Origin of the sequence: Bradyrhizobium sp. R2.2-H (genome assembly GCF_004346455.1) — a bacterium.
Classification (GTDB): Bacteria; Pseudomonadota; Alphaproteobacteria; order Rhizobiales; family Xanthobacteraceae; genus Bradyrhizobium; species Bradyrhizobium diversitatis.
In genome coordinates this window covers 1-55,990 of record NZ_SMBR01000002.1, presented here as the reverse complement: position 1 = coordinate 55,990, position 55,990 = coordinate 1, and the positions used below count along the sequence as shown (strand labels likewise).

Sequence of the window (55,990 nt, the reverse complement as noted above, 5' to 3'; positions counted from 1 at the left end):
CGCCGAGGTTGCGCAGCGGATTGTCAGCATTCATGCCCGACAGCGTGATCACGTCGAGCTTCATCGTGCGCGCCTGCGCAACCGCATTGAGGATGTTCTTCGAACGTCCGGACGAGCTGATCGCGACGAGGCAATCGCCGGCGCGGGCATTCAGGCGTACTGCGTGCGCGATCCAGTCCTCGAAGCCGTAGTCGTTGGCAAGGCACGACATCATGCTCGCATCGCTGAAGCAAAGTGCAGGCACCGACGCATTCTTCGCCAGATCGATCGCCAGATGCGAGGCGATGCCGGCTGAGCCGCCATTGCCGATGAAGATGACGCGACCGCCCTGCTCCCGCGTGCGCAACCAGAACGCGCGCGTGGCGGAAATCCTGGCAAAAATACCGTCGTCGATCGCCGTCGCGCGATGCAGGCGGCCCACGTAGTCGTCGAGAAAGGCCTTGTGGTCGGGATCGACGGACTCGGCGGGCATGGGCTGGCGGCTCGATTGCAACATGTCCGGGTGATACCGGCTATTACCAAGGATTGCAAAGGTATAATACTTGCAAAGTTTGCGAGCGGCTGGTAGTCGGCTTTCGGGTTTCACTCAACATTGGCGAGCCTGTTTCGCTGGGCATTCGCGTCACGGATGTTCCCCATGAAATGCATCGTTACTGGCGGCGCCGGATTCATTGGCAGCCACCTCGTCGATCGCCTGCTCGACGATGGCCATGAAGTTATTGCGCTCGATAATTTCGTTATCGGACGCGCCGAAAATCTGGCCGCGCGCGCCAGTTCGAGCCAGTTGAAGGTCGTACGGGCGGACGTCACCGACCTTGACGCGATCAAACCGTATTTCCACGGTGTCGATTGGGTCTTCCATCTCGCAGCACTGGCTGACATCGTTCCCTCGATCGAGTCCCCTATCCCGTATCACCGCGCCAACGTGGACGGCACGGTCAACGTTCTCGAGGCTGCGCGGCACGCGGGCGTCCGCCGCTTCGTCTATGCGGCGTCATCGTCCTGCTACGGTATCCCCGACGCCTATCCGACGCCGGAGAGCGCCGAGATCCGGCCGATGTATCCCTACGCACTCACCAAGAATCTCGGCGAGCAGTGCGTCATGCACTGGTGCCAGGTCTACAAGCTGCCTGCCGTGGCGCTACGCCTGTTCAACGTGTACGGGCCCCGCCATCGCACCACGGGCACCTACGGTGCCGTGTTCGGCGTGTTCATGGCGCAGAAGCTCGCGGGCAAGCCCTTCACCGTGGTCGGCGATGGCGAGCAGACCCGCGACTTCACCTTCGTCAGCGATGTCGCCGATGCTTTCGTGACCGCCGCGCGCTCCGATGTCTCACATGAGATATTCAACGTCGGTTCGGACAACACCTACAGCGTCAACCGGCTGGTCGAACTTCTCGGCGGCGACAAGGTCCATATTCCCAAGCGTCCCGGCGAGCCCGATTGCACATACGCCGACATCACCAAGATCAAACGGGTCCTGAAATGGGCGCCGAAGGTGAAGTTCGAGGATGGCGTCGCGACGATGCTGAAGTCGATGGACCAGTACAGGGACGCGCCCCTGTGGACGGTGGACAAGATCGCCGATGCCACCAAGGACTGGTTCAAATATCTCGGCGACGGCGGCGATGCGGCGTCCGGCACTGCGCAGAAGGCGGGCCGTTGAGCAGACTCGTTCGACCCCGACTTTCGTGCCGCCAACCGATCATTTCCGGGCCGGCCAGACCGACCCGCGCTTTGGATAATTCACATGGGTAATGTTCCGACCGACAAGCCGACCATTCATCCGGCGCCGCACCAGAAGATCAAGACGGTCGAGGAACTGGGCGAGATCGCGCGGGCCGCGCAGGCCGAAGGCCGGACAGTTGCGCTCTGCCATGGCGTGTTCGATCTCGTGCATCTCGGCCACGTCCGGCACATCCTGGCGGCACGCAATGAGGCCGATGTGGTCATCGTGACCGTCACGGCGGACCGCTTCGTCAACAAGGGCCCGGGACGGCCGATCTTTCCGGAGAACATGCGCGCCGAGATGCTGGCCGCGCTCGGCACCGTCGACTGGGTCGGCATCAACCGGACATCCAGCGCCGAGCCGATCCTCGATACCGTGCGCCCAGACATCTACGTGAAGGGCTCCGACTACGAGAATCCCGAGGATGACGTCACCGGCAAGATCGCCGTCGAGCGGGAGGCCGTCGAACGCCATGGCGGCCGCATCGTCTTCACCCGCGACGTGACCTTCAGCTCGTCGTCGCTGATGAACCGCTACTTCGACATCTACGACCCCCCTCTGCGCGATTACCTCCAGAAGGTGCGCGAAAGCGGTGGCGCCGAACGCCTGCTGAAGCTGATCGACAAGATCCAGGACATGCACGTCGTGCTTGTCGGCGATACCATCATCGACGAATACCAGTATGTCACGGCGCTCGGAAAGGCCTCGAAGGAGAACATTGTCGCCACTCTGTTCAAGAACGGCGAGCAATTTGCCGGCGGTGTCATCGCCGCGGCCAATCACGTGGCGAGCTTCTGCAAGTCGGTGGAGATCGTCACGACGCTGGGTGGCAAGGACTACCCGGAAGAGTTCATCCGCGCGCATGTCCGCCCGAATGTCACGCTCACCCCGATCCGCATTCAGGGACGCCCGACCACCCGCAAATTGCGGTACGTCGAGATGGGCTACCTGCACAAGCTGTTCGAAGTCTACACCATGGACGACACGCCGCTCGACGAGGCCGAGCGCAAGGAGATCGACCGCGTCACCGCCGAGCGCGTGCGCGGCGGCGACGTGGTCATCGTCACCGATTTCGGCCACGGCATGATCGCACCCAGCACGATCGACACGCTGATCGCGAACTCCAAGTTCCTTGCGGTCAACGCCCAGAGCAACAGCGGCAACCACGGCTACAATCTGATCACGAAATATCCGCGCGCCGACTACGTCTGCATCGACGCTCCGGAAGCGCGCCTGGCGGCCACCGACAAGTTCAGCGACATCGCTTCGGTGATCCAGGACCGCCTGCACCGCAAGATCGATTGCGACAACATGATCATCACGCACGGCTCCTTCGGCTGCTACCCCTTCTCGTCGAAGACCGGCGTCGCCCGCGTGCCCGCCTTCACCAAGACCGTCGTGGATACGGTCGGTGCCGGCGATGCCTTCCTGACGATTACGGCGCCGCTGGTGGCAGCCGGCGGCAACATCGAAGACGTCGCCTTCATCGGCAACGCGGCGGGCGCGATCAAGGTGGGCATCGTCGGCCACCGCAGCTCGGTCGAAAAGGCGCCGCTGGTCAAATTTGTCACCGCGTTGTTGAAGTGACGCGAACGGGAATCTGGAGAACGACAGTGATTGGTCAGAAATGGAATGTGATGGTCACCGGTGGCGCCGGCTATGTCGGCAGCGTGCTGGTTCCCCAGTTGCTGGCGGCGGGCCACAAGGTCACAGTGCTCGACCTGTTCATGTATGGTGAGGACGTCTTCAACGCCGTCCGCGACAATCCCAATCTGCGCCTGATCAAGGGCGACATCCGCGATGAGGCCGCGATCAACGAGGCCCTGCGCGGCAACAATGCGGTGATCCATCTCGCCTGCATCTCGAACGACCCCTCGTTCGAGCTGGATCCGACGCTCGGCAAGTCCATCAACTACGACTGCTTCCGTCCGATGGTGCGCGCTGCGAAGAAGGCCGGCATCAAGCGCTTCATCTATGCGTCCTCGTCCAGCGTATACGGCATCAAGGACGAGGCCGAGGTGACCGAGGAGCTGTCCTGCGAGCCGCTGACGGACTACTCGAAGTTCAAGGCGATGTGCGAGACCGATCTTGCCGACGAGGCCGCATCCGGCTTCGTCACCTGTACGGTTCGTCCCGCCACCGTCTGCGGCTACGCACCGCGGCAGCGGCTCGACGTCGTCGTCAATATCCTGACCAATCTCGCGGTCAACACCGGCCGCATCCGCGTGTTCGGCGGAACGCAGAAACGGCCCAACCTGCACATCGAGGACATGTCCGCGGCCTATCTGTTCCTGCTCCAGCAGGATGACGCGAAGATCGACGGCAAGACCTACAACATCGGCTACGAGAACCACTCGCTGATGAAGATCGCAGACATCGTCAAATCGGTGGTCGGAAACAACGTCGACGTGGCCGTCGAGCCGACCGACGATCTGCGCTCATACCACGTCTCATCGGAGAAGATCCGACGCGAGCTCGGCTTTGCGCCGACGCACACGATCGAGCAGGCCGTGTCCGGCCTCGTGGAGGCCTTCAAGGCGGGCCGCCTGCCGAACTCGCTCAACGACCCCAGGTATTTCAACATCAAGATGATGCAGAACATCAGCCTGAAGTGAGCGGCGTGCGGATCGGCATCGACTTCGACAACACGATCATCTGCTACGACAAGGTCTTTGCCGCCGTCGCGCGGCAGCGTGGGCTGGTGCCGGAGGGCTGGGACGGGCTGAAGTCCGAGGTGCGGGATTATCTGCGACCCCGCGCGGGCGGCGAGCTTGCCTGGCAAGGGCTGCAAGGGTTCGTCTACGGCAAGGGAATTGGCGGCGCCGAGATCTATCCTGGAGTCCGCGAGTTCCTAGCAACGTGCCGCAAGGCCGGCGCGAGCGTCTATATCGTCAGCCACAAGACGCAGTTCGGCCATCAGGATCCCGACCGCGTCGACTTGCGCGAGGCCGCGCGCGGCTGGTTGAGGGGAGCGGGTCTCATCGACGCCGCCGGTGCGGCGCTAGCCGTGGGCAATATCTATTTCGAGGACACGCTGGCGGCCAAGGTCGAGCGGCTTGCGAGCCTGCAGCTCGATATCTTCATTGACGATCTCGTCGATGTGTTCGAGCAGCCGCATTTTCCGAAGACGACGCGATCGATCCTGTTCACGCAGTCGCGGCCTCCCCATCCTGATCATTGCGAGCCGATTGCAACCTGGGCCGACATCCACCGCGGAGTGTTCGCGCAATGAGCGAGCCCGACATCAGCGTCGAGGATGCGATCGCGATCGGCGGCCGCCTCTCCGGCGCGCGGGTCGCGGCCGCCCAACCGGCGCGGTCCGGTGGCAACAACCGGGTGTTTCGGCTGGAGATGGCGGAGGGACCGCCCCTCGCCCTCAAGCACTATCCGTCCGACGGGCGTGATCGCCTGGGACAGGAATATGATGCACTCTCGTTTCTGTCGCGGCACGGCATCACGTCGACGCCGCGGCCGATCGCGAAAGATCCGGCTGCGTTCTGCGCGTTGTATCAATGGTTCGACGGGGATGCGGCAGTTCTGCATCCTCAGGACGATGATGCCGATCAGCTGGCCGATTTCCTGATTGAGCTGCAACAGCTGCGCAGCGCGGACGGCGCACAGAATTTGCGAAGCGCGTCAGCCAGCATCTTTTCGCCCGAGGAAGCCATCGCGCAGTACGAGCAGCGCCTGGACGGACTACGGCAGGCATCGCAGGATCATCCGGACCTGCGCGCGTTCATGGACAGCAGCCTGGTTCCCAGCACCGCCGTCGCAATCCGACAACTCCGTCGCCGTTATGCGGAACTGGGCCTGGATCCCGCAGCGGCCCTTGCGCCCGCCCATCGTGCATTGAGCCCGTCGGATTTCGGACTGCACAACGCACTGCGCACCGACGACGGCAAATTGCGCTTCATCGACTTCGAGTATTTCGGCTGGGACGACCCGGTCAAGCTCGTGACCGACACCGCGATCCATCCCGGCAGCGATCTGCCCGCTGCCGGCGCTAACCGATTGATCGAACGGCTCTCGCGCACCTTCGAAGCTGGGGATGACGCGTTTGCGATCCGCCGTGACGTACTGTATCCTGTGTTCGGGGCGATTTGGTGCCTGATTGTCCTGAATGTCTATTTGCCGGAAAGCCGCTCCCGGCGCGCCCTGGCTGCGCAAGGTGGCGATCTGACGGTCCGCCTCGCCGGCCAGTTCGACAAAGCCCGCCGGCTCCATCAAACGATTTGCCAACGTGATCCAGATCTCACCCCACGCTGAAGCCGCCCTCACCTGCACGCTGGACGAGCGCAGCCTTTATTTGCGCCGCCTGGTCCTCGGTTCTGTCCGCTCGGCCGGACGCGGACATGTCGGTCCGGCTCTGTCGTTGATCGAGATGGTCCGCGTGCTCTACGACGACGTGTTGCGGATCGATCCTAAGAACCCGCGAGATCCCGATCGTGACCGCGCGATCCTGAGCAAGGGACACGGTTGTCTGGCGCTCTATGCGCTGCTGGCCGATCGCGGCTTCTTTCCCCTGTCGGAGCTGGACGGCTTCTGCGGGTCCGACAGCATCCTGGGCGGACATCCCGAATACGGCATGGTGCCGGGCGTCGAGGCCTCGACCGGCGCGCTCGGCCACGGCCTGTCGATCGGTGTCGGACTCGCGCTCGCCGCGCGCATGCGCGAGCGCAGCTACCGGACCTTCGTCTTGCTCGGCGACGGCGAGATCAACGAGGGATCGGTGTGGGAAGCCGCGATGGGCGCGGCCAAGCACGGGCTCGACAACCTGGTCGCGATGATCGACTACAACAAGCTCCAGAGCTACGGGCCGACCGACTACGTGCTGCCGCTGGAGCCGCTTGCGGACAAATGGCGCAGCTTCGGCTTTGCCGTGCAGGAGCTCAATGGCCACGACGTCGGCGCGCTGCGCGCCGTCCTGAAGCAGGTCCCGGCCGTTCCGGGCAAACCCACCGCGATCATCTGCCATACCGTCAAGGGCAAGGGTCTGCCGCCGGCGGAATCCAACGCCGATTGGCATCACAAGAACAAGCTGACCGACAGCGAGCTAGACGCCATCCGCGTCGCCGTCGGCGATTTTTGATCGGCTCCCCATGCGCAACACAGCGATGAACATGGTCCACAAGCTCGCCGCGCGCGACGAGCGGGTGCTTTACATCGGCTCCGATCCCGGCGCGGGCACCTTGCGCGCAATGAGCAAGGAGTTTCCCAAGCGCCATCTGATCGAAGGCATTTCGGAAGCGCACATCATCGGCATGTCGGCCGGCCTCGCGATGGAGGGCTTCGTGCCCTACGTCAACACCATCGCGACCTTCCTCACCCGCCGCTGCTACGAGCAGGTGGCGGTCGATCTCTGCCTGCACAATCTGCCGGTCCGGCTGATCGCCAATGGCGGCGGGCTCGTCTACGCGCCGCTCGGCCCCACGCACCAGGCGATCGAGGACATCGCCATCATGCGCGCGCTGCCGAACATGACGGTGATCTGCCCGTGCGACGCCGACGAGGCCGCGCGCATGATGGAGCAGACGCTCGACTGGAAGGGTCCGATCTACATCCGGCTCGGCAAGGGCGGCGATGCCGTCGTTTCCAAGGCCGAGCACGGCTTTGAGATCGGCAAGGCCATCCTGATGCGCCCGCAAGGCGACGTCCTCATGGTGACCACGGGCATCATGCTCCAGCGCGCCCTCGCCGCGGCCGACCTGCTGGCCGCGCAAGGCATTCGCGCCGGCATCCTGCACATGCACACGGTGAAGCCGCTCGACACCGCGGCCCTGCTGCAGGCGGTCCGCGGCACCAGGCTCGTGGCGACGCTGGAGGAGCACGTGCCCTCCGGTGGCCTGGGCAGCGCGGTCGCGGAGGCCTTGATCGACAAGCTCGGCTCCGGCTTCCCCGCGATGCTGCGTCTGTCGCTGCCGGACCGCTTCATGCACAATTACGGCTCGCAGGACTCGCTCCTGAAGAAGCACGGCCTTTCCGCTGGTGCGATTGCGACCTCGATCGAGCACGCGCTCGCCGCCTCGCGCACCTCCTCCCCTCAACTTCATTCCACCTGACGGGTCACATGTACGACGTTCGATATTCCTACCTGCTCGAGCAATTCGCCGACCCCGCTCCGATCCTGGCCGAGATCGGCCGGCTGGTGGCAACCGGTGACTTCACCCTTGGCAAGCCCGTCGCCGAATTCGAAAAGCGCTTTGCCGAGCTGATAGGCGTGCGTCACGCCATTGGCGTCGGATCGGGCACCGACGCGCTCAAGCTGCCGCTCAAGGCGCTCGGCATCGGTCATGGCGACGAGGTCATCACCGCCGCCAACACGTTCATCGCCACCGTCGGCGCGATCGCGGAGACCGGCGCGACGCCCGTGCTGGTCGATTGCGACGATTCCTTCTGCATGAACGTCGACCATGTCGAAGCCGCGATCACTGAGAAGACCAAGGCGATCATGCCGGTCCAGCTGACCGGCGAGGTCACCGACATGGGCAAGCTGATGGCGATCGCGCAGCGCCATAACCTGCCTGTGGTCGAGGATGCCTGCCAGGGCATCCTGTCGGAATTTGCCGGAAAGCGCTCCGGCACCCACGGCATCGCGGCCGGCTTCTCGCTGCATCCGCTCAAGAACCTCAACGTCTGGGGCGATGCCGGCGTCGTCGTCACCAATGACGACGGCATGAACGAGAAGCTCCGCCTGATCCGCAACCACGGCATGAAGAACCGCGACGAGATTGCGATCCTCGGCTGCAACTCGCGGCTCGATTCCCTTCAGGCGGTGGTGGGCAACTGGCTGATCGGCCAGACCAGCGAGATCACGCGCCGCCGGATCGAGAACGCGGCCTATTACGACGCGGGCCTTGCCGGCCTGCCCGGCCTGCGCATCCCGCCGCGCCGTCCCAACGTGAAGCACGTCTACCACCTCTACATGGTGTTCGCCGAGCGCCGCGACGAGCTCTACAAATATTGCCTGGAGAACGGCATCGAGGCGAAGATCCACTATCCGATCCCGCTGTATCAGCAGGAAGGCCTCAAGCATCTCGGCTACGCGCCCGGCACCTTCCCGGTCACCGACCGCCACGCCAAGGAGGTGATCAGCTTCCCCGTCGACCAGCATCTGACGCGCGCACAGCAGGACCGCGTCATCGAGACCGTCAGGAAGTTCTGCCATGGACGCTGACACCGGCCGCCGGCGCATCGGCTACGTCAATCTTCCCGCACAATTCGAGGAAGAAAGCGCCGAGATCATGCAGGCGGTCGAGGGCGTCTTCCAGCGCGGCGATTTCATCGGCGGGGCGGCGGTTGCGAAGCTCGAGGAGGAATTGTCGGCCTATCTCGGCTCGCCGCATGTCGTGACGCTGAATTCCGGCACCGACGCGCTGATCCTCGCCATGCGGGCACTCGACATCGGCCCCGGCGATGAGGTCATCACGCCGCCGAATTCGTTCGTGGCATCGACCGCCGCGATCATCGCGGTCGGCGCCACGCCGGTGTTTGCGGACGTGCTGCCGGACCAGAACATCGATCCCGCCGCGGTCGAGGCTGCCGTCACGGCGCGGACCAAGGCGATCATGCCGGTGCACCTGACCGGGCGCATGGCCGACATGACCCCGCTGATGGCGATCGCGGACAAGCACGCGCTCGCCGTGATCGAGGACAGCGCCCAGGCGATCGGCTCGACCTATGACGGCCGGATGAGCGGCACCATCGGCACGTTCGGCTGCTTCTCCGCCCATCCCTTGAAGAACCTGAACGCCGCGGGCGATGCCGGCTTCCTCGTCACCGCCGACGCCGAGCTCGCCGGGCGAATCCGCCGGCTGCGCAATCACGGCCTCATCAACCGCAGCGACGTCCAGGAATGGGGCATCGTCTCGCGGCTCGACACGCTTCAGGCCGAGGTGCTGCGCATTCGCCTGCGTCACCTGCCCTCGGTCATCGAGCGCCGGCGGCGCAACGCCGCGCAATACCGCGCGGAGCTCGCGGGCCTGCCGCTGTTCATTCCGCCCTGCCGCAACATCGAGTTCAACACCTTCCACACTTTCGTGGTGCAGACCGAGCGTCGCAACGACTTCCAGAAATATCTTGCCGACAAAGGCATCGAGACCGCGATCCACTATCCGGTCCCCATCCACCTGCAGCCGGCGGCGGCGCATCTGGGTCATGGCCGCGGCGCGTTCCCGGTAACGGAACGGCAGGCGGACCAGATCCTCACCCTCCCCATCAACCAGTTCCTCTCGGCCTCCGACATCAGCTATATTTGCGCGACCGCCCGGGAGTATTTTGCATGACGGACACGGACTTCCTGCACGCCGACGAGCAGGCGCTGGCGCAGCGCTTCATCGACGATGGCTTCGTCACCACCCCGGCCGACGATCGCGCCGGGCTCGACCGGATCCAGCGCCGTGCCGCCGAGCTCGCGGCGGACTATCTCAAGCTGCCGCACAGCAACGATCCCTACGCGATGCTCGACACCATCCACACGCGGGTGAGCGTGGATGATCTCAACGGCCTGCGGCTGCACGTCTTCAACGGCCTCAACGCCGAACCGTGGTTCCGGCCGACCTACTTTCGTCTGGCGCGCTCGACGATCGAGACCATCGTCGGCAACGAGCTCTGCATGCAGCGCCGCGTCAATCTCAGCATCCAGCTCCCCGGCGACAGCTCGTCGCTGCTCGCCACACATTCCGACGTCTGGTCCGGCGATTCGCCGTTCGAGGTCGTGGTCTGGGTGCCCTTGGTCGATGTCCAGCGCAGCAAATCGATGTATCTGCTGCCGCCGTCCCTGAATGGCGAGATGCAGGACCGGATGGCAGCTTTGCGAAGCGCCGAGGAACTGTACAAGACCATCAAGCCGCACGCGACCTTCATCGAGATCCCCTACGGTCACGTGATGCTGTTCAACCAGACCCTGATGCACGGCAATCGCGTCAACGAGGAAGCCGGCACGCGCTGGAGCATGAACTGCCGCTTCAAGAGCATCATGTCGCCCTACGCGGACAAGCGCTTCGGCGAGTTCTTCGAGCCGATCCTGCTGCGGCCGGCGACGCGCGTCGGCATGCAGTACAAGCTGCCCGGAGGCTTCCATGGCTGAGCGAGCCGGCCATCGCGGCTATATCGGCGCCCGGCCGCTGAACGGCAGCCGCACCCCGCAGCACGTCCAGAACATCGTGATCCGCGACTACGCGCGGCGGAAGAACCTGCATTATCTGCTGAGCGCCGCCGAGCACACCATGCCCGGCAGCTACATGGTGCTCGAGGACATCCTGGACGAGTTGCCGCGGCTGCGTGGGCTGATTCTCTACAGCATCTTCATGCTGCCGCCCGAAGAGGCGCGGCGGCGGCAGATCTACGACCGCGTGCTGCGCGAGGGCTGTGACCTTCACGCCGCGGTTGAGGAGATCACGCTGGCGTCGCAGAAAGACATCCAGGCCATCGAGGACATCCTGCTCGTCAACAAATTCGCGACCATCCTATGACGATGCCGCGGACCGGTTGGCCCCCATGACCGAGATCAACCTGCTCCAGCCGATGCACGCGTCGACCAAGCGGAACTACGTCCAGCGCGTGGTGGAGCACGACAAGGCGGAATCCGCTGCCGTCGCGCGGCAATGGGGGCGCGACTACTGGGATGGTGACCGGCGCTACGGCTACGGCGGCTATCGCTATGACGGCCGATGGCGCCCGCTGGCCCAGACCCTGATCGATCGCTACGGCATCAAGCCGGGCATGAGCGTGCTCGACGTCGGTTGCGGCAAGGGCTACCTGCTCTACGAGTTCACCCAGCTCGTCCCCGGCCTCAGGATCGCCGGCATCGACATCTCCGAATACGGCATCACCAACGCCAAGGAGGAGATGCAGCCGCATTTGAAGATCGGCAGCGCCGTCGAGCTCCCCTACCCCGACCACAGCTTCGACCTCGTCGTCTCGCTCGGCGTGCTGCACAACCTTCCGCTCGAGGACGTGTTCCGCGCGGTGCCCGAGATCGAACGCGTCGGACGCGGCACCTCGAAATATCTGATGGTCGAATCCTTCCGCAACGAGCGCGAGAAGGCGAATCTGCTTTACTGGCAGCTCACCTGCCTGAGCTTCCACGGTCCGCAAACATGGGCATGGATCTATGACAAATGCGGGTATCGGGGCGACCATGGGTTCATCTTCTTCGAATGAAGCAGGCCAGCGCCGGCCGACCTCGTTGCGCACGCAAAATCCGGAAGTGTACTATTCGGACGACGCGATCGTCACGGCAGACGACGCCACGATCGCGGAGCTGAAGCGCATCGCCGCCGGCAACCCGCGCCTGCGCAGCCGACTGTGTACGCATCCCGATCCCTCGTCCGGCCTGCACGAGATGCTGATCGTGCATCATCGCGAGGCCTATGTCCGGCCGCACAAGCACCTCGGCAAGCCTGAATCGTTCCACGTGATCGAGGGCACCGCGCAGGTGGTGATCTTCGAGGACGACGGCCGCATTCGCGAGGTGCTCGAGATGGCGCCCTACGGTCATGGCGCCGCCTGCTATTACCGGATGCCCGAGAAGGTCTACCACTCGATCCTGATCACTTCGGAGTGGCTGGTGTTTCACGAAACCACCGCCGGCCCGTTCGATCCCGCCCGCACCGCATTCCCCGACTGGGCCCCCGATGGCAGCGACGCCGCCGAGGTTCAAGCCTACGTGACGAGAACTGGTACGCTCGCTGCGGAGCATTTGGACAGACGAGGCAAAGCTTAGGACCATGGCCATCCCTGTCGGGCTCGACGATGCTCGCATGAATGTAGATCCAAGAGCTGCCGCTCTCCGACAAGCAGAGCGGGCGGGCATTGGATACGTCTACGTCGCTCTGGTTCTCGCCTTTATTACGGCCGTGCCCGCGCTGTTCGCGCGTGAGATCTTCGGCGACGATTGGACTGTGTACTACATCTACTGGACTCAAGGTGCCGCCGGCGTCGCTCGCGTGCTGTGGGAGTCGGCACACGCCGGCTTCGCAATCCCGATGACGCTGTTTGTGACGCTTTTGAACGATACTCCCGATGTCTCTGCGCGGCTCGCGGGACTAGCCTGCCATCTGGTCAACGGCGTGTTGCTTCACTCCGTCTTGTCGCGATCATCGTATACCAGAAAGATCGCCGGTCTTGTCACGGCTCTATTCCTGCTCAGCCCGTTCTATGCAATTCGCCTGACACTCAACGCGGTCTACGACTTCTTCCTGCTCTTCTATCTACCGTCCTACGAGCTGTCCTATTCGAAGGTGCGCGCGCTTCGATGGAGCGCACCTTTCTGTCTGTTATTCGCGTTGTCGCTCGAGACTCTGATCGCTCTCGAACCGCTTCGCGTCGTGCTCGCCTGGTCTGGTCCCGAGCGCTGGAGGCAGAAACTCGCGCGTCTTGTACCGTTCTGGCTGGCCGTTGCAGCCATGATCGTTCTGCGACTGACAATTCTGGGGAAGAGCGGTCACTACGCCGGACAATACAGTTTCGCGAACGATTTCTCGATCATGGCCAATGCGCTCTATGCGCACCTCATGGCCTTCCCGAGCGGCCTGAGCTACGCATATGCTCACGGGGTCGCGCTGCTGGGGCTTCCTGTTTCCGCGGCAGTGACATTGGCCGCGGTCGCCGTCTTTGCCCGGTTCTCATCGACAGCATTGTGGACGCCCTGGCTGCTGAACGGCCGCTCGACCACGAATGCGATGCTTCTGCTGCTGGTGCTGGGAGCCGCGATTGCCCTCATCGGCGCGCTGCCCTACGCTGTTACCGGAGTTTATGGCGACGTGACGCGGGGCGAGTCCAGGCTACTCTTTCCCTCGCAGTTCGGCGTCTTGATCCTGATGGCGACCGTTGTACAGGCGATACCGGGATCGCGCATCCGCGCAGCAGTCGCGGGGGGGCTGGTCACGATCTTCGCCTTGTCGTCGGCTCACGATTCCAAATGGCTGCTTTACGACGGGTTGCTCAGCAGCGACATGCTGCGGCAGGTCCGAGCAGCCTTGCTCGCGGACCCCGAGCCAAAGGTCGTTAAGCTCCAGTTCGAGAACTCGCACGTCTTCTCGTTCCGCTCACGATGCCTCGGCGGCAATGACATGAACGTGGCACAGACGATTCTACGGGATGAAAATCGCGAGCGGTCGTTTATCTACACGGACTACTGCGGGGATTTTACTGATCCTCATTTCGTTGTGAACGGCAACTGCCCGGTTTCGTACCTTGAGACCTTTCCTTGCCCACCCCGTCGCGAGACCTGGCGCTATCGCGCCGCCCCGGGAATTCCACGACCCGACGACATTGGATTCATCGAGCTTCTGACGGCGATCCTCGGAAATAACTCCTCGGCCACGGAGGGCCGCGGTGAACTGATGCAGTTGAAGGATGGAGAGCCGGCCCCTGTGGCGAGAGCCGAGTATCGGCCGCCTTGCAGTCGGCCTGGCGTCCGAGGCGCAGCCTGGTTGCTGGCGCTGCCGGCCCCCGCATGTGAAGGTGCTGCCTCTGGAGTTCGCTAGAGCATGCGTCAGCCATGGAGGGTTCCAGCGCCCGTCATCCAGACACGAACATTGCCATGCCGGAGGCAACCACGGGCTTCGCGGGATTGTTCAGGGAACGCTGTGGTGATAGAAGGAACGCTGTGGTGATAGAAGCGCCTCGCAACGGGAAGTTCAGGCAATTGGGGACTGGACGTGATTTCAGAGAAAGTTAGATTTTGTGTTCGACGCAGCCTCCTCCCCGACTTCGATCGTAGCTAGCCTCGAGACCTCCTAGTGGAGTACACAAGGGAATTCTCGATCGCCGCCAGAGCTGTTGTGGCCGCCTTGCTGGGATGCGCCGTCGCCTACGTGCTGCTGCTGCTGGTGAAAAATCACCTTCCGTCATTTCAATCAAATTTCGTCGAAGGCTTCGACATGGCCTTGGCAGACAGGAATTGCGATTTCTGCAAGAAGGCGTTCTACGGCTCGTTCTTCCTATCTGGGCCGATTGCGGCAGCAGCGGCATTGTACGCGACGTATCGATCATCGGGCTCGCTCGCACTGAGCGCCATCACGGCGAGCTTCGTCTACGTTGCACTCGACGCCGCCAACGATGCGGGCAGCCCCGGGATCGCGATCGCCCTGCTAACGGCCGCGGCCATCACCGTCGCCCTCAATCGAGGCGGCAACAATTACTTTCCTGCTGCAAAACCCTCGACCGACACCCGGTTCAGCGTGGGGGCGGCCGATCTGCTAGCGATCATATTCCTTGCCCTGCTGCTGATCCCCTCCGATCTCGAAGGCCTGACAGCGGCCGTGAGGGACGAAGCGCACAAGGTAAGCTACTTCATCGGTCCGGCGCTTTATGGCTATGCCCCCGGTCTCGTTCCGGGATTGGACTTCCATTCACATTACGGCCCCGCGCTCGGCTGGTTCTTCCATCTCATCATGGGAGATGGCTGGAAATCGGCGGCGATGCGAGCGGTCGGATTGAACATCGCGATCACGCTCGCGACCTACGTTCAGGCCTACTTTCTTCTGAACTACTTGATCCGATCGAGGCTTGCCGCGATCGCCATCATCACGGCTCTCGCCGTGCTGGCTTTCTCTACAACCGGCCAGTTCTACTCGCCGTCTGCCTACCCGACGCGATTTCCTCTCTTGATCGTCTTTGCGCTCGCCATCAGCCTGCACTGCACCGCTCCCGGGCGCCTCACATGGCTGATCATGTCGGCCATCATGTGCGCCATCTCGCTGCTCTGGCAGACCGAGATCGGACTGTTCTTCCTTGTGACAGGCACCTTCGTCGCCGCGATCGCCGGAGGTTTTCCGAGCTATCGCAATGCCCTCGTGTTCGCAGTCACGTCGATCGTCACCGCAACCTTGATGTGCCTGGTGCTGTTCGGCGCGAGAGCCTTCTCCCTGGACTTTTTGATCGAGTGCTTCCGCCCACTCGTACTCTACGGAACGGGATGGGGAAGCACGCCCATCAAATGGGACTTGGGCTGGGGCATCATTTACAATCTGCCGCTCCAGATCGTCGGATGCATCACCGTCGGCTGGGCCGCGATCCGGCTGTCACGACCCTCTGATTCCTGGCATGACCGGTTCGTGACCGGGCTTCTACTGACGCTGTCGATGATTGGCATGGCGCTGATGATCAAATGGGTCAACCGGACGCTGGACGCTGTCTGGCACCAGAACGCGTTGCCGCTGGTGATCGTCTCGGCTTGGTGGATCCGCCAGTTTTCAACCGGGTGGCAACCGTCGTTCCGAAGAGCCGCCGGCGCCATAGCGGCCGTTGCGACCGTTCTTGCGCTGCTGTTCGTGCAAGACAAGAACAATCCCCACCTCTACGGCCTGAGATCCTATGCAACTTATCCCAGCCTTCTGAGATGGCCGTTCGTCTCGAACCCGCCAGTCACGTGGCAGGAGGACCTTGACCAGATCACCGAGGCTGATGCGAAGTTCATCCAGGACAAAACCAGGCCAGACGAGAGGGTCCTGGTCATCGCCCTCAGGGATTGGGCCTATCTGGCGCAGGCTCATCGGGCGCCAATGGCCTATTTCATGCCGTTCCTGGTGTCCTTTGACGCGCGGTTCCTGGATCGCTCGATGAACCCGGCGGACCGGCTGTTTTATGATAGCACGGTGGAGCGCAGGCCGGAGTATCCCTATGTCCAAGAGGTCATGAAGCGGATCAAGCGAGATTTCGTGGCAGTGGAGACCAGGGGTAATTTGACACTCTATGAGCGGCGGCATTGACCTCGGCCGTGCTCGCGGCTCTTGAGAGCGCACATAGCTGGCCGTATCCACCTCCGATTGATGGGTGGCGGCACGTCTTGCAAGACCCATCGACGGCTGCTACCTGCTTTGGCCGAGGACGCATAGGCCGGAGGAATGCTCCGCGTAAGCCGGATATGATGTGTCCGGGATCGTCTCGTTGCCGGCCGCGCCGGTTTTCATTGAAGGTCGCCTCGTCGGACCTGCCCAAATGCGAGAATAATCAGTGACCGATCATTGCCGCCTCTGCCATTCGACCAACCTGCGACCGGTCATCGACCTCGGGCAAATGCCGATCGCGCATCGGCTTCGGCACAGCCGGAACGAGCAGGAGGAGCGATATCCGTTCGAGGTGCTCGCCTGCGGCGAATGTGGCCTGCCGCAGATCGTCAAGCCGATTGATCCCGAAATTCTGTATCGCCAATTCAATTACAATTTCAGCAGTTGGAAGCCGGAGCCGCACCAGGCGGACGAGCTCGCAACGATCGCGAAGTTCTCGAAGCATCAGTCCGTGTTCGAGATCGGATGCAACGACGGCCTGTTCATGGACAAGCTGCGCGAGCGCGGCGCGAAGGTCCTCGTGGGCGTGGAGCCCAACCCCGTGTCGGGCAAGATTGCCCGCGAACGCGGCATCAAGGTCTATTCCGACATGATCAGCCCGGCCCTGTGTCACGACGCAGTCGCTCAGGCCGGCAAGTTCGATCTCGTGGTCTCGCGTCAGGTGCTGGAGCACATCGTCGACTTCGAGAACTTCTTCGACTGCGTAAAGATCGCACTGCGCGACGATGGGCTGCTGTTCATCGACGTGCCTGATTTCGCCCCCGGGTCGACGGCAGGCGATCTTTCCGTCCTCTGGGAGGAGCACGTCAGCTATTTCACCGAACCGACCCTGCTCGCTCTGCTGGCGCGCCACGGCTTCGAGGCGGTTTCCGTGAAGAAGTACAATTTCAGCGGCGGCAGCCTCGCGATCGCAGCCCGCCGTGCCGGAGGCAGCGTGACGCCCCCGCCCGCACCGTCGGGCGTCGGCGAGGCATTCGGTCAACGCGCAAGGGAATATGGCGCGCGCCTTCGTCCGATCCTCGCGAAGGCCCGCGACAATGGTGCCGAGATCGCCATCTATGGCGCCGGCTGCCGCGCCTGCACCTTCACCAATGCCCACGAGCTGGCCGATCTCGTCGACCTCTCGGTCGACGACCAGAAGGAGCGCCAGGGCCTGTTCCTGCCCGGCACCGGGATTCCGATCCGCTCGCCGGAGGATCTCGCCGGCAAGTCGGATCCGCTCGTCTGTCTTCTCGCCGTGAACCAGGAGAACGAAGCCAAGGTCAGTAGCCGGCTGCGCGAGAACGTGAAGCGGCCGCTGCACATCGTTTCGATCTTTGCGCCCTCCGACATCTGGAGCGAGCTCGATCGTCTCGAGGAGGCCGCAGGGTCGCGGCATGGCTGAGGACAAGCTCTTCAACTACTACGAACGTCAGGACGTTCTGCCGACGTTCGGAAATTTCAAGTCGTCCGCCGAGCTCGAAGCCTACGCCAGCCAGCGGCGCGAACTGTTCTCGGACAAGCTGGTGCTGCCGCCGCGGCTGTTCCGCAATGCCGAGGTGCTCGAATTCGGTCCTGATTCCGGCGAGAACGCTCTGGTGTTTGCGAGCTGGGGCGCGAACATGACGCTCGCCGAGCCGAACCGGCATGCACACCCGAAGATCCAGGCCTATTTCGATCATTTCGGCCTGACCGAACATCTCCGCGAGCTCGCACTGGCCGATGTCGAGGGATTCCGCAGCGACCGCGGGTTCGACATCATCGATGCCGAAGGATTCATCTACACGGTGCAGCCGACCGAAAATTGGCTCGGCGTTTTCCACCGGCTGCTCAACCCCGACGGTTACGCCGTCGTGTCCTATTACGAGCGCCATGGCGGATTCTTCGAGCTCGCGCTCAAGGCGATCCATGCAGCCGGCAAGGCATTGACCGGCCGTCCTGCGCTCGATACGGCGAGGATGCTGTTCGATGCGAAATGGAGCAGCATTCCGCACACCCGCAGCTTCGAATCCTGGCTGATGGACGTTCTCGAGAATCCCTTCGTCCGGTACCGGTATTTTCTCGATGCAGCAGCCCTCTGCACGGCCGCGCATGAGCAAGGCTTCGACATCCATTCGGCATGGCCAGCCTATCGCGACAGCTTGGACGTCTACTGGCACAAGAAGGTTCTGCCCGACGACGAGAAGCTGCGGCGCGCGACGCGCCATCTCGACCGCAGCCGCCTGAGCTTCCTTGGCGGACGAAAGCTCTATCTGGTCGGCAACGCCGCTACAGTGGAGGCGATCTCGGCATCGATCGAGGCGCTGGTTCTCGACGTCGATGCGATGATCGACGATCCCTTCGCCGACAGCCTGCCGCGCGTGGTCGCGAGCCTCGCGTCCCTGCGCGAGACGATCCGGACGACGGACATTCTCGCCGACGATGCTGCCGACATCGAAGCCATCACGGCAACGCTCGGCAGTTTCCATCGCATCTTTGGCGCGATCTTGCGACGGGAGGCGTCCGCGGTCACTGCCCTCACCCAGACGGATCCGGCGTTCATCAACACCTGGGGACAGCCGGCGCACTTCCTCGTCATCCGAAAGCGCTCCAAGGAATCATAGCCAGTGAAGCCAGGCATTGGCATCATCGGGACGGGCATGGTCGGCCAGATGTGCCACCTCGCCAATTTCGCTGCCAATCCCGCCTGCCGCGTCGTCGCGATCGCCGATCTCCGGCCGGATCTTGCTGCCGCCGCGGCGCAGAAGTTCGGCATCTCGCGGGTCTACGGCACGCACCGGGAGTTGCTTGCGGACAGCGAGGTGTCCGCCGTGGTCGTGGTGACGAAGCGGCGCGCGACCGGACCGATCGTCCTGGACGCGTTGAACAGCGGCCGCCACGTGCTGTCGGAAAAGCCGATGGCCTACACGACGGTTCAGGCCGAGACACTGGTCGAAGCCGCGCGGCGACAGGACCTCATCTACAGCATCGGTTATATGAAACGACACGACGCCGGCGTGGCACGCGCGCTGGCCGAGCTGGCGCGCATCCGCGCAGACCAGTCGCTGGGACGCATCGTCGCCGCGCGAGGCTGGTGCTTCGGCGGCGACACGGGCCGGGCGCAGGACAATTTCGTGATGACCGGCGAAGCGCGTCCCGACGGGCTCGAACTCTGGGAGGATGGTCCCGACTGGATGCCGCGCGCGACGCGCCCCGGCTACGACAATTTTCTGAATGTCTTCAGCCATATCATCAATCTGGCGCGCTACCTGCTCGGACCATCGCCGACGCTCGCCGAAGGCTCGATCGAGACCTCCGGAGCCGCGTGCATGACCCTCGACTTCGACGGCATCGCTTGCACGCTGGATCTCGTGAACGGAGCCGAAGGTGCCTGGCGCGAGGGGCTAACGATCGATTTTGAGCGCGGTGCGGTGACCATCGAGTTGCCCGCCCCCTTCGCCAAACAGGAGGCCCAGGTCATCGTCGATCATGACGGCGAGTCAACTCGGCTGGTGCGCGCGGCAAGCTGGGCATTTCGGCGCCAAGCCGATGCCTTCGTCACCGATATCGTCGAGCGGAGAATACCCTTGGCCTCCGGCGCGGATTCAGTGACCGACATCTCGCTTGCAGAGACGGTCTGGAAGCGGCGGGCTAGCGGCAAAGCATGATCGCGCTTTAGCTGCGGCACCCTTCGCTGTCGAGCGGATGGCCAGCGTCATTCAAATCGAGCTTAAGACTCTCGGACGGAGGAATGGCATCGCAATACACGATTCGCACGCCCGTGTGGCGACCGCAAGTCCGGGCCGCCGGGCTCTCTTGACCGGAAAAATGCGACCTCCTATAGACTTTCGCTCTGGCTGGGCCTGAGAGGCGTCCGGGGCGATTTACGCAATGAACATGCTACCGGGCCCGGCGCAGGCCGCTGCGATAGGTCTCAGCATCGCCTTTCCACTGCTGTTGCTGTTTTACGCGCGCATCGCCGCCACCGGCGGATCCGGCCGCCGCTTCCGGCTGGCCTGCGTCAGCGTCGTCGTGTTTTTCGTGATCGCCTGTATCGCGCTTCCAGGTCAACGCCGCGTCGACGACGTGCTTGGTGGTCTGCTCCTGTTGGCGACGGCGATGATGTTTTGCTACATCCTGTTCAGCCTGCTGGCCTGGGGCTTTACGGTCACGCTGCTCACGGCGCTGGTGAAGTCCGGACGTCCCCTCACTTTGGACCAATGGGCTGCGGCCTACATGCAGGGCGGCGACCTCGGCACCTTCGCGCACAACCGTCTGAAACTCCTGATCAGCTCGGGGCTGGTGGTGACGGCGGACGGCCGGCTGGCCCCGACGGCCAAGGGGGTCGCGGTCGCACATCTGGTCAAACTCGTTCGCCTGTCGACGGGTCTTCGGTGAGCGGCACAATGTCCTTCGCTGTCGGACTTGTCGCCGTCGTCGTCTTCGCCCTGCTGGCGCCCGCCTTGCAGCTCATGGCCCGCGCTCGCGCATGGGCGCTCGGACCCGTGATCCTGCTCGCGATCGCCGCGGTCGTCTCGCATGGTCTCGGCGTGATGCTCGGAATTTCAGCCGTCCCGCAATTTCAGTATTGGGACGCCGCGTCGATATTCGGATTTTGCGTCATAGCTTACGTTTTCGCCTTTGGCGCAGTGTATAAATCGGTTTCCCTGGACATCCTGCGCGGCCTCGTCGACCGGCCCGACCGGAGGCTCCCGGTTTTGGAGATCGCTGAAAGGCAGGTTCCAGATCTGTTCCGGGGACGAATTGGGAACCTGGTCGATGGCGGCTTGGTCGAACCGGTCGATTCGCACTTCAGGGCGACCGGCGAGGGCCGGAACATGGCAGGCCGCATCGGACGGCTGCGCCGCGCCTTCGGCATTGGCGATACCGGGCTCTACGATTTTTCCGACTAGTTGCATGAAACACACAGATCCCGGGTTTCGTGTCCGGTTGTGTGGACGATGTCCGGTAGCCACATTGTTCGCCCGGTTCAGATGACCTAGACTTGCGTGGGGGCCATCGGGACAGTCTGGCCCCGCCAACGGGCGGCATATGATGACACCTTCCAGAGCGGCGAAAAGGCTTACGATCGTCATCCCTGCACTGAACGAGCAGGACAAGATCGCCGACACCATCGGCGGTGTGCTGCCGCTCGCACGCGAGCTGCTCGACGATTTCGAGATCTTCCTGATCGACGACGGCAGCACCGATGCCACCGGCACGATCATGGACGAGTTCGCCGCCGGCGAGCCGCGCATCATCGTGCAGCATAACCCCGAACGGCGGGGTGTCGGCGCCGGCTTCGAATTCGCCCTGTCGCGCGCGAAGTTCGATGCCATCACGCTCATTCCCGGCGATCACGCCTTTCAAAACGAAGGGATCGCCCGGATGTTCAAGGCGGCGGGCGCCGCCGACATCGTCATCACCTATCGCGACAACCAGTCGGACCGCTCGATCAACCGCTCGATCCAGTCGCATTCCCTGCGGTTCATCCTGAACTGCCTGTTCCGCTTCTGGCTGTCCGACTACCACAGCATGATCGTCTACCCCGTGAAATGGCTGCGCCAGATCGCGGTCAAGGCCGACGGCTACGGCTATCAGATCTGCGCATTGATCTCGCTGCTCCAGCTCGGGCTCACCCACGTCCAGGTCCCCGTGAGCCTGAATGCGGAGCTGAAGGGATCATCCCGCGCGCTGCGGCTGCGCACCTATTTCGAGCTCGTCGGGACCATCGTCTCGCTGCTGCGTCGCGTTCCTATCCGGAATGTCGATCTCAGTCAGATTCCCCTCGACGCGGAACGCGCCCCCGCACGTTAAGCGACGCCTCGCAGGCCTCGGCGCCGGACTGCGGACATTTGGGCCGGCTTTTAGCTGTTCGTACGTGGGACGCCGTATCCCTATCCCGCCAGCATCTAATCTAAGTGACTGATTTTACTGGCAGGAGTGGCAGGGCTCGAACCTGCGACCCCCGGTTTTGGAGACCGGTGCTCTACCAATTGAGCTACACTCCTACGAACCCGCGTCACCGCGGATCAGGGGCGCTTTCAAGCACAAGGGACGGCCGGTTTGCAAGGGTGAACCGCGCCGGCTTCGCTTGTTTGTGCCGGGGTTTCCGGGCCACAGTCCGTTGGCGACAACAAAAACAACCGGGAGTGCCCATGACCGCGACAGCGACCGCCACAACCGCCCCACAGGCCACGACCGCGCTCCAGACCCCGCCTGTGCCGGACGCACGTCCCGAGACGCTCGGGCTGTCGCGTCCCCGTCTCCAGGCCATGTCGGACGCCTTCAAGCGCGAGATCGACAAGGGAACCGTTCCCGGCGTCACCGTGCTGGTGGCCCGGCGCGGCCAGATCGGCTGGTTCGAGGCACTCGGCAAGCAGAGCCCGGCGGGCGCCGCACCGATGGCGCGCGATTCGATCTTCCGTATCTTCTCGATGACCAAGCCGATCGTCTCGGTCGCCATCATGGCGCTGGTCGAGGACGGCCATCTCCTGCTCAGCGACCCCGTCGCAAAATTCATCCCGGAATTTGCGAGCCAGCAGGTCGGCGTCGTCAAGGACGGCAAGTTGGAGCTGGTGCCCCCGACGCGGCCCATGACCGTGCAGGACCTGCTCCGCCACACCTCCGGGCTCACCTACGAGCACCAGGGCGACGGCCCCGTGCACAAGCTCTACCAGGAGTCCCGCGTCCGCAGCCGCAAGATCAGCAACGCCGAACACGCCGCTCTGGTGGCGAGCTTCCCGCTGGTCTGCCAGCCCGGAGCGGAGTTCAACTACAGCCGCTCCACGGACATTTTGGGCCGCATCATCGAGGTGATCAGCGGTAAATCGCTCGGCGCGTTCCTCACCGAGCGCGTGCTTGCGCCGCTCCAGATGGCCGAGACCGGCTTCTCGACCAGCGAGGCCAATGCCGGCCGCCTGGCCGAGCCGTTCGCGGCCGATCCCTGGACCGGCGACAAGGTCGCGCTGTTCAACATGCTCGAGCAGCCGGTGATGGAATCCGGCGGCGGCGGCCTGGTCTCGACCACGATGGACTATGCCCGCTTCTGCCTGATGCTGCGCAATGGCGGCACGCTCGACGGCAACAGGATCATCGGCCGCAAGACGCTGGAGCTGATGGCGTCAGATCACCTCGGGCCAGGCGTTGCGATCAACGGCACCCTGCTCTCGCCCGGCCACGGCTTCGGCCTCGGCTTCGCCGTGCGCAAGGAGGCGGGCATCGCGCCCTTCCCCGGCAGCGTCGGCCAGTATTTCTGGAGCGGCATTGCCGGCACGTTCTTCTGGATCGATCCGACGGAGGATCTGTTCGCGGTGTTCATGAGCCAGGGCCCCGGACAGCGCGACTACACACGGACCTTGGTACGGGATCTGGTTTACGCGGCGGTGGAGTGAGGGCGGTCGCTCGCGCGTGGCGCTGCCGCACCACTCACTGTCATGCCTCGCGAAGGCGGGGCATCCAGCACGCCGCGGCAGATCTGGTGAGAGCGATCTCCCGAACGCCGGCCTCTGGGATACTGGATCGCCCGCCTTCGCGGGCGATGACACCGATGTTGCGCCGACGCGATCGCGCCTCGCCGTGCCTCAACTGATCGTCGCGCCGCCGTCGATCACCATGGTCTGGCCGGTCATGAAGTCGCCGGCCTTCGAGCCCAGGAACACCGCCGCGCCGGCGATCTCGTCGGGGATGCCGATGCGCAGCAGCGGCGAGCGCGAGGTCGAGGCTTTCAAATTCTCGGGATTGTCCCACAGCGCCTTGGCAAAATCGGTCTTGATCAGGCCCGGCGCGATGCAATTCACGCGGATGTTGTGCGGGCCGTATTCGCAGGCGAGGTTGCGCGCGAGCTGCATGTCGGCGGCTTTCGAGATCGCGTAGGCGCCGAGGATGGTCGAGCCCTTGAGGCCACCGATCGAGGAGACGATGATGATGGAGCCGTCTTTGCGCTCGATCATCTGCGGCACCACCATCGAGATCAGCCAGTTGTTGGCGACGATGTTGTTGTCGAGGATCTTCCTGAACTGATCGTCGGAGATGCCGGCGAGCGGACCGTAATACGGGTTCGAAGCGGCGTTGCAGACCAGCACGTCGATCTTGCCGAAGGCGCGGTTGCTCTCGTCGACGAGGTTTTGCAGATTCTCCTTCGACGAGATGTTGGCGGCGACCGCGACCGCGGTGCCCTTGCCGAACTTGTCGTTGATCCCCTTGGCGACCTGTTCGCAGACGTCGGCCTTGCGCGAGGAGATCACCACCTTGGCGCCGTGCTCGGCCATGCGCTCGGCGATCGCAAGCCCAATGCCGCGCGTCGATCCCGTGATGACGGCGACTTTTCCCTTCATGTCGAACAAGGTCATGGTTCTCTCCCAGATTTTGATCTTGGCATTCACATCGAGACTCCGGGTCTGGTCCTTCGGACCATCCCGGAATGACGGCCTACTCAGGCCAGCTTCTTGACTTCCGGCCCCGCCGGCTGGTGCATCGCTGCGTGCGCAGCATCCGCAATCCACGGCTGCTGGTTCACCATCGGCAGCCGCCAGACGGTGCGCTCGGGACTCGCAAAATAGTCCAGCCGCGTCACCGAGCAATTGTCGATGTCGAACGATAGCCCGCGCTCCGGCTGGCCGTCGAGCGCGAGACCCAGCGCCGCCTTGATGGTGCCGCCATGCGCGACCGCGATGATGTCCTGCCCTGCCGCCTCAGCGTTGATCCGCTCGATGGTGCGGCGTGTGCGGTTGTAGAGGTCCATGAAGCTCTCGCCGCCGGGCGCGGGCTCGTTGATGTCGGCGAACCAGCTGGCGCCGACGGGGCGGCTCGCGATGAATTGGGCGCGGTTCATGCCCTGCCAGCGGCCGAGGTTCTGTTCGGCGAGGTCCACCTCCCGCTTCATCGACGCGGGCCTTGGGAAGCCGGCCGCCCAGATCGCCTCGGCGGTCTGGTGGGTGCGCATCAGATTGCTCGAATACCAGAGCGCCTTGCGTGGCAGCACCTTGGCGACGGCATTGAACACGTAGGTGTCGCTGGTGTCGCAGGCGATATCGCTCTGCCCATAGATGTTGCCGCCGTCGTTGCGCACCGGCGCGTGCCGGACCCACCACCATCGCGTGACGACCACATTCGGCTTGTCTGCACCCGCCATCGAAACCCTTCCATCCCGTCTGATGTCGCTGTACGTCAGTAGCGAACGTGTCTCAAGACACTTTACCGTTTGAAATCTTGTTTGAAATTCCGTCGCGCGGCAAGCGTCGCGAGCGAGCAAAAGGGAGAATCGCATGGGCCGCCTGCAAGGCAAATCCGTCATCATCACCGGCGCCGGCAGCGGCATCGGCCGCGCGGCTTCGCTGCTGTTCACCCGGGAAGGCGCCAAGCTGATCGCGGTCGATCGCACCGAGGCGGTGAGGGAGACCGTCGAGGAGGTGAAGAAGGCCGGCGGCATCGCGGAAGCCATGATCGCGGATGCCGGCTCCGAAAACGACGTCATCGCCGTGATCGACAAGGCGGTGAAGACGCATGGCCGGCTCGACGTGATCTGGGCCAATGCCGGCATCTCCGGCGGACTCGTTCCGATTCCCGAGCAGACCGTCGAGCACTGGCAGGAGATCCTGCGCATCAATCTGATCGGGCCGTTCCTCGCGGTGAAGTATGCGATGCCGCACATGATCAAGCAGCAGTCGGGAGCGATCGTGCTGACGGCGTCCGTCGCGGGCCTCAAGGCCGGCGCCAGCGGACATCCCTATGCCGCGAGCAAGGCCGGCGTGATCAGCCTGGTGCAGACCACGGCCTATTCGCTCACCGGCACCGGCGTGCGCATCAACGCGGTCTGCCCCGGCCTGATCGAAACAGGCATGACCAAGCCGATCTTCGACCGCGCCAAGGAGCGCGGTACCCAGGACAAGATCGGCCAGCTCAATCCGCTCAAGCGCCCCGGCCAGCCGCACGAGCTCGCGGCGATGGGACTGTTCCTGGCGAGCGACGAAGCCTCGTATGTCAACGGCCAGGCGTTCCCGGTGGACGGCGGCCTCACCGCGTCGATGCCGTATACGGGCAAGCCGGTTTAGTGCGCACTCCTGTCCCAGCTGTCATTCCCCGAGAAGGCGGGGAATCCAGTACGCCGCGGCCCATCGGGTAAACCACAACCGTCTCGGAGCACTGGATCGCCCGGTTAAACCGGGCGATGACAGCGAATGTATCGTTGCAGACGTGCATGTTCAGCCTCGCGGCGCATCTCGCCCGAGCTTTGCTTCTTCGTCTCGCCCTCTGAAATGGAAGAGGGCGCAGGGAAGACCGGGAGCCCGCAGGCACCCGAGGTCCACTGTGCGAATTCTGCGTAACAGGAAGCTGCACAGCGGCATACAGGTGTAGCCAGGACATCCCGGCCTTCCCTGCGCAGTGGTTTGACGGCTTATGTCGTGATCTCCCCGGGGAGCGATGCACTATTGCCCCCGTCGCCTTGCGGATGACTGACGCTGCGAGCCCGGTCGGACCGCAACGTCACCGCAACACTTGGCGCACAGACCCCGGGCGCCAGGACCACACGATTTTGCCGTACGCTGATGGCACCGGTCGTATGCGCGACGACCTTGCTCACGGTTGCCCGCCCTGCAAGCCCGTTCGCGCCAACGCCATCTGCGTCCACCGCCGCCCGGTCCGCGTTCGTGACGATCGCGATACGCCCCTCTTCCTTGGGCCGGGTTGCGCGACACATACGCCGTTTCCGAGCAGAATATTTTTGGCGAGGCGTCTTGACCGACGGTTTGGGTGTTTTGCCCGACAGGCAACGCAAGGTCTGGTAGCTCTTCCCTCGTCATTCCGGGGCGCGACGAAGGCGCTCCCCCGGAATCCATGTCACCGCGGGTGATGCGGCCCGATGGATCCTCAGGTGCGCAATTGCGCACCATAGCTCGATGCTGCGCATCGTCCCGGAATGACGGTTGCGATGTTGATTTGCCCGACCGCGCGCCACATTGGTATGGTTCCTGCAAGCGTTTCGGCCTCCATTCCCCGGACAGAACGAGACAATGCCAAGCTCAAGACCCGACCGGATCCGAAAACTCCTCGCCGACCTCGTCGGTTTCGACACCATCAGCGACCGCACCAACCTGCCCCTGATCGCCCATATCGAGAGCTACCTCGCCGCATTCGGCATCAAGGGCGAGCGCGTTACCGACGAGACCGGCGAGAAGGCCTCGCTGTGGGTCACGATCGGCCCCGAGGACCGGCCGGGCCTCGTGCTGTCGGGCCATACCGACGTGGTGCCTGTCGTGGGCCAGGACTGGAGCCATGATCCGTTCAAGCTGGTGGAGCGCGACGGCAAGCTCTACGGCCGCGGCACCACCGACATGAAGGGATTTGTGGCGGTCTGCCTCGCCATGGTGCCGGAGATGGTGGAGGCAAGGCTGAAGACGCCGATCCATCTGGCGATCTCCTATGACGAGGAGATCGGCTGCGTGGGCGTGCGGCCGATGCTGCACGAGGTCGCGAAGAAGAAAGTCAAGCCGCTCGGCGCCTTCATCGGCGAGCCGACGCAGATGCAGGTCATCATCGGCCACAAGGGCAAGCACGGCGTGCGCGCCACCTTTCGCGGCCTCGCTCGGCATTCCTCGATCGCGCCCGACGGCGTCAACGCGATCGAATATGCCGCCGAGTTAATTGTCGAGATCCGCCGCCGCGCCGAGAAGCTTGCGGCCGCGCGCTCGACGGACAGCCTCTACGACGTTCCGCACTCGACGCTGCTCACCAGCATCGTCCACGGCGGCGCGGCACTGAACATCGTCCCTGACACCTGCACGGTAGATTTCGAGTGCCGTGGCATCGGTATCACCGAATCCAGAGAGGTGACGGATGCGATCGTCGCTTGGGCCAAGGCCGAGATCGAGCCCGCGATGAAGGCGAGGCATCCTGAGTGCGGCATCGATTTCGAGGAGATCCTCGACTACCCCGCCCTCGACACCGCCGCCGACGCAGCCATCGTCACGCTGGCCAAGAGCCTTGCCGGGCGCAACGACCACGCCAAGGTCGCGTTCGGCACCGAGGCCAGCCTGTTCGCCGAAATCGCCGACATCCCCTCCGTCGTTATCGGCCCCGGCGCGATCGCACAGGCCCATACGCCGGACGAGTTCGTGGAGATGGCGGAGCTGGAGAAGTGTGCGGGATTTGTGGAGAGGCTGATCGCAAAATGCTCAGAGGGCCTCGTATGAGACTCCGATGAGTTGGAACCAACACGAAGTCATCTGCGCGCGCCTAGAAATCCTTGAAACGATAAACCGCATACTGTCCAAAGACTCCTCCACGATAGAGGGCGCGCGTATCATCTCGAGATGTCGCTTCAAAGCGAGACTTGAAGACGATGCCGACATTCTACCATTTGTAGGGATTGACTCTGAGACCGACGCGCTCCCCCTCGGCCATGATCAAGTCCACTGGCAGGCCAAGGCCCTGGCCGACTTGCAGCCCGAAATCGAAAGGGCTGAGACTTGGGCACGCACTATTGCAACAAGCTACTGTCAAAGCCTCCTAGCCCGCGAGGCAGCTCTTCTGCTTTGGCCAGATTAGGCCTCAAGCAAAACGGATCTTGTGTTCTGGCTCTGCGGAGCAGCGTTGCACACTGCAGCGAGACCGTTGCTTAGCGCTATGACTAAATGTAGACGCTGAGAGATCCGATCTGGTGTCCTGGACGCGGTGCGGCACGAAGTGACGCTCCGCAGTCGTAGGGTGGGCAAAGCGAAGCGTGCCCACCACTTCACCGCAAGCGCGGACAGATGAACTGCACACGATGGTGCGCCATGGTTACGGCCAAACTCAGATTCTTACACAGCCCCGACGCAGACCCGCTTGAAGCGTTTGCGCCAAATGGTCCATTCGGAGTCCTGGTAATGGCCATCGTCGGCCCCGCCGATGGGCCAGGACAAGAGTCTTTCGACTTCATGCTTTGCACGCCCGACTGGTTCAGTTCGAAGATACAGGACGACATCACGATTGGACGGCACCATGTCTTCGTGAAGCAATACGACTATCCTCGACTCCAAGCGTTTGTCGAAGCCTACTGCGCGGAATGCTCGGGAGCGTCCTGGAGGGAAGTGGCAGAAAAACTGGGCCGCCTCGGAAAATGGGAATTCGAAGACTTTAGTCCTTAGCCACGTAGGGTGGCAAAGCGGCTTGTCCGCCGTAGCTCGAAGAGCGAAGGGGGAAGCGTGCCCACCGTTTTCGCTGTGATCGCGGAGAGATGGTGGGCACAGCGCTACGCGCCTTTGCCCACCCTACGGGAGAGGACTCGTAGTCGCCTCATCGTCGGTGTCATGCCCCGGCTTGACCGGGGCATCCAGTACGCCGTGGCTTCTCGGTTCAAGCACTGACGTCTCTGGAATACTGGATTGCCCGCCTTCGCGAGCAATGACAGCGAATATGCGGGATCACGAACTCCTGAAAGCGAAAGGCGCGGCCCTCAGCCGCGCCTTCGTCATCCCTACACCGCGCCTGCCTTCTGCGCGTACTCCCACGACGCCTTCGACAGCGGCACGGTGCGCTTGGCTGACTCCAGCGCCTTGGCATTGGCGGCGGTGCCGTCGCGGACGCGGCCGGCGATTCCTTGCGTGATGCCGGCGAGACGGAACAGATTGTACGAGAAGTACCAGTTGAGATCGGGCACCGTCATCTTCGTGACGTTGCAGTAAATCTGCGCCGCCTCGTCCAGGGTCGGGATGTTGAGCGCCTTGAGGTCGGCGCCCTCGAGGCCCGGCATGATCCATTGCATCAACAGGTAGGTGAAGTCGGCCATGGGATCGCCGAGCGTCGACAGCTCCCAGTCCAGCACCGCCTGCACGCGCGGTTCCGTCGCGTGGAAGATCATGTTGTCGAGGCGATAGTCACCGTGGACGATGGAGACGCGCGCCTGCTCCGGCACGGTCTTCGGCAGCCATTCGGCGACCTTCTCGAACTCCGGAATGTGCTGCGTCTCGGAGGCGCGATATTGCTTGGTCCAGCGGTCGATCTGGCGTGCAAAGTAGTTGCCGGGCTTGCCGAAATCGCCGAGGCCGATCGTGATAGGATCGAACATGTGGAGCTGCGCCAGCGTCTCGATCTTGCTGGTGAAAATCTTGCGCCGGTCGTCAGGCGCCTGGCTCGGCAGCGTCGGATCCCAGAACACGCGGCCCTCCTCCATCGACATGATGTAGAAGGCGGCACCGATGATGCTGTCGTCCTGGCACAGCGCATAGGCGCGCGCGACCGGAAAACCGTGCTTTCCAAGAGCGGCGATCACGCGATACTCGCGATCGACCGCATGTGCCGACGGCAGCAATTTGCCGAACGGCTTGCGGCGCATCACGTAGGAACGGTTCGGCGTGTTCAGGCGATAGGTCGGATTGGACTGGCCGCCCTTGAACTGGAGCACGACCAGCGGGCCTTCAAAGCCTTCGACGTTCTCGCGCATCCACGCCTCGAGCCGCAGTTCGTCGAAGCGATGACGCTCCTCGACCGGCTTGGTGCCCGAGAACTCCTCGTCTTTCCTGACGCCGTCAGCCACGTGACGCTCCCTCTTCAGTCCGAACATGATCCTAATCGGTAACCGCTGACGCACTTGCGTCAAGCGGTTACCGCAATTGGATCATGTCCTGTCGTTTCTTCAAGTCGGGAGCGCCGCAGGGCTCCCCCGCTTAGTGATTGGGAGAGTTGGCATACTTCCGAACCTCGAGCCTGGCAATGGCGCGGTTATGCACCTCGTCCGGACCGTCGGCGAGACGGAGCGTGCGGATGTGGGCGTAGTCCTTGGCAAGGCCGGCCTCGTCCGACACACCGGCGCCGCCAAACGCCTGGATCGCCTCGTCGATGATCTTCAGCGCCATGTTGGGCGCGGCGACCTTGATCATGGCGATCTCGGCCTGCGCGGTCTTGTTGCCGACCTTGTCCATCATGTCGGCCGCCTTGAGGCAGAGCAGACGCGTCATCTCGATGTTGGTACGGGCCTCGCCGATGCGCTGCTCCCACACGCTGTGCTCGACGATCTTCTTGCCGAAGGCGGTGCGCGAGGTGAGCCGTTTCACCATCTTCTCCAGCGCCTCCTCGGCCTTGCCGATGGTCCGCATGCAGTGATGGATGCGGCCCGGGCCGAGGCGGCCCTGCGCGATCTCGAAGCCGCGGCCTTCGCCGAGCAGGATGTTCTCCTTCGGCACCCGCACGTTCTCGAGCAGCACCTGGGCATGGCCGTGCGGCGCATCGTCGAAGCCAAACACGGGCAGCATCTTCTCGACCTTGATCCCTGATGTGTCGAGCGGAACCAGAATCTGCGACTGCTGCTGGTGCTTGGCCGCCTTGAAATCGGTCTTGCCCATCAGGATCGCGATCTTGCAGCGGGGATCACCAACGCCGGACGACCACCATTTGCGGCCGTTGATGACGTAGTGGTCGCCGTCCCGTTCGATGCGGGTCTCGATGTTGGTGGCGTCGGACGAGGCGACCGCCGGTTCCGTCATCAGGAAGGCGGAGCGGATCTCGCCGTCCATCAACGGGCGCAGCCATTTGCGCTTCTGCTCCTTGGTGCCGTAGCGCATGAACACTTCCATGTTGCCGGTATCAGGCGCGGAGCAGTTGAACACCTCCGAGGCCCAGGTGATGCGGCCCATCTCTTCGGACAAAAGCGCGTATTCGAGATTGGTCAATCCCGCACCGCGGAATTCATCATCTTCATGCTCGTTCGGCGGCATGAACATGTTCCAGAGGCCTTCGGCCTTCGCCTTCTTCTTGAGGTCTTCCAGGATCGGGATGACCTTCCAGCGGTCGCCGTTCTTGTCCTGCTGGTCGTAGATCGGCACCGCCGGACGCACGTGCTTGGCCATGAAGGACCGCACGCGATCGAGCCATTCCTTCTGCTTGGTGGACAGATCAAAATCCATGGGACGCTCCTCGTTTTCTCTCTCGCAAACCCTTTTGCGCCGGACTGTCCTCCCGCCGAACGCGGCCCGCAAGCGCGAAGCTGCGAGGCGCACCGGAACCCATCACAGTTGCGAATGAGTCCTGATTGCGGATTGACTTTCCCGGCCTTCAAACGATAGTTTCATACAACTGTTTGAATTGCAACTCCCCTCCCTGAGGGCTCCCATGGCCAGCGATCATACGAGGTCTGCCATTCTCGCCGCCGCAGAACGGCTCTATGCCGATCGCGGCTTTGGCGACGTGACGCTGCGCGACATCGTCGCGGAGGCGAATGTCAACCTGGCGGCGGTGAACTATCACTTCGGCTCGAAGGACGAGCTGATCGCAGAGCTGTTCGTCACACGCTCGATCGCCACCAACCGCGAGCGCCTGCGCGAGTTGAAGGCGGCGGAAGAGCAAGGCGGCGGCCGTGCGCCGATCGAGGTGATCTTGCGCGCACTTGTGGGACCGACGCTGCGCGGCTGCCTCGGCCCGGCGAACCAGCGCTCCACCGCGGCGCGCTTCATGATCCGCGCCTCGATCGAATCCGTGCCGCCGATCCGCCGCATCAAGAACCGCGAGATCGACCATTTGCGGAAATTCGCCGGCGCGATGCGCCGCGCCCTGCCCGAGCGCAGCGAGGTCGATATCTACTGGGGCCTCAACTTCGCGCTCGCGATGGCGCACCACACCATCCGCGAGAGCGAACGGCTGACGAAGCTGTCTGAAGGCAAATGCGACCTCGACGACGTCGAGGACGTGGTCGCGCGCGTGGTCAGCGTCGCGACGATGGCGCTGACCGCGGGAAAGGTCGACGCAAAGCCGCGAGCGCTGGCGCGGGATTCGCGCTGATCAATGAACATCGGTCGAAAGCCGAGCGAGTTAGTCCCGCTTGCGGCAAGACCTCCGAAGTCCGGGTAGCGGCGACGCGCCTATATCCGCTGCGGCATCTCCTCGGCCTCTTCCTTGGCGAGCAGCAGCAGCATCTCGATGCCCATCTCGCCTTCCTGCGGCGAGCGGATGAACTTTATTTCGTCGGCGCTCTGCCGCAGCGCAGCAATGATGGCGACGGCCTGATTGGCGGTGGCCGCCTCGGTCGCCAGAATGGCCTTCTGGTCCTTGGCCTGGAACCCGATCGTGTAGGACATTCACTTCCCTCCCGAACTCAAGTGGAGAGATCGAATCAGAGTCTCGCGCGAAGGGGAAGCCTGTGCGACTACGGACCGGGATTATTTGGGGATTGCGCGCAAGCTTCAGGCAAGCCCCGGCATCGCGCGTGGGTCCGCGGCCGTCGCAACGGTCGCCTCGCGTTCCCTCCGGCTAGATGATCCCCTGCTGCCTCAGCGTCTCGATCTTGCCGGCATCATAGCCGAGCTTGGCGCCTAGCACTTCTTCGGTATGTTCCCCCAGCAGCGGCGGGGCGCGGTAGGTCTCGATCGGCGTCTCCGAGAGGGTCAGCGCGTTGCGGACCAGCGAAAGATCGGGTTTGAAGGGGTGGTCGACCTTCACCCGCATGCCGCGCGACTGGACGTGCGGATCGGAAAACACCTGCTCGAAATTGTTGATCGGACCTGACGGCACGCCGGCCTCCTCCAGCTTTTCCAGCCAGTAGGCCACCGGCTTCTTCAGGAACAGGCCGGCGAAGATCGCCATGATCTCCTTGCCGTGCACGACGCGATCGTTGTTCTTGACGAAGCGCGGATCGTTCGCGAGCTCGGGCTCGCCGAGGACGGCGCAGGTGCGCTGAAACTGGCCGTCGTTCCCGACCACGAGCATCAATTCGCCGTCGGCGCAGCGGAACACGCCGGCCGGCATGCCGCCATTGCCCCAGGTGCCGCGGCGCGGAGGCGTCTTGCCGTTGACGAGATAGATCTGCAGCCAGTGCGACAAGGATGCGATGACGGTGTCGAACAGGCAGACGTCAATGTGCTGTCCCTGCCCGCCATTGGCATCACGATGGTAGAGCGCCGAGAGAATCCCGATCGAGGAGTTCATGCCGGTCATGTAGTCGACGATCGACGGGCCGACCTTCATCGGGCCCTCGCCCGGCTCGCCGTCGATATGGCCGGTGACGCTCATCAATCCGCCCATCGCCTGCAGGATAGCATCATAGCCGGCACGCGGCGCATACGGCCCGGTCTGGCCGAAGCCCGTCACCGAGCAATAGATGATGCCGGGATTGATCGCCTTGATGGTCTCGTAGTCGAGGCCGTAGCGCTTGAGATCGCCGACCTTGTAGTTCTCCATGAAGACGTCGGCGTCCTTGGCGAGCTCCCGGACGATCGCCTGCCCTTCCGGCTTGGCGATGTTGATGGTGACGGACTTCTTGTTGCGGTTGGCGCAGAGATAGAACGAATTGTTGTTGTTGGCCTTGCCCTCGGGGTCGGTCAGGTACGGGGGGCCGAAGGCGCGCGCATCGTCGCCGGTGCCCGGCCGCTCGATCTTGATCACCTCCGCGCCGAGATCGCCCAGCATCTGGGCCGACAGGGGCCCGGCCAGCACGCGGGTGAGGTCAAGGATCTTGATGCCTGAGAGCGGCAAGGCCGACATATCGATTTCCTCCGGGGAACTGATCTTGGCGCGGCGGCGAGATCGAAAGGCCGCGCTCCCTGCGGATACACTATTTTCGCCGCCTGAGCACTGCACTGACGGCATACGGCCATCTCCTGCCGGGCAGCGGCGCCAATTGCTGCCCGCAACTTTCCGCACCGCGAATTTCGCCTCGCGGCTCAGGTTGCGCCCGCCGCGACCACCCGCGGCCGGCGGCGGCCGAGCAGGGCCAGGATCAGCACCGCGGCGCAGGAGAAGACAAAGGTGAGACCGAGCGCACCGCGGCTGCCGAACTGGGTCAGCAGGCCGACGAGGAGCGGCGGCGAGACCGCCGATGCCAGATTGAGCGGCAGCGCGATCATCGACATGGCCTTGGCGAACTCGGCCTGGTCGTAGAACACGAGCGGGATGGTCGCCCGCGCCACCGCCATCGCGCCGCTGCCGGCACCATAGAGCAGGATGAACACCGCGACCGCCCAGGTGGCGCCCTCGCTCATCATCAGCAGCAGCATGGCGACCGGCAATGCGGTGCCCGCCACGAGCCCGGTCGTGATCCCGTCCCACCGCCCGCCACCGAGGAAATCCAGCCCGCGGGCGCTGACCTGGATCACGCCCAGCATCGAGCCGAAGGCGAGCGCCTGCGCCGGCGTCAGCCCCTCCGCCCGCAAGAGCTCGATCAGGACGGCGCTGATGCCGAAAGTGACGAAGGCGTTCAGCGTGATCGCGGCGACGACGAGCCCGAACGTGCTCCTCGGAATCGCAGGCGGCGGCGACCGCCTGGCCGGCTCGGCGCCATCGTCCTTCGCGACGATCCGGCGCGGCGCGAAGAACGCATAGAGCGGGAGGCTGACGACGAGCATCATCGCCGCGTAGACGAGGCACGTCCCCCGCCAGCCGAGGTGACCGCTCAGGAACGAGGTGGTCGGCCAGAAGATGCTGCTGGACAGGCCCGTCACCAGCATGAGCGCGCCGATCGCGCTCTTGGCCCGCCGCCCCGCGACCTCGTTCAGCATGATATAGGCGCCGGTCGACAGTGTGGCGCTGCCGGCTATGCCGAGCACGATCCACGCGGCAAAATAAAGCATCGGCTCGCGCGCGAGCGAGAGCAGCACGAAGCCCGGCGCAGTGACGATCGTACCGACCATCATGACCGTCCGCGCGCCATGCCGCGCAAAGGATTTGGCGAGCAACGGGCCACACAGCCCCATCGAGACGTAGAGAACGGATGTCCCGGCGAACACCGCCGGCAGGCTCATGCCGAGATCGGCCGCGAGATCGCGCCCGACGATGGCGGGAAGCCCGATCGTGCCCCATCCGACCAGCTGCGTGATGGCGAGCACCAGCAGGACGCCGATGAGCCTGCCGTCAGATTTCAAGAACCGCATTCCAAACGTCGCCTGCCTGCCGGGCGCAGATCGCGCCGGCTCACATCTCTTAGCTGCAGATCGCAGGATCGAGGAATGTAAGTTCCGAATGGTGAGAAGCCGCATTCGCAGAGCCGAAGAAGCCCCCGCCCGATTGACATGGACTATTCTCTGGTCCATTTTGTGGAAACTCCAAAAAGGACAATGAGATGCGAGTCTCCGTCACCGAGGCCAAGGGACAGTTGACCGATCTCGTCCGCCGTGCAGAAGCCGGCGACGAGGTGATCCTGACGCGACACGGACATCCTGCGGTGCGGCTCGTTCCGATCAAGCTTCCGCCGGACCTTACGACCCGCCGCGCGGTGCTCGAGGCTGCGCGCAAGAACGGCGCAGCCAAAGCCCTTCCCAGCCCGGATGCGGCCCGCAGTCAGGACTTTCTTTTCGGTGACGACGGACTGCCGGAATGATCGCGGTCGATACGTCGGCACTCATGGCAATCGTGCTCGACGAGCCCCAAGCCAATGCCTGCATCGCTGCCCTGGAGACGGCTGACGAAATCCTGATCTCGGCCGCCACCGCTGCCGAGAGCCTGATCGTCGCTGCGCGCCGCGGCGTGCACGAAGAGATGCAGAACCTGATCGCAAATCTCGGCTTCAACGTGATTTCGGTGACCCGAGCCTCCGCTGAGCGCGTAGCGCAGATCTACTCACGTTGGGGCCAAGGAAGCCATCCTGCCGGCCTCAACTTTGGCGATTGCTTCGCTTACGATGTCGCAAAGGAGAATGGCTGCGCGCTGCTCTATGTCGGCGATGACTTTGCACAGACTGATATTACCGCGGCGGTGTAAGTCGCGTGCGAAGCGCTGCGGTGTCTTGCGCGCCGGATTCAAAGAGCTGAGAGCTCGCCCGCCGCATCACGCGGTGTGGCCGGGATCGACCTGCTTCGGGGTCTTCTTGTCGCGCTGCGGGGTCATCCTGGCCGGATCAGGCGCACCGGGCACGCCGCGCGGACCGAGCTGCTCGCGCTGGATGTCGTCCTCGGAGCGGGGTGGCTCGACGCCGTTGGGCTCACGGGGCTTGGTCATCTCGGCCTCCTTCTCTCGGTTGCTCTACACACCGAGCGCGTTGTCGCCGGCTTCGCGGCCGGGCACGCTGACATGGACTTCATGTCCCTCGCGAAGGGCCAGGGACGCCGCGGCCACCGCCGACTCAAAGGCGGCTTCCTTGGTCGCGTATCGGCTCTTGACGTCGCCGTCATGCAGCACGCCCCATTCGTCCTGCACCGGTACGATGGCATATTGAGCAAGGCCCATTGTCGAACTCCTCCCGTTCTCGAAGTCTAATGTTGCGTCAGCTGCGGATGCGCTGCCGTCACCCGCCAGACCGTGTTGCCGCTGTCGTCTGCGACCAGAAGCGCGCCGGCCTTGTCGATGGCGACGCCGACGGGCCTGCCGCGCGCCTGGTTGTCGCCGTTGAGAAAGCCCGTGACGACGTCTTGCGCCGGACCGCTCGGCTTGCCGTCCGTGAACGGCACGAACACGACCTTGTAGCCGTTGAGCACATGCCTGTTCCAACTGCCGTGCTCGCCGACGAACGCGCCGCCGCGATAGGCGGCCGGCAGACCGGCGCCGGTGTTGAAGGCGAGCCCGAGCGGTGCGACATGCGAGCTCAGGGCATAGTCCGGCACGATCGCCTTGGCGACGAGATCCGGCCGCTCCGGCTTGACGCGGGGATCGACGTGCTGGCCGAAATAGCTGTAGGGCCAGCCGTAGAAGCCGCCGTCCTTCACCGAGGTCATGTAGTCGGGGACGAGATCGGGGCCGAGCTCGTCACGCTCGTTCACCACCGTCCACAGCGCGCCGGTCTGCGGCTCGAAGCTGAGGCCGTTCGGGTTGCGCAGACCGCTTGCGAACACGCGCCAGCGACCGCTGGCGCGATCGATCTCGAGGATCGCAGCGCGATTGTGCTCGGCCTCCATGCCGTTCTCGGTGATGTTGCTGTTGGAGCCGACGCCGGCATAGAGCTTCGAGCCGTCGGGGCTCGCCACCAGGCTCTTGGTCCAGTGATGGTTGATCGGTCCGCCCGGCAGCGGCGTCAGCACCGTGCCCGGCGCGGTGATCTTCGTATCCCCTTCCGTGTAGGGATATCGGACGATCGCGTCGGTGTTGGCGACATAGAGATCGTTGCCGACCAGCGCGACGCCGAACGGCGAATTGAGATGGTCGAGGAACACGCTTTGCGTCTCCGGCACGCCGTCGCCATTGCTGTCGCGCAGCAGCGTGATGCGATTGCTCGCACCGGTATCGCCGCCGGAGGTCGCCCAGGACTCGACGAAGCCCATCACGATCTCTTTTGGCCGCTTGATCGGGGCGCCCTTCGGCGCCTTGGATTCCACCACCAGCACGTCGCCATTGGGCAGCACGTAGAGCGAGCGCGGATGCTGCAAGCCCGTGGCGAAAGCCTTGGCCTGCAAACCTTGCGCGACGGTCGGCGTCTCGTCTTTCTTCCAGCCGACGATGCGGGCGATATGGATCGGCGGCAGCAAATATTGCTGGATGTCGGGGAGTGTCGGGTTGGCGCCGACTTGCGCCCTGGGATCGCCGCTGCCGTCATTGCAGCCGGCCAGAAACAGCAGCGACGAGCACAACAGCGCGTGGGTGAACAAGTGCTTCATCGCGCAACTCCCACGCCGTGGCGATAGACCATGGCCCAGCCGAGCCAGCCCGTGATCGGCAGGATCAGCACGGTGATCGCGGACAGAACGAGCCCGCTCGGCCACACCGAGGTCCAGGCATCGCGCGTGTGGATCATCGTGTTGAAGATCGCCAGGATCAGCACCACCGCATTGCCGATCAAATGCGGCCAGGCCGGCGCCTGCGCCCGCACCAGCCGGTTACCGAGGAAATCGGTCAGGCCCGCGATGGCCGCCAGCACGCCGAAGATGACGCCGACGAGCAGAAGCCAGGCCGAAAAATCCGCCCACATGATCTCGGCGCTGACGACATAGGCGATGTCAGTCAGCAGCGCCCCGACAAAACACGCGATCGGGATCGGCACCAGCATCGGATGAATGGGATGACCCGCGATCTGCGCGATGCTGCGCACGCGCACGTCTTCTTGCACGATTGGCCTCGTGTGACTTTTGGCCCCTGCCCGTGCGGCCAACTCAGGCCCGCGATGAAGGTTCCTACCGTTGTGCAGCAAGCCTTGCGCCGACCTCACACGCCGCCCATGCGCGAAGCGAGGCCATGGCTCACCCGCCCATCTCCGACGGGAACAACGGCCGGGCCAAATCTTCACGGTAATCGCGAGCTTAGAGCCCCAGGGCGCAGCCGATCGCTCCGCGCCAATGCGGCCCCGAGGCATCCAGCTGCTAAACCATCATGCACAATTCAGTGATGGCACCTACGTCCGCAAGCTGTGCTTGTTCAGAACCTTGACCGTGCTGGCCCGTGGTCCTTTCTCTCCGAGATCCTCAACAAAGCTGACACGCGAGCCGACGGCGATGCTCGCGCGCCCCTCCACAACGCTGTTACGATTGAAATAGACCTCTCGGCCGTCGGTCCCTTCCAGACAGCCGAACTCGCGGCTGGGATCGATACGCACGACGGTTCCAACAGGCTCTCCTGCGTGGAGCTTGGTCTGGCCATGCATCACACGCACTTGGTCTTGCAGCTGCCGCCGCGCGCGCTTGAATGCATCGTCCACCGCAAAGGTCAGATCGGCGTACCGCTCGTCCTGCTTGGGCGTCCGCCCGACATTGACTTCGCGCCCTTCGGGAAGGCACAGGCGAATGCTCACCTGGTATTGACCGCCCGTCTTGTGACGATCGGCAGGGCCTCTCACGATGATGCGGCCCGCGGTCGCTCGACCGTAGCGCTTTTCCAGCTCAGCGATGTGCCGGTCGATCGCAGCTTGCAGCGTCGGGGACGCCGTCACGTGCTCGAACTCGATTTGAGCCGGAGTTTGCATGGTCGCGCTCCTCCTATCGGACGGACATTCTGAGCACACGATGCGCCCAAAACTTTGCGCGAGATCAACCCGATCCGATTGGCAATCCGCCGTGGGAACCTTGCGGCACGTCAAAGCAGGCCAGCCCGAGCCCGCGAATAATGAACCATCTGTCGCTGGTCCGGGAGCAACATCATGAGCATGTCCACGGGTGTGACTGCGTTGGATCATTCGGTCCAGGAAATAAATGTCTGGCTCAAGGCCATCGACGAGCAGCTGGCCCTGGAGAACCGCCACCAGGCCTACAGTGCATTGCGAGCCGTTCTGCATGCGTTGCGCGATCGGTTGCCGCCGGAGGTGGTCGTCAAGCTCGGGGCTCAGCTGCCGATCATGGTGCGAGGGATCTACTACGAGGGCTGGCGATTGGCGGCAACGCCGACCAAGGAACGGCATATCGAGGAATTTGCGGCACATGTCGCCAAGGAGCTTCCGCCGCAGTTCCCGCTCACTGCGCTCGGCGCAGCCCGCGGTGTTTACGCAGTGCTGTGGGAAAAGCTGGATCCCGGCGAATTCGAGAAGTTGATGGCCCATCTTCCGGCGGCGCTCAGAAATCTACAGGGCTGACCAGACCGAGGCGCGGTGCATGAAACGCGATCAATCGCTCGACGTTCTCATGCCACCGCTGTGGTTGGCAGGAACGCTGACTGCGCACGGCAGCGGCCGCAGCCGATTCAGCACCCGGAGTATCGCGGTCGCGCGGGGACTGAACGCACGCGGCCTCCCGACGTACGCTGGCGATCAACCCCTGCGGAATGCCCAAAAACCCGAGGAACGCTCGCATGACGAACATCATGGTGGCAACCGACGGATCGAGCGGCGCATGCCGAGCGATCGACGTGGCGGCAGAGCTTGCCAGAGCGTTGGCATGCGATCTCCTGATCGTCACGGTTGCCGATCGACTTCTGGGAGAAGAGGTTCGGCAACTTCCGCACGGCGGAGCCACCGCCGGTGACCTGTTGGAAGCCTTGACAGGGCAGACCCTCAAGGCCGCGCAAGCCCGTGCGCGCGAAGCAGGTCCCATCCACATTGACGTTCGGACATGTTGGGGTGACATCACCCAATCCCTGATCGATCTCGCGGCCCAGACGTCGACCAAAATGATCGTCGTGGGACGGCGCGGACGCGGCCAGCTAGCCGGCTTGCTGCTCGGCAGCGTCTCGCAAAAGCTCGTCAGCCTCGCTCCTTGCGCTGTGGTCGTCGTACCCTAGAGCGGGACCGGCCGCAACCGTCGATGGGAGGACGCAGCACTAACGGACGGCGCCCCGGATCCATGCTATCGGAAATGATGAGAGCGTTGATTATGGTTTTTCTTTTGGCCGGTTGGCCGGCGGCGGCATAAAGCAACAAAGAGGAGCTCTCTCGGAATCAGATCAACGCCACAGCAGCGCTGCCGAACACGTCCCTATTCGCGTCGACCAGTCGACTTGGCCTCCCGAGCCAAGCGCTCCGCCTTCAAGCGCTCGCGGTTGTCTTGAAACGACTGTTGCGCGATTTCATAGTCACTCGGCCGTTTCGTCTTCGTCGTGTCGACCTGCTTGAACAGCTTGTCGGCCTCGCGCTTGGCACGAGCCGTGCGATTGTCATTCGTCCTCATTTTGTTGTCCTTCGATTGAGCGGCGCCTGCCGGTCACTTTGCCTGATTGTCTGAGGCGAATAGCGCTTGCAAGCGCTTGATCGATCGTCGTGGCTGGCCACCACAGTGCTCGCGCTCATGGCATCTTCGGGCGCTGCTGCTCGCAAGCGGGTCCAAGTCAACTCATCATTCGACCATGAGTTCCCTACCTCCAGACGATCCCGGATCGAACAAGAATTAGTTTGGAACATCGGACCTCTTGCCCCATATTTTCAGGTATCATCGACATCAGCCAACCAGGGCGTCGGTGGCTGAGAGACCACGCGCGCTCCCGCCTGCAGAGGGTGCGCTTTGATGACCCGGTACTACTTCGACATTAGAGACGGCCAGGATCTCTATCCCGACGAAGAGGGCCTTGATCTCGCCGATCAGAAGGCGGCCGAGATCGAAGCTGCAAGAGCGTTAGGCGATCTGGCCAAGGACCTTCCCCCACTCGATGAGCGCCAGCACATGGCGATCGAGGTTCGAACGATGAGCGGACCAATCTTCCAGGCCGCCTTTGTATTTGAGATTGCCCGGCCGAAGCAATAGGCCGGGTGTCTTTGAGATGGCGCTCGTCTTGCGATCCGCCTGCCGTCTCTACCCCAGCGAGGGACGGAGACAGCGAAGTGCGCGGCGGCTTCGATCTTTGCGCTATCGCATCGCGAATAGTTCCTGATGGAACATCTCGCCGACAGGAAAGCCGTGCATGGCGAAGTCTCGCCTGAGCGCTTCACCGAAAGCGGTCGGGCCACAAAACCAGATGCTCGCCGTGCGCCATTCCGGCGCCGCTTCGCGAATGCGCTCGCCACTCAGTCGTCCATCACGGGCGTCGACAAGAACGTGCAGGCGTACATCAGCCGAGTGCGCATCTGCTGCAAGCTTTCCCAGCGCCTCCTCGTCGACATCAGCCGTGGTGTGAAAGAGGTGAACCGTCGGCGCAATGGTGCAAGCGGGAGTCCCCGTCTGCATGGCCAGCTCCTTCATGCGGGCGACGAAAGGCGTGATGCCAATGCCGCCGCCGATCCAGATCTGGTGCGCGCAATCGTCGTCGAAAGTGAAGCAACCATAGGGCCCTTCCACCTTTACCTCCTGCCCGACGCGGAGCTTCTCCCGCAGCCGGCTGGTGTGGTCGCCCAGTTCCTTGGTGATGAAGGTGATCCTGGGGTTTTCAGCGCTCCAGCCGGACGCGATCGTGTAGGGATGGGCGCCCTCCGAGGTGTCCGACGTGGCGAAGGCAAACTGGCCCGGTCTGTGTCCCGGCCAGCCGTACGGCAACTCGATTTCGGTCTCGATTGCTCTGACGCCGGGATAGTATTTCAGAGAGGTGATCCTGCCACTGACCTGCCGCCCAGCGCCCACGCGTCGCAGGAGCGCAAGAACGGCCGCCCATGTGCCGCAGGCGAGCAGCCCGCCCATGATCCAGCCGAGCGGGGACATCCAGTAGCTGAACTTCATCAGAGTGACGGCATGAAAGACCAGCACGAGGTACGCAAGGGCGATAAGCCGATGCGTCTTGTAGAACAGCCGGTAGGGAAACGACTGAACGAGTGCCAGAACGATCAGCACCACAGTCCCATAGAACGCCCATTCGCCGAGCCCCTCCACCAATCCGCGCAGGCTGGCAAAGAAGGCTTCAATGGGATTCTCGATGACGGGCCTCGCCCCACGCTCCGGTCGCGCCAGCAGACCCCAGCCGACGGCCCATTTCGGGCCATCGGCCCATAGCCAATGAACAATGGCCGTCACAAGGGCGGCGATGCCGAGCCATTTGTGCAAGCGGTACATCTTGTCGAGGCCGCCGAGCCACGCCTCCGGCCAGCGCGGTCGCAGTGCGAGGATCATCGCCATGCTCATGCAACCGATTGCCAGGACGCCGCTTAACTGCACCATCCTCTCGCGAAGCGGGAAAAAGGGACCGGTCCCAAATGGACGGGGTTCCGCAACCAGCCAAAGCAGGACGAGAACCGCCAGACTACCCCAAAATGCCCGCTTTGGATTTTGCATGTGGGCCCTGTCTCATGCCGACATCGGCGTGACCGATCGCAAGGCACAATGCAGCCGATCGAGCCGTGTCGCATTGAGCTCACTCAATGCGACACACATCAGAAGCCACAAAGGCAGTTATGGGAGGCCAGCTTCTCCTGTCTGGCAACCCTTCCATCGTTGATCCACGTCAAGACAAATGGATCGAACTGCGGGCAGGCTTTGATAGGTGTTTCGCTCAACCGGAGCACCGCGATGAGAATGCTGCTCGTCTGAGCTACAGTTGCGGCTTGCACCACAACTTCAGCATTTGGTCAGACCTGTCCTGTCGCCGCGCTATGCACGCAAGATATCCAAGGGCCGGAGCAGATGGGGAGCCAAGTTCCGGCCAGCCACTGAGGCTCCGGATGCGCTGCCGATGTCTCGACGAACTGGCGATCGGATATGGAAGTCGATTGCCGCAGGTATTGCCGGCAGTATTGCCCATTCGCTGCTGATGTATCTCAAATCTCGCGCAGGGCTGCTTCCATCGTTTCAGCCCTACGACAATCTCCAGGCAACGCTCAGTCATTTGGTTGGGAGCGCCGTCGATCCGATGGTGCCGTGGGCGCTATCATTCCTGAACGGTTCCACACTGGTCGGGCTTGTTTTCGGATACTCTTATCAGCGGTTACCCGGCAAGACCGGGGTGACGAAGGGGGCTGTGTTCGGAGTCTTCGGATGGATCATCATGGGGCTGGCATTCTTCCCGATCATCGGCCTCGGCTTCTTTGCCCTCGATGCAGGGCTCGGCATTTCGCCGGCATTGTTCTCTCTGATGATGCTGCTCAGCTACAGCATCGTCATGGGCATTGTCTACAATGCGCTCTACGCCAGGGACGGAAAGACCGGCAAGGACCGGCTGCAGCATTGGTGAGATCGCCGGTACACTTCCCATATCTGAGCGACAGGAGGAGCAAGGGATTCCTCCAGATCATCCTTGGCCCGCCCGCATATCGAGCTGTCGCCTATGCCGCCACGGCTTCGTAGATATCCTCCTCCTGAGCCGTGTGCATGCGCACCAACGTTTCAATCGCCTCGATGACCCGCTGAGCGTCCCGGACCAGATAGCGGTCGATCTTCTCAGACGGAATGTCCTCGACGATCCGAGCGAGCAGCCGGGCGAGGTGCAGGATCTCACGATGCGCGCGGCTCATGGCGGACAGGCCATGGCGGTCGCGCAGAACCTCCGCAAGCTTTGGATAGACGCTGTCCTCATCCTTGCGCTCGTGCATCACGACGCTAGTCTGAACCAGGCGGTGGGCTTCCCCGATCAACGCCGCGGCGGATTCGGGCGTCACGTCGTCCAGCGCGTCGACGATCGCGCGCAGGCGGTCGAGATCCTTGAAGAGGGCCTGATGATCGTGATGCAAGGACAAGCCTTGCTCTGTCGTGATGCGCGGGCCGCCCCTGACCAGGGCCGGAGTGAGCGCCCGCAGCGCATTCAGAATGACCGCAACATCGATCACCTCCTGGACGATCGCCGCGGGCACGGGATCGAGCCAGCCAAGCGTGGCGGCGACCATTGCCGCCAGTGACAGCCCCATGCCGACGACAATGCTCTGCACGGCGATACGCCGTGCCCGCTGTGCAATTACGATCGCCTCCCCAACCCGATCGAGCCGGTCCGCCAGAATCACCACGTCTGCAGCCTCGGACGAGGCGCTCGCGCCGCGAGCGCCGAGCGCGACCCCGATGTCGGCCACGGCCAGCGCCGGGGCATCATTGATGCCGTCGCCGACCATGATGGTCGGATGCTGACGCTGTTCGGTACGCACCGCCTCGACCTTGTCCGAAGGAACGCGGTCGGCCAGCACGGCATCGAGATCGAGCGCCGCACCGATTGCCTGCGCCGCTGCGGCGCGATCGCCGGTGACCATCACCATCCGCACAATGCCGGCATCGCGCAGCAGCCGGATCGCGCGTGGCGTATCGGGCCGCAGCTCGTCGGCCAGCAGCAGTGCGCCGATTGAACGCCCATCAACAGCAACGAATACGATCAACGCCGAACGCCACGAGGCGCGCCGGATGGCGCGCAGTTCCCACGGCGATAGCTCGGCATGCGAGAGAAGCATCTCTCGCGAACCGGCGGTGACCCGGCGTCCATCGATCAGGCCGCTCAGGCCAGACCCCATGGTCTCCTTGACATGTTCCGGCGGCCTCAGCTTGAGACCGCGATCGACGGCGGCAGCAACAACCGCCTTCGCGAGCACATGATGCGAGGCTTGCTCGAGCGATGCGCCAAGCGTCAGGACCTCGTCCGCGTCCTGCCCCGGCGCGACCTCGACGGAGAGCAACCGCGCCCCTCCCACGGTCAGGGTGCCGGTCTTGTCGAGCAGGACGGTGTGCGCGCGCGCCAGCGCCTCCAGCGCCGCTCCGCCCTTGACCAGGATGCCACGGCGGGCCGCCTGCGCCACGCCGGCAATGAAGGCGACCGGTGCGGCCAGGATCAGTGGACAAGGTGTCGCCGCCACCAACACGGCAAGGCTACGGGTCAGATCGCCGGAGATGCGCCACGCCACGAAGGCCATGACGAGCGTCACCGGCAGAAAGACCAGCGCATAGCGGTCGGCCATTCGCACGAAGGGAGCCTTCGCCGTCTGGGCCGCCGTCACCATGCGCACGATGCCGGCATAGGTGCTCTCGCCAGCCGGCGCGGTCACGGTCAACTCGAAGGTCTCACCCGCATTCAGTGAGCCCGAAAGCACTGCGCTGCCGCGTGTCTTCTCGACCGGAATGGGTTCGCCTGTGACCGCGGACTCGTCGATCGTGGCCGAGACCGAGCCCACGATACCGTCGACAGGCACAATCTCGCCTGCCCGCACCAGGAGCTGTTCGCCGACTGCGACTTCCTCGATCGGCACGTCCCCGATCCGCTCGTCGTTCTTGCGATGAGCGTGCCGCGGTGCCCGATCGACCAGGGACCGCAGGTCGCGCTCCGCCCGCGCGATCGCGATGTCCTCCAGCACATTTCCGCCGGAATACATCAGCGCAACGACGGCGCCGGCAAGCGGCTGGCCCAGTGCCAGCGCCGCACTCATCGACAGCAGCGCAATCGCGTCCACGCCCAGACGGCCACCCAGCAGATCCCTGACGATCGAGACCGCCAGCCCGCCGATCACGGGCGCAGTGCCGAGCGCCCATGCGAGATCGGCCAGATCGAGGCGGCCGGCGGCTCGCGCAAGAATACCCGCGGCCAATCCGGCGATTGCAACCGCAACCAGGGTCCATCGCAAGACCCGCTCAAACGACATGGTTTGGTCCCACAGCTAATGGAACGTTACTCTCTCCCGAAACCAGCACCGTTGTTTGAGAAGGATCAACCGCAGAGATGAAGAAACACCAATTCGCAAGCGCTCTTTTAGAGCGATCAGTGCAAGGCTGGCCGCAACTGGCGTATGCGGGGCGACAACGAGAATCTCTCCCCCTCATGGACCGCGACGTCTCGGGTCCCATCCACTGCGCCCGAACGAAATCCCGTGCGGCGGCAACATTCTCAGCCACGATCAACGAGATCGCTGGCTTGCGACATGGTTGCGGCCGTCAGATTGAGCGAAATCAAGTGGCCTGGCGGCGGCTTCGTCGATAGTTCCAGCCGCTGGTCCTTGCATGAGATAACTCAAAGTGGATACCGTGCCGGGATCTCCTGTCGCATCTCCGGCACGCTCGCGGCGGATGCATGCGATGCTGCCGTTCATTGCTGTCGTCGTCGGCCTCACTTTTCACGAGCCAGCGGGCGTGGCACTTGATCTATTGCTGCCGGCGGTGACCATGACGTTGATACGAATCCGGCGGGATTGGGCAGCAGTCGCGATCGAAGCACCGCCACAGGCACAAGAACGTGACGCCGTGCAGTACACATGATGGATTTTCTGAAGCCGAGCCTGAGCCCCGACGTCATCGCCATCATCGTCGCGCTCGGCATCGGGCTCCTGATCGGTCTCGAGCGAGAACGCCGCAAGGGCGAGGGACCGGGGCGCTCGCCTGCCGGGCTGCGTACCTTTGCCGCGGCATCCCTTGCCGGCGCCGTCAGCGTCATGGTCGGCGGCAAGGGCCTGCTGGCGCTCGTGACCGCGGGGATCGTGGCCATGACCGCGATCGCCTATCTCCGGTCCAGGAGCGACGATCCCGGCTTGACTTCGGAGATCGCACTCATCCTGACGGTTCTGCTTGGCGGACTGGCCACCCAGCGTCCGCTTTTGGCCGCGGGCGTTGCCGTCATTCTGGCCATTCTGCTTGCAGGCCGTGCGGCATTGCACGACTTCGTCCGGAAGGTGCTCAGCGAAGGCGAGGTCAAGGACGGCCTGATCTTTGCCGCCGCCACGCTCGTTGTCCTCCCCTTGCTTCCGGATCGGCCGGTCGGCCCCTATGGCGCGCTCAATCCACGCGCGATCTGGATCATCGTCATTCTGGTGATGGCCATCGGTGCCGCCGGGCATGTTGCAATACGCCTGCTCGGCGCAAGAGGCGGTCTCGCCATTTCAGGCTTCGCCTCGGGCTTTGTCTCCAGCACGGCCACGATCGGAGCGATGGGGGCGCGGGGTCGCAAGGCACCGGAGCTGCTTGGCGCCGCTACCGCCGGCGCAACGCTTTCGACCGTCGCAACGATCGTTCAGCTCGTCGCGGTGCTCGCAGCGACAAATCTCGCTACGTTGCAGAGTCTGACGATTCCGCTCCTCTGTGCCGGTGCCGCGGCAGGTCTCTATGGCGCGATCTTCACGGTGAAGGGCATGCGAGAGACGAGCGCCGCCGAGCTCCAGCTCGGACGTGCTTTCAGCCTGCCGTCGGCCTTGTTGCTCGCCTTGACGCTCTCCGGCGTCCTCGTGCTCGCTGCCGGCCTGCGGGACGCGTTTGGGGAAATCGGCCTGCTGGTCAGCGCGGCCGTAGCCGGGCTCGCAGATACGCATTCGCCGGCCGTCGCCACAGCCACCCTCGCCGCCTCAGGAAAGATCAGCTCCGCCGACGCTGTGACTCCGATTCTGGCGGCGCTGTCGACAAATACGCTCAGCAAGATCGTCGTTGGCTGGGTCAGCGGCGGACGCTCCTTCGCGCTGCGGCTGATCCCCGGCCTGCTGCTGGTCATCGCGGCCGCATGGGCCGGTGCAGTCGGTCCTGATGTCGCTCACCAAATGTTTCGGAGATAGCCGGGAAGAGGCGCAGGTCTGATGCCGAAAGGCGATTTGATGCATGAAGTTGGACTGACAACCGCGACCGCGCATTCGTTGCCGGCGAGCGAGATCCTTCGCGCGCTTCAAGTCGAGCCCGAGCAAGGCCTCGCGGAACATGAGGCGACGGCGCGCCGCATCCGCTTCGGTACGAACGCGATCGTTGCAAGGAAGCCGATCGGCGCCCTGACCATACTTCTTCACCAGCTGCAGACCCCGGTGGTCTACCTGCTGGCGGCAGCCGCTGCGCTCGCCTTCTGGTTCGTCGAACTCGCGGAAGGCGTGGCGATCGTCGCGGTTCTCGTCCTCAATACCCTCATCGGTTTCCTGACCGAAATCAGGGCAGCACGATCGATCGAGGCGTTGCGCGCGCTTGGCCGGACATCGGCTCGCGTGCGACGCGACGGTCACGCGCGCGTGCTCCCGGCTGAGGACCTCGTACCCGGCGACATGCTCCTCGTCGAGGCAGGCGATGCGATCTCGGCTGACCTGCGCATCGTGGAAGCCTCGCGGCTTGCGGCCGACGAGTCGACCCTGACGGGCGAGTCGGTGCCGGTCGACAAGTCGCCCGAGCCGGCCGCCGAAGATGCGCGGATCGCCGAGCGCACATCGATGCTGTTCAAGGGCACGGCCGTGACGCGCGGCAGCGGTCTTGGCGTCGTCGTCGCGACGGGGGCCCGGACCGAACTCGGCCGGATCTCTCACCTCGTCGAAGAAGCGGAGCCCGAGAGCTCACCGGTTGAACGCAGGCTCGCACGGTTGTCCGGGCAGCTCGTTTGGGCGGTCGGGCTTCTGACCGTCGTGATCGCGGCGGTTGGAATGGCGAAGGGAGAAGATGCTTTCCTGGTTGTGGAATCGTCGATCGCGCTCGCGGTGGCCGCCATTCCCGAGGGCCTGCCGATTGTGGCCACGCTCGCGCTCGCCCGCGGGATGTGGCGCATGGCCCGCCAGAATGCGCTGCTGGAGCGGCTCTCCGCGGTCGAGACATTGGGCGCGACCACGGTGATCCTGACCGACAAGACCGGCACGCTCACCGAGAACCGGATGGCCGTGCGGCGGTTGTGGGTGGAATCCGGCGAAGTCGAAAAGGCCGGCGCGGAGGAGCTTGCCGGCGATGCGCTGCTCCAGCGGCTGCTGCATACAATGGTACTTTGCAACGAGGCCTCGCTTGGCCATGGGGGGGTAGCCCATAGCGGTGATCCCATGGAAGTGGCGCTGCTGCAGGCTGGCCGGGCGGCAGGTTTGAATCGCCGCGAGCTGCTGCGCGGCTTTCCGATCGCGGCCAAGCACGCTTTCGACAACGAAAGCAAGATGATGGCGACCGTGCACCAGCATGGCGACGCGTATTTCTATGCCGTGAAGGGTGCACCGGAGCATGTGCTCGCCGCGTGCACCGGCATGCTCACCGAGAACGGCGAGACGACACTGGACGAAGCCGCGCGCCGTCTATGGAGCGGGCGGATTGCCGAGCTCGGACAGCACGGCCTGCGCGTGCTCGCCTGCGCGACCAAACTGGCGACATCCGCAGATGCTCAGCCCTATGGCGAGCTGGTATTCGTGGGCCTCGTCGGCCTGGAAGACCCTGCGCGCGCCGACGTTCCGCAGGCGATCCGCGATTGCCGTCATGCCGGCATCCGCGTCGTCATGGTGACCGGCGATCATGCCGTCACGGCCCGCAGCATAGGCCGTGCGATCGGGCTCGAGGCTGACCATGTGGCGGAAGGCCGCCATGTCGAGCATCTCATCGAAAAGCATCCGCAGGAGCTGAAGCGCGTTGGCATCTTCGCCCGCGTCAGCCCGGCGGAGAAACTTGCGATCGTACGCGCGTATCAGGCGTCCGGTGAAATCGTCGCGATGACCGGGGATGGCGTGAACGATGCACCGGCGTTGAAGCAGGCCGACATCGGCGTGGCCATGGGCCTGCGCGGAACGGACGTCGCGCGCCAGGCGGCGGCGATGATCCTGCTCGACGACGCCTTTCCGACGATCGTCAAGGCGGTTCGGGAAGGCAGAGTCATTTTCGGCAACATCCGTCGGGCCGCCGCTTACCTTCTGTCCTGCAACATCAGCGAGGTCCTGGTTGTTGGGATCGCGATCGCGGCGGCACTGCCCCTGCCGATCCTGCCGCTGCAGATCCTGTACCTGAATCTCGTGACCGACGTATTCCCCGCTTTCGCACTGGCAATGGGCGAGGGAGAACGCGATATTCTCGAGCGGCCGCCGCGCCGTCCGAAGGAGCCGATCCTCGGTCGCCGGCAATGGACAGCGATCGTGCTGCAGAGCATTCCGCTGGCCGGCGGAACTTTCGCGGCGCTTGGGCTGGCGCTTTCGGCCGGCTGGACCGGCGAGGCAGTGGTCACCACCACATTCCTGACGATCGCATTCGCGCAACTCTGGCACGTCTTCGACATGCGCAGCAGCCGCTCCGGCGTCGTCGCCAACGAGGTCACGCGCAATCCATGGATCTGGGCTGCCGTCGGCCTCTGCGGCGCTCTGCTCGCGGTTCCTCCCTACTGGCCGCTGATGGCGGAGGTGTTGCACGTCACCTCCCCGACGGCGGCGATGTGGGCCGTCATCATGGGCTGCAGCCTGGCGCCATCGCTGCTCATTCAGGTCGGCCGCGCCATCATCGCGCTTGCCAATCGAGATCACAAGATCGCCGCCGCCAGTCGCGCGTAAGCTGATGGAAACGCAAGCGGATGATTCTAGAGACGGAGGGCTAGAATTTCAAACGGAACCGCTGTTGACGATCCAAATGCGGTGAACTGAACCAATTCGTCATCGACCGAAACAACAGCCTCGAAAATATTCACATTTCCCCCCAAAGAGGAGGAGCAGGCCTGAAGAATGCGATCACCAGCTTTTAGACCCGGGGCGCTAACGGTGCCCGCAGAGGCCAAGCCGGTGACATTGACGAGTATGTAGCCTGAAATTTGAGCCACGTCTGGACCTCTTGTTTCGGTTGCGGTGCAAGTCACTACAACCTTTCGGGTGACGTCTCATCCGGGTCCGAAATCACGCCCACTAGCCGATGTAGCGGGCGGACTCGTCGCGGCCCATGCCCGCGGCCTTCAATCACCGCTGATGTCCCAATCCGATCCCCAACACGATGGCCTTCTGACGGAGCGCGCCCTCGGTTCGCTTCATCTCCTTCGCAATCTTCGCGACGGGGGTCCGATCCTTCGAATGCTTCTTTAGTGCTCGCAGTTCAGCAGGTGTCCACTCGCGGCGGATTGCTTTTTTCTTCTTGGCCAATTTGACGCTCCTTCGATGTTGATGGAGCGGTCTAACAACATGGTGCGGCGCGCGCAACAACGGATACGGCTTCACCGTCGCTCCGACGCAAGCGCTACTCAACGCCACCACCACGCTCTACATCAACGCGCAGGCCGGTTCACGCCGGCGGGGCCTTCATTGGGTCTTCGTACGAAATTCCAATTTCATCGCAGACCAGAGCGAAAGCAGTCTTCGCTCTATCACTGTCAAAACAGAAACGCGTTCCGATGTCGGCGCGATCAGCATACCAATTCACATCGTTTGCTTTTGCGACACGAGACGCAGCTCCACGCAAACTATCCAGTTGGCGACCGGGGAGAGCCCGAACAATCAAGCAAGATTCGTATTTCATTCCTGTGCTCCTGTTAGGCAAAAGGCCGCAGCAAACGCTGCTGCGGCCTTCGGCCGGAGAAAATATGAACAGGTGAGATATGATCCAGCCCCGGCGATTGTGAGGTTGAGAGTAAAAGCGCCGCGAGGGCAACTCACATCGGGGCTCATCGTACACCAGCGGACCAACTATGCGGTGCTCTCCGGTACCATCGGACCTTTGATGGGAGCGGCCCCGGCTGGGGCAATTGAGGGGGCGTGATGCCGGGGCCGCAATTGCCGGCCACGGGGGGCGACCGGCGTGAAAATAATCGCCATGCTGCTCTGGTCGTTCCTCATAATGATGGTGCGCTAGCGCACCAAATGCTTCGATAGTATTTTTGGTACCCTGCCCTCTGGCGAGCAGGCGAACGATGAACTGGGGCCGCGTCATTTGGCAGGCTCATTCCGACAATTCGCAGCCTTTTTGCTTGTTGAGATCACTACAGATTTTGTTCCTGTCGGAATGATATTCGAGTTGGCTGTCACTGGCGGCAAGATACTCGGACTGCCCCCTGGCTCGACAGTCACCACACCTCAGCTTTTCGATTTCAGAAGTGAGCGCTCGAGCTAGCCGGCGCTCGATCGATTTGCTGCGCGGTCGCGCCGCTTCGCAAATTCCGTCCAATGACAACCGACGTCATCTAACGTGGGTCAGTCCAGCCCCTCACGAAGACCACAGGGCGTGCTTCCCGGGGCGGTTCACGTGAAGGCTTGGCCAATCTCCTGAATCTGGTCCGACATGAGACAGCTTCCCCAGTTTGCCGCTTCAGAATTCTCGCCTTCAGACGTTCGAAGACATTCTCCGCTTCGCGAACTCGACGAACCAGGGCACGCAATCCGCGTTGGCCATCGCATCGAGCTTGAATAGTTGCTCGGGCGCCGTGCCCATCAGCAGTTTCTTCACAGGCAATTCCATCTTCTTACCGGACAGCGTGCGCGGAATGGCACTCACTTGAATGATCTCGTTAGGCACATGGCGGGCTGAGAGCGCCGTCTTGATGGCCTCGCGAAGGCGCTTTTCGAGTGCCGGATCGAGGGTCAGACCCTCTCGCAACACCACGAAGAGTGGCATGTAACTTTCGCGGCCCAGGTATTCGAGGTCGACCACCAGACTGTCGAGAACTTCGGGTTGCGTTTCGGCAGCGCGATAGAGCTCAGAGGTGCCCATACGAATACCATGGCGGTTGATCGTGGCGTCGCTTCGGCCGTAGATGATCGCGCCACCGCTCGGCGTGATGCGAATCCAATCACCGTGACGCCAAACCCCAGGGTACATATCGAAATAGCTCTCGTTGTAGCGCTTGTTGTCAGGGTCATTCCAGAAGTAGAGCGGCATCGACGGCATGGGCTTGGTGCAAACGAGTTCACCGACTTCATCAGTCAGCGGTTTTCCGTTTTCGTTCCACGCCTCGATTGCCGCACCAAGACAACGGCACTGCATCTCGCCTTCCAGGACCGGCAGCGTCGGCAGGCCCGCAATGAAAGCACCGGCGAAATCGGTGCCCCCCGATACGACCGACAGCCAGATGTCCTTTCCTTCAACCTTAGGTACGTGGTCGTAGGCCCAGCGGTAACATTCGATGGCAAGCGGAGAGCCTGTGGCTCCCAGGGCACGCAGGTGCGCAAGCTTGAGGATCTCCTTCGGCTTCACCTCGGCTTTGAGGCAGTTGGAGAAAAAGGCACTGCCCGCGCCGAAGAAGGTCGCCCTGGCTTCGTCGACGAAACGCCACAGCGTGGACCAGTCGGCATTCCCGCTCTTTCCGGCCGGGCTGCCGTCGTAGATGCAGATCGTCGTCCCGAGCAACAGACCCGCCACCTGAGAGTTCCACATGATCCAACCCGTGGCGCTGTACCAGTGGTAGCGATCGCCCGTGTCGACCGTGGCGCCCAGATTCGTGTGCAAGCCGAGCATCTTGATCGCCTCAAGCACCACACCGCCGTGGCCATGCACGATGGGCTTCGGCAGGCCGGTCGTGCCGCTGGAATAGACGACCCACAGCGGGTGGTGGAAGGCGACCCACTTGGGCTCCAGGTTCGCTTCGTCGGCGGTCAACTGATCGAAGTCGTGCGACTGCCGGGACGCGGAGGCCAGGCGCCCCGGCTCGGCGTTCGCATCGAGACTTCGCCACAGTACCACATGCTGTACGCTCGGCAGTTCGCCAAGCAGATTCTCTAGCACCGGCAGGCGGTCGTATGCCGTGCCGCCGTACACATAGCCATCGCAAGCGATCAGGATTTTGGGCGCAATTTGGCGGAAGCGATCGAGCACCGCGATGGCACCCATGTCGGGAGAGCACACTGACCACACAGCCCCGAGGCTCGCCACCGCGAGAAAAGCCACAGCGGTCTGCGGCGTGTTTGGTAGGACGGCGACTACCCGGTCGCCAGCTTCGACGCCGAGGCGCTGCAGATGCGCCGCGAGCGACGCCACCTGACGACGCAGCTCGGGCCAGCTCACCTCCTGCAGCTCGCCGTGCTCACGCATACGCTCGTTTTGGAACACGATCGCCGGGTGGCCAGCGGCATGCGCTGCGTCGGCATGGCGAAACACCTGCTGCACATAGTTGAGCTGCGCCCCGGGAAACCACTGCGCTCCGGGCATCTTTTCTTCCACCAACACGGCGCTGTGCGGCGTGGGGGACTGAATGTCAAAATAGTGCCAAACAGACGACCAGAAGGCATCGAGCTCGTTCACGGACCATCGCCACAGCGCATCATAGCCTTCGGTCGTTCTCGGATCGAAGTGCAGCCCGTGCTCTCGCTCGAGCCAACGAGTGTAGCGGGTGATCTGCGGTTCGGGCAAAGCAGTCATTTCAGAGATCCCTCAGCGTCAACGTGTCAAGCGGGCTTCGCACAAGGCGTCCGGCGATATCACGCGGCGGAAAACCCCGGTTGCCTCGATGAGGCGACTCTCGGATGCGAACACTCGCCGAGACCGGCACAAGCAGCATCGGCGAAGAGTCTTGGTAGCGCTCCGCTGTTTGCGGAGCCCCTAGGCTAAGCCACTCGATCCGGGCCGAAGGCCCTCGCGCCGCGACCTTGATGCGTCGCCGGAGTATCAGGCGACCAGTTCATTTGCTTTCTTGTGCACGGCGGGCGGCGCGCTCAGCCGCTTGCGCTCCGAAAATGGCGATCATCTGCGGGTCGTGTCCCCGGGAGTGGTGTAGCTCGGTAGAGCAAAGCCGCCCGGACGCGCGCCCCCAAATAGCGCCGTAGCGGGCGGGCGGCTTTGCGGTG

Annotated in this window: 55 protein-coding genes and 1 tRNA gene (1 of these 56 cut by a window edge); 35 read left to right on the top strand and 21 right to left on the bottom strand. The window is 63.4% G+C overall.

Annotated features, from left to right (window positions below):
- Window positions 1-472: the 5' portion of an SIS domain-containing protein gene (locus EDE08_RS04330; protein WP_245524698.1), read on the bottom strand. The gene continues 116 nt to the left of window position 1, outside the view; only the first 472 of its 588 coding nucleotides appear in the window; it begins with the start codon at window positions 470-472; its stop codon lies off the left edge, out of view.
- Between the two features lie 165 nt (window positions 473-637).
- Here EDE08_RS04330 and EDE08_RS04325 point away from each other — a divergent pair, with 165 nt between their 5' ends.
- From EDE08_RS04325 to EDE08_RS04225, 21 genes are all read left to right on the top strand, one after another.
- Complete coding sequence (locus tag EDE08_RS04325; RefSeq protein WP_131867565.1) at window positions 638-1,666, top strand: SDR family oxidoreductase; 1,029 nt, start codon at window positions 638-640, stop codon at window positions 1,664-1,666.
- An 84-nt stretch (window positions 1,667-1,750) separates the two neighbouring features.
- Window positions 1,751-3,316 carry a PfkB family carbohydrate kinase gene (locus tag EDE08_RS04320; RefSeq protein ID WP_131867563.1) on the top strand — a complete coding sequence of 522 codons (1,566 nt, stop codon included), beginning with the start codon at window positions 1,751-1,753 and terminating at the stop codon, window positions 3,314-3,316.
- A 26-nt stretch (window positions 3,317-3,342) separates the two neighbouring features.
- On the top strand, window positions 3,343-4,344 hold the full coding sequence (locus tag EDE08_RS04315) for an NAD-dependent epimerase/dehydratase family protein (protein WP_131867561.1): 1,002 nt from the start codon (window positions 3,343-3,345) through the stop codon (window positions 4,342-4,344).
- Complete coding sequence (locus tag EDE08_RS04310; RefSeq protein WP_131867559.1) at window positions 4,341-4,961, top strand: HAD family hydrolase; 621 nt, start codon at window positions 4,341-4,343, stop codon at window positions 4,959-4,961. The genes EDE08_RS04315 and EDE08_RS04310 overlap by 4 nt, the downstream gene beginning before the upstream one ends.
- Entirely contained in the window at window positions 4,958-5,995 is a 1,038-nt protein-coding gene (locus EDE08_RS04305) for a phosphotransferase (RefSeq protein ID WP_165935774.1), read from the top strand. Before EDE08_RS04310 ends, EDE08_RS04305 begins: the two co-directional genes overlap by 4 nt.
- The gene (locus EDE08_RS04300; RefSeq protein ID WP_131867557.1) at window positions 5,970-6,818 is read left to right on the top strand and encodes a transketolase; all 849 of its coding nucleotides are present in this window, start codon (window positions 5,970-5,972) and stop codon (window positions 6,816-6,818) included. Before EDE08_RS04305 ends, EDE08_RS04300 begins: the two co-directional genes overlap by 26 nt.
- Before the next feature lie 10 nt (window positions 6,819-6,828).
- Complete coding sequence (locus EDE08_RS04295) at window positions 6,829-7,788, top strand: transketolase family protein (RefSeq protein WP_131867555.1); 960 nt, start codon at window positions 6,829-6,831, stop codon at window positions 7,786-7,788.
- Window positions 7,789-7,796: 8 nt separating this feature from the next.
- Entirely contained in the window at window positions 7,797-8,903 is a 1,107-nt protein-coding gene (locus tag EDE08_RS04290; RefSeq protein WP_131867553.1) for a DegT/DnrJ/EryC1/StrS family aminotransferase, read from the top strand.
- On the top strand, window positions 8,893-10,011 hold the full coding sequence (locus tag EDE08_RS04285) for a DegT/DnrJ/EryC1/StrS family aminotransferase (RefSeq protein ID WP_131867551.1): 1,119 nt from the start codon (window positions 8,893-8,895) through the stop codon (window positions 10,009-10,011). The genes EDE08_RS04290 and EDE08_RS04285 overlap by 11 nt, the downstream gene beginning before the upstream one ends.
- Complete coding sequence (locus EDE08_RS04280) at window positions 10,008-10,814, top strand: sporadic carbohydrate cluster 2OG-Fe(II) oxygenase (protein WP_131867549.1); 807 nt, start codon at window positions 10,008-10,010, stop codon at window positions 10,812-10,814. The genes EDE08_RS04285 and EDE08_RS04280 overlap by 4 nt, the downstream gene beginning before the upstream one ends.
- On the top strand, window positions 10,807-11,199 hold the full coding sequence (locus EDE08_RS04275; RefSeq protein WP_131867547.1) for an LIC12192 family sporadic carbohydrate cluster protein: 393 nt from the start codon (window positions 10,807-10,809) through the stop codon (window positions 11,197-11,199). Before EDE08_RS04280 ends, EDE08_RS04275 begins: the two co-directional genes overlap by 8 nt.
- Before the next feature lie 25 nt (window positions 11,200-11,224).
- A complete protein-coding gene (locus EDE08_RS04270) occupies window positions 11,225-11,890 on the top strand; it encodes a class I SAM-dependent methyltransferase (protein ID WP_131867545.1) in 666 nt (221 codons plus the stop codon).
- Window positions 11,868-12,452, top strand: coding sequence for a WbuC family cupin fold metalloprotein (locus EDE08_RS04265; protein WP_131867543.1), 585 nt, complete (start codon window positions 11,868-11,870; stop codon window positions 12,450-12,452). Before EDE08_RS04270 ends, EDE08_RS04265 begins: the two co-directional genes overlap by 23 nt.
- Window positions 12,453-12,456: 4 nt before the next feature.
- Window positions 12,457-14,217 (top strand): hypothetical protein, encoded by a 1,761-nt coding sequence (locus tag EDE08_RS04260; RefSeq protein ID WP_131867541.1) that lies wholly within the window; start codon window positions 12,457-12,459, stop codon window positions 14,215-14,217.
- A gap of 255 nt (window positions 14,218-14,472) precedes the next feature.
- Window positions 14,473-16,443 (top strand): hypothetical protein, encoded by a 1,971-nt coding sequence (locus tag EDE08_RS04255; protein ID WP_131867539.1) that lies wholly within the window; start codon window positions 14,473-14,475, stop codon window positions 16,441-16,443.
- Between the two features lie 244 nt (window positions 16,444-16,687).
- Window positions 16,688-17,905: a class I SAM-dependent methyltransferase gene (locus EDE08_RS04250; protein WP_131867537.1), complete on the top strand. Its 1,218-nt coding sequence runs from the start codon at window positions 16,688-16,690 to the stop codon at window positions 17,903-17,905.
- On the top strand, window positions 17,898-19,103 hold the full coding sequence (locus EDE08_RS04245) for a class I SAM-dependent methyltransferase (protein WP_131867535.1): 1,206 nt from the start codon (window positions 17,898-17,900) through the stop codon (window positions 19,101-19,103). The genes EDE08_RS04250 and EDE08_RS04245 overlap by 8 nt, the downstream gene beginning before the upstream one ends.
- A 3-nt stretch (window positions 19,104-19,106) precedes the next feature.
- Window positions 19,107-20,147: a Gfo/Idh/MocA family protein gene (locus EDE08_RS04240; RefSeq protein ID WP_131867533.1), complete on the top strand. Its 1,041-nt coding sequence runs from the start codon at window positions 19,107-19,109 to the stop codon at window positions 20,145-20,147.
- A gap of 223 nt (window positions 20,148-20,370) precedes the next feature.
- Window positions 20,371-20,877: a hypothetical protein gene (locus tag EDE08_RS04235; protein ID WP_131867531.1), complete on the top strand. Its 507-nt coding sequence runs from the start codon at window positions 20,371-20,373 to the stop codon at window positions 20,875-20,877.
- A 107-nt stretch (window positions 20,878-20,984) separates the two neighbouring features.
- Complete coding sequence (locus EDE08_RS04230) at window positions 20,985-21,392, top strand: hypothetical protein (protein WP_245524697.1); 408 nt, start codon at window positions 20,985-20,987, stop codon at window positions 21,390-21,392.
- 142 nt (window positions 21,393-21,534) lie between these two features.
- Complete coding sequence (locus EDE08_RS04225) at window positions 21,535-22,296, top strand: glycosyltransferase family 2 protein (protein WP_245524696.1); 762 nt, start codon at window positions 21,535-21,537, stop codon at window positions 22,294-22,296.
- Between the two features lie 118 nt (window positions 22,297-22,414).
- Here the strand turns inward: EDE08_RS04225 and EDE08_RS04220 are convergent.
- Window positions 22,415-22,490: transfer RNA gene (locus EDE08_RS04220), tRNA-Trp, on the bottom strand.
- Between the two features lie 147 nt (window positions 22,491-22,637).
- On the opposite strand from EDE08_RS04220, the gene EDE08_RS04215 reads away from it, so the two are divergent.
- Window positions 22,638-23,873 (top strand): serine hydrolase domain-containing protein, encoded by a 1,236-nt coding sequence (locus EDE08_RS04215; protein ID WP_131867526.1) that lies wholly within the window; start codon window positions 22,638-22,640, stop codon window positions 23,871-23,873.
- Between the two features lie 189 nt (window positions 23,874-24,062).
- Here the strand turns inward: EDE08_RS04215 and EDE08_RS04210 are convergent, their stop codons facing one another.
- Complete coding sequence (locus EDE08_RS04210; RefSeq protein WP_025037031.1) at window positions 24,063-24,830, bottom strand: SDR family NAD(P)-dependent oxidoreductase; 768 nt, start codon at window positions 24,828-24,830, stop codon at window positions 24,063-24,065.
- An 83-nt stretch (window positions 24,831-24,913) separates the two neighbouring features.
- The gene (locus EDE08_RS04205) at window positions 24,914-25,612 is read right to left on the bottom strand and encodes a histidine phosphatase family protein (RefSeq protein ID WP_165935775.1); all 699 of its coding nucleotides are present in this window, start codon (window positions 25,610-25,612) and stop codon (window positions 24,914-24,916) included.
- A gap of 133 nt (window positions 25,613-25,745) precedes the next feature.
- Here EDE08_RS04205 and EDE08_RS04200 point away from each other — a divergent pair, with 133 nt between their 5' ends.
- From EDE08_RS04200 to EDE08_RS04185, 3 genes are all read left to right on the top strand, one after another.
- Window positions 25,746-26,531, top strand: a complete 786-nt coding sequence (locus EDE08_RS04200) for an SDR family NAD(P)-dependent oxidoreductase (RefSeq protein ID WP_131867522.1) — start codon at window positions 25,746-25,748, stop codon at window positions 26,529-26,531.
- Between the two features lie 960 nt (window positions 26,532-27,491).
- A complete protein-coding gene (argE, locus tag EDE08_RS04190; protein WP_131867518.1) occupies window positions 27,492-28,670 on the top strand; it encodes an acetylornithine deacetylase in 1,179 nt (392 codons plus the stop codon).
- 561 nt (window positions 28,671-29,231) lie between these two features.
- Window positions 29,232-29,606 (top strand): immunity 8 family protein, encoded by a 375-nt coding sequence (locus tag EDE08_RS04185; protein ID WP_349627615.1) that lies wholly within the window; start codon window positions 29,232-29,234, stop codon window positions 29,604-29,606.
- A gap of 329 nt (window positions 29,607-29,935) precedes the next feature.
- Here the strand turns inward: EDE08_RS04185 and EDE08_RS04180 are convergent, their stop codons facing one another.
- Window positions 29,936-30,994, bottom strand: a complete 1,059-nt coding sequence (locus tag EDE08_RS04180; RefSeq protein WP_131867516.1) for a phosphotransferase family protein — start codon at window positions 30,992-30,994, stop codon at window positions 29,936-29,938.
- A 130-nt stretch (window positions 30,995-31,124) separates the two neighbouring features.
- On the bottom strand, window positions 31,125-32,360 hold the full coding sequence (locus EDE08_RS04175; protein ID WP_131867514.1) for an acyl-CoA dehydrogenase family protein: 1,236 nt from the start codon (window positions 32,358-32,360) through the stop codon (window positions 31,125-31,127).
- A 205-nt stretch (window positions 32,361-32,565) separates the two neighbouring features.
- Here EDE08_RS04175 and EDE08_RS04170 point away from each other — a divergent pair, with 205 nt between their 5' ends.
- The gene (locus EDE08_RS04170) at window positions 32,566-33,231 is read left to right on the top strand and encodes a TetR/AcrR family transcriptional regulator (protein WP_131867512.1); all 666 of its coding nucleotides are present in this window, start codon (window positions 32,566-32,568) and stop codon (window positions 33,229-33,231) included.
- 80 nt (window positions 33,232-33,311) lie between these two features.
- Here the strand turns inward: EDE08_RS04170 and EDE08_RS04165 are convergent, their stop codons facing one another.
- From EDE08_RS04165 to EDE08_RS04155, 3 genes are all read right to left on the bottom strand, one after another.
- A complete protein-coding gene (locus tag EDE08_RS04165; protein ID WP_131867510.1) occupies window positions 33,312-33,527 on the bottom strand; it encodes a hypothetical protein in 216 nt (71 codons plus the stop codon).
- A 172-nt stretch (window positions 33,528-33,699) separates the two neighbouring features.
- A complete protein-coding gene (locus EDE08_RS04160; protein ID WP_131867508.1) occupies window positions 33,700-34,929 on the bottom strand; it encodes a CaiB/BaiF CoA transferase family protein in 1,230 nt (409 codons plus the stop codon).
- 179 nt (window positions 34,930-35,108) lie between these two features.
- On the bottom strand, window positions 35,109-36,314 hold the full coding sequence (locus tag EDE08_RS04155; RefSeq protein WP_131867506.1) for an MFS transporter: 1,206 nt from the start codon (window positions 36,312-36,314) through the stop codon (window positions 35,109-35,111).
- 188 nt (window positions 36,315-36,502) lie between these two features.
- On the opposite strand from EDE08_RS04155, the gene EDE08_RS04150 reads away from it, so the two are divergent.
- Together EDE08_RS04150 and EDE08_RS04145 are read left to right on the top strand one after the other, a co-directional pair.
- The gene (locus EDE08_RS04150; RefSeq protein WP_131867504.1) at window positions 36,503-36,760 is read left to right on the top strand and encodes a type II toxin-antitoxin system Phd/YefM family antitoxin; all 258 of its coding nucleotides are present in this window, start codon (window positions 36,503-36,505) and stop codon (window positions 36,758-36,760) included.
- Window positions 36,757-37,140 (top strand): type II toxin-antitoxin system VapC family toxin, encoded by a 384-nt coding sequence (locus EDE08_RS04145; protein WP_131867502.1) that lies wholly within the window; start codon window positions 36,757-36,759, stop codon window positions 37,138-37,140. Before EDE08_RS04150 ends, EDE08_RS04145 begins: the two co-directional genes overlap by 4 nt.
- Window positions 37,141-37,206: 66 nt before the next feature.
- Here EDE08_RS04145 and EDE08_RS38215 read toward each other — a convergent pair whose 3' ends face one another.
- The 5 genes from EDE08_RS38215 to EDE08_RS04125 all read right to left on the bottom strand — a co-directional run bounded on the left by EDE08_RS38215 (window position 37,207) and on the right by EDE08_RS04125 (window position 40,264).
- Entirely contained in the window at window positions 37,207-37,377 is a 171-nt protein-coding gene (locus EDE08_RS38215) for a hypothetical protein (RefSeq protein WP_165935777.1), read from the bottom strand.
- A 24-nt stretch (window positions 37,378-37,401) separates the two neighbouring features.
- Window positions 37,402-37,605 (bottom strand): hypothetical protein, encoded by a 204-nt coding sequence (locus tag EDE08_RS04140; RefSeq protein WP_061030115.1) that lies wholly within the window; start codon window positions 37,603-37,605, stop codon window positions 37,402-37,404.
- Between the two features lie 26 nt (window positions 37,606-37,631).
- Window positions 37,632-38,966, bottom strand: a complete 1,335-nt coding sequence (locus tag EDE08_RS04135; RefSeq protein ID WP_131867500.1) for a PQQ-dependent sugar dehydrogenase — start codon at window positions 38,964-38,966, stop codon at window positions 37,632-37,634.
- The gene (locus tag EDE08_RS04130; RefSeq protein ID WP_131867498.1) at window positions 38,963-39,415 is read right to left on the bottom strand and encodes a DUF2231 domain-containing protein; all 453 of its coding nucleotides are present in this window, start codon (window positions 39,413-39,415) and stop codon (window positions 38,963-38,965) included. The genes EDE08_RS04135 and EDE08_RS04130 overlap by 4 nt, the downstream gene beginning before the upstream one ends.
- 282 nt (window positions 39,416-39,697) lie before the next feature.
- On the bottom strand, window positions 39,698-40,264 hold the full coding sequence (locus tag EDE08_RS04125; RefSeq protein ID WP_131867496.1) for an HPF/RaiA family ribosome-associated protein: 567 nt from the start codon (window positions 40,262-40,264) through the stop codon (window positions 39,698-39,700).
- A gap of 174 nt (window positions 40,265-40,438) precedes the next feature.
- On the opposite strand from EDE08_RS04125, the gene EDE08_RS04120 reads away from it, so the two are divergent.
- Both EDE08_RS04120 and EDE08_RS04115 read left to right on the top strand, forming a co-directional pair.
- Window positions 40,439-40,867 carry a DUF2267 domain-containing protein gene (locus EDE08_RS04120; protein ID WP_245524695.1) on the top strand — a complete coding sequence of 143 codons (429 nt, stop codon included), beginning with the start codon at window positions 40,439-40,441 and terminating at the stop codon, window positions 40,865-40,867.
- Window positions 40,868-41,082: 215 nt separating this feature from the next.
- Window positions 41,083-41,511, top strand: a complete 429-nt coding sequence (locus EDE08_RS04115; RefSeq protein ID WP_035674991.1) for a universal stress protein — start codon at window positions 41,083-41,085, stop codon at window positions 41,509-41,511.
- A gap of 194 nt (window positions 41,512-41,705) precedes the next feature.
- Here the strand turns inward: EDE08_RS04115 and EDE08_RS04110 are convergent, their stop codons facing one another.
- Entirely contained in the window at window positions 41,706-41,897 is a 192-nt protein-coding gene (locus tag EDE08_RS04110; protein WP_131867494.1) for a hypothetical protein, read from the bottom strand.
- 333 nt (window positions 41,898-42,230) lie between these two features.
- On the opposite strand from EDE08_RS04110, the gene EDE08_RS04105 reads away from it, so the two are divergent.
- Window positions 42,231-42,467 (top strand): DUF6894 family protein, encoded by a 237-nt coding sequence (locus EDE08_RS04105; RefSeq protein ID WP_131867492.1) that lies wholly within the window; start codon window positions 42,231-42,233, stop codon window positions 42,465-42,467.
- Between the two features lie 102 nt (window positions 42,468-42,569).
- Here the strand turns inward: EDE08_RS04105 and EDE08_RS04100 are convergent, their stop codons facing one another.
- On the bottom strand, window positions 42,570-43,922 hold the full coding sequence (locus EDE08_RS04100; RefSeq protein ID WP_131867490.1) for a ferredoxin reductase family protein: 1,353 nt from the start codon (window positions 43,920-43,922) through the stop codon (window positions 42,570-42,572).
- A 262-nt stretch (window positions 43,923-44,184) separates the two neighbouring features.
- Here EDE08_RS04100 and EDE08_RS04095 point away from each other — a divergent pair, with 262 nt between their 5' ends.
- Complete coding sequence (locus EDE08_RS04095; RefSeq protein ID WP_245524694.1) at window positions 44,185-44,817, top strand: DUF6789 family protein; 633 nt, start codon at window positions 44,185-44,187, stop codon at window positions 44,815-44,817.
- 91 nt (window positions 44,818-44,908) lie between these two features.
- Here the strand turns inward: EDE08_RS04095 and EDE08_RS04090 are convergent, their stop codons facing one another.
- Window positions 44,909-47,194 (bottom strand): heavy metal translocating P-type ATPase, encoded by a 2,286-nt coding sequence (locus EDE08_RS04090; RefSeq protein WP_131867488.1) that lies wholly within the window; start codon window positions 47,192-47,194, stop codon window positions 44,909-44,911.
- 430 nt (window positions 47,195-47,624) lie between these two features.
- Here EDE08_RS04090 and EDE08_RS04085 point away from each other — a divergent pair, with 430 nt between their 5' ends.
- From EDE08_RS04085 to EDE08_RS04075, 3 genes are read left to right on the top strand one after another with little or no spacing between them, the layout of a single operon-like run.
- Window positions 47,625-47,804 carry a hypothetical protein gene (locus tag EDE08_RS04085; RefSeq protein ID WP_131867486.1) on the top strand — a complete coding sequence of 60 codons (180 nt, stop codon included), beginning with the start codon at window positions 47,625-47,627 and terminating at the stop codon, window positions 47,802-47,804.
- Entirely contained in the window at window positions 47,801-49,084 is a 1,284-nt protein-coding gene (locus EDE08_RS04080) for an MgtC/SapB family protein (RefSeq protein ID WP_207912902.1), read from the top strand. Before EDE08_RS04085 ends, EDE08_RS04080 begins: the two co-directional genes overlap by 4 nt.
- Before the next feature lie 39 nt (window positions 49,085-49,123).
- A complete protein-coding gene (locus EDE08_RS04075; RefSeq protein ID WP_207912903.1) occupies window positions 49,124-51,784 on the top strand; it encodes a cation-translocating P-type ATPase in 2,661 nt (886 codons plus the stop codon).
- Window positions 51,785-51,810: 26 nt separating this feature from the next.
- On the opposite strand, the gene EDE08_RS04070 is transcribed toward EDE08_RS04075, so the two are convergent.
- The 4 genes from EDE08_RS04070 to EDE08_RS04055 all read right to left on the bottom strand — a co-directional run bounded on the left by EDE08_RS04070 (window position 51,811) and on the right by EDE08_RS04055 (window position 55,565).
- Window positions 51,811-52,047 (bottom strand): hypothetical protein, encoded by a 237-nt coding sequence (locus EDE08_RS04070; protein ID WP_131867482.1) that lies wholly within the window; start codon window positions 52,045-52,047, stop codon window positions 51,811-51,813.
- A 133-nt stretch (window positions 52,048-52,180) separates the two neighbouring features.
- The gene (locus EDE08_RS04065; protein WP_207912905.1) at window positions 52,181-52,360 is read right to left on the bottom strand and encodes a hypothetical protein; all 180 of its coding nucleotides are present in this window, start codon (window positions 52,358-52,360) and stop codon (window positions 52,181-52,183) included.
- A gap of 139 nt (window positions 52,361-52,499) precedes the next feature.
- Complete coding sequence (locus tag EDE08_RS04060) at window positions 52,500-52,733, bottom strand: hypothetical protein (protein ID WP_131867480.1); 234 nt, start codon at window positions 52,731-52,733, stop codon at window positions 52,500-52,502.
- 801 nt (window positions 52,734-53,534) lie between these two features.
- Entirely contained in the window at window positions 53,535-55,565 is a 2,031-nt protein-coding gene (locus EDE08_RS04055; protein WP_131867478.1) for an acetoacetate--CoA ligase, read from the bottom strand.
- Window positions 55,566-55,990: the final 425 nt, after the last annotated feature.

Excerpts from the sequence above, each read along its gene's own strand:
- EDE08_RS04325 (WP_131867565.1), top strand. The coding sequence starts at position 638 with ATGAAATGCATCGTTACTGGCGGCGCCGGATTCATTGGCAGCCACCTC.
- EDE08_RS04320 (WP_131867563.1), top strand. The coding sequence starts at position 1,751 with ATGGGTAATGTTCCGACCGACAAGCCGACCATTCATCCGGCGCCGCAC.
- EDE08_RS04305 (WP_165935774.1), top strand. The coding sequence starts at position 4,958 with ATGAGCGAGCCCGACATCAGCGTCGAGGATGCGATCGCGATCGGCGGC.
- EDE08_RS04295 (WP_131867555.1), top strand. The coding sequence starts at position 6,829 with ATGCGCAACACAGCGATGAACATGGTCCACAAGCTCGCCGCGCGCGAC.
- EDE08_RS04290 (WP_131867553.1), top strand. The coding sequence starts at position 7,797 with ATGTACGACGTTCGATATTCCTACCTGCTCGAGCAATTCGCCGACCCC.
- EDE08_RS04285 (WP_131867551.1), top strand. The coding sequence starts at position 8,893 with ATGGACGCTGACACCGGCCGCCGGCGCATCGGCTACGTCAATCTTCCC.
- EDE08_RS04280 (WP_131867549.1), top strand. The coding sequence starts at position 10,008 with ATGACGGACACGGACTTCCTGCACGCCGACGAGCAGGCGCTGGCGCAG.
- EDE08_RS04275 (WP_131867547.1), top strand. The coding sequence starts at position 10,807 with ATGGCTGAGCGAGCCGGCCATCGCGGCTATATCGGCGCCCGGCCGCTG.
- EDE08_RS04270 (WP_131867545.1), top strand. The coding sequence starts at position 11,225 with ATGACCGAGATCAACCTGCTCCAGCCGATGCACGCGTCGACCAAGCGG.
- EDE08_RS04265 (WP_131867543.1), top strand. The coding sequence starts at position 11,868 with ATGGGTTCATCTTCTTCGAATGAAGCAGGCCAGCGCCGGCCGACCTCG.
- EDE08_RS04260 (WP_131867541.1), top strand. The coding sequence starts at position 12,457 with ATGGCCATCCCTGTCGGGCTCGACGATGCTCGCATGAATGTAGATCCA.
- EDE08_RS04245 (WP_131867535.1), top strand. The coding sequence starts at position 17,898 with ATGGCTGAGGACAAGCTCTTCAACTACTACGAACGTCAGGACGTTCTG.
- EDE08_RS04235 (WP_131867531.1), top strand. The coding sequence starts at position 20,371 with ATGAACATGCTACCGGGCCCGGCGCAGGCCGCTGCGATAGGTCTCAGC.
- EDE08_RS04225 (WP_245524696.1), top strand. The coding sequence starts at position 21,535 with ATGACACCTTCCAGAGCGGCGAAAAGGCTTACGATCGTCATCCCTGCA.
- EDE08_RS04215 (WP_131867526.1), top strand. The coding sequence starts at position 22,638 with ATGACCGCGACAGCGACCGCCACAACCGCCCCACAGGCCACGACCGCG.
- EDE08_RS04210 (WP_025037031.1), bottom strand. The coding sequence starts at position 24,830 with ATGACCTTGTTCGACATGAAGGGAAAAGTCGCCGTCATCACGGGATCG.
- EDE08_RS04205 (WP_165935775.1), bottom strand. The coding sequence starts at position 25,612 with ATGGCGGGTGCAGACAAGCCGAATGTGGTCGTCACGCGATGGTGGTGG.
- EDE08_RS04200 (WP_131867522.1), top strand. The coding sequence starts at position 25,746 with ATGGGCCGCCTGCAAGGCAAATCCGTCATCATCACCGGCGCCGGCAGC.
- argE (WP_131867518.1), top strand. The coding sequence starts at position 27,492 with ATGCCAAGCTCAAGACCCGACCGGATCCGAAAACTCCTCGCCGACCTC.
- EDE08_RS04185 (WP_349627615.1), top strand. The coding sequence starts at position 29,232 with ATGAACTGCACACGATGGTGCGCCATGGTTACGGCCAAACTCAGATTC.
- EDE08_RS04175 (WP_131867514.1), bottom strand. The coding sequence starts at position 32,360 with ATGGATTTTGATCTGTCCACCAAGCAGAAGGAATGGCTCGATCGCGTG.
- EDE08_RS04170 (WP_131867512.1), top strand. The coding sequence starts at position 32,566 with ATGGCCAGCGATCATACGAGGTCTGCCATTCTCGCCGCCGCAGAACGG.
- EDE08_RS04165 (WP_131867510.1), bottom strand. The coding sequence starts at position 33,527 with ATGTCCTACACGATCGGGTTCCAGGCCAAGGACCAGAAGGCCATTCTG.
- EDE08_RS04160 (WP_131867508.1), bottom strand. The coding sequence starts at position 34,929 with ATGTCGGCCTTGCCGCTCTCAGGCATCAAGATCCTTGACCTCACCCGC.
- EDE08_RS04155 (WP_131867506.1), bottom strand. The coding sequence starts at position 36,314 with ATGCGGTTCTTGAAATCTGACGGCAGGCTCATCGGCGTCCTGCTGGTG.
- EDE08_RS04150 (WP_131867504.1), top strand. The coding sequence starts at position 36,503 with ATGCGAGTCTCCGTCACCGAGGCCAAGGGACAGTTGACCGATCTCGTC.
- EDE08_RS04145 (WP_131867502.1), top strand. The coding sequence starts at position 36,757 with ATGATCGCGGTCGATACGTCGGCACTCATGGCAATCGTGCTCGACGAG.
- EDE08_RS38215 (WP_165935777.1), bottom strand. The coding sequence starts at position 37,377 with ATGACCAAGCCCCGTGAGCCCAACGGCGTCGAGCCACCCCGCTCCGAG.
- EDE08_RS04140 (WP_061030115.1), bottom strand. The coding sequence starts at position 37,605 with ATGGGCCTTGCTCAATATGCCATCGTACCGGTGCAGGACGAATGGGGC.
- EDE08_RS04135 (WP_131867500.1), bottom strand. The coding sequence starts at position 38,966 with ATGAAGCACTTGTTCACCCACGCGCTGTTGTGCTCGTCGCTGCTGTTT.
- EDE08_RS04125 (WP_131867496.1), bottom strand. The coding sequence starts at position 40,264 with ATGCAAACTCCGGCTCAAATCGAGTTCGAGCACGTGACGGCGTCCCCG.
- EDE08_RS04120 (WP_245524695.1), top strand. The coding sequence starts at position 40,439 with ATGAGCATGTCCACGGGTGTGACTGCGTTGGATCATTCGGTCCAGGAA.
- EDE08_RS04115 (WP_035674991.1), top strand. The coding sequence starts at position 41,083 with ATGACGAACATCATGGTGGCAACCGACGGATCGAGCGGCGCATGCCGA.
- EDE08_RS04110 (WP_131867494.1), bottom strand. The coding sequence starts at position 41,897 with ATGAGGACGAATGACAATCGCACGGCTCGTGCCAAGCGCGAGGCCGAC.
- EDE08_RS04105 (WP_131867492.1), top strand. The coding sequence starts at position 42,231 with ATGACCCGGTACTACTTCGACATTAGAGACGGCCAGGATCTCTATCCC.
- EDE08_RS04100 (WP_131867490.1), bottom strand. The coding sequence starts at position 43,922 with ATGCAAAATCCAAAGCGGGCATTTTGGGGTAGTCTGGCGGTTCTCGTC.
- EDE08_RS04090 (WP_131867488.1), bottom strand. The coding sequence starts at position 47,194 with ATGTCGTTTGAGCGGGTCTTGCGATGGACCCTGGTTGCGGTTGCAATC.
- EDE08_RS04085 (WP_131867486.1), top strand. The coding sequence starts at position 47,625 with ATGCTGCCGTTCATTGCTGTCGTCGTCGGCCTCACTTTTCACGAGCCA.
- EDE08_RS04080 (WP_207912902.1), top strand. The coding sequence starts at position 47,801 with ATGATGGATTTTCTGAAGCCGAGCCTGAGCCCCGACGTCATCGCCATC.
- EDE08_RS04075 (WP_207912903.1), top strand. The coding sequence starts at position 49,124 with ATGCATGAAGTTGGACTGACAACCGCGACCGCGCATTCGTTGCCGGCG.
- EDE08_RS04060 (WP_131867480.1), bottom strand. The coding sequence starts at position 52,733 with ATGAAATACGAATCTTGCTTGATTGTTCGGGCTCTCCCCGGTCGCCAA.
- EDE08_RS04055 (WP_131867478.1), bottom strand. The coding sequence starts at position 55,565 with ATGACTGCTTTGCCCGAACCGCAGATCACCCGCTACACTCGTTGGCTC.